The organism is Flavobacterium luteum (genome assembly GCF_008806775.1).
Classification (GTDB): domain Bacteria; phylum Bacteroidota; class Bacteroidia; order Flavobacteriales; family Flavobacteriaceae; genus Flavobacterium; species Flavobacterium luteum.
Map to the genome: position 1 here is coordinate 115343 of NZ_WAEM01000007.1, position 57671 is coordinate 173013.

A 57671-nucleotide genomic window follows, 5' to 3' on the forward strand; every position below is an offset into this window, starting at 1 on the left:
ACATCAATCTTTTTGATGTATATCAGGGTAAAAATTTACCTGAAGGAAAAAAATCCTATGCCGTAAGTTTTACCATTCAAGACAGCACAAAAACACTTACAGACGAGCAAATTGATAAAGTGATGACTAAATTACAAAAGAATTTTATTGCTGAACTTGGAGCAAGTTTACGATAGAATCTATTTAAAATCAAATCATATATCCCTGAATTTTAAGTTTAGGGATTTTTTTTGGCCATTTCTTTTAAAGATATTACAATCCTTTTTATATCTATTTAAAAAATCATTACCTTTATTTAATGATTAGAATTTAGAACTAATGAAAGTAAAGATTGTATCAATAATTACATTCCTCTTTATAGCTACTTCAATATCAGCTCAATCTACTATTGATAAATGGGTTGCTATGAAAGATTTTCATGTTATTTTATCACAAACGTTTCATCCAGCCGAAGAAGGAAATTTGGAACCCATAAAATCGCGTTCCGAAGAATTCATGAACAAGGCTAACGATTTACTTCAATTAGATATTCCAGAAGAATTTAGAACAAAAGAAATTTTAATTTTATCAGAAAATTTGCAAATTAAAAGCAAAACTTTGCATGCATTAGTACTTTCTATTGCTCCAGATGAAGAAATAACAAAATCAATTACAGAAATCCACACTATTTTTCATCAAATAATTGGACTTTGTACAGAAGAAAAAAAGTGAATTTAGAAACAAAACTGCTCAAATTTATTAATGCTTTATAAATTTTTATTTCAAAAATCCAACAGTCTAAAAAACTAAAATTCAGAATTTATATTTTACATTTGCTTTTTCAACAAACAAAACGATTATGGTTTATAAATTTAGAGTAATTCTCGATACCGAAGACGATGTTTTCAGAGATATTGCGATACTTGAAGATGATACTTTAGAAGATTTACACAATGCTATAGTAAATGCTTTTGGCTTTGATGGCTTAGAAATTGCATCTTTTTATACATGTGATGATAAATGGAATCAGGACGAGGAGATTTCACTTTTTGATACTGGAGATGTTCCTGGCGAACAAAAAATAATGAGTGATTATATTTTGTCAGAAATACTAAATAAAGAAAACACCAAAATCATTTATGTTTATGATTTTCTAAACATGTGGACTTTCCTTGTTGAATTAGCTGCAATAGAAGAACAAACACTTGGAAATGTGTATCCTGAAACCCTATTTTCGCATGGAATTATGCCACTAGATGCTCCCGAAAAAGATTTTGAAGCTGATATGAACGATGATATTTATGGCGAATTTGAAGATGATTTTGATGAAGAAGATTTAGACATGCTTGATGGCGGAGAAAACTTTGAAGATTATGGCTTTGAAGAAAATTGGAATTAAATTTAAAATTGTTTAAAAGTTTAAAATTGTTTAAGATAGTTGCTTGATGGCTACAATAAAAAGATTTGAGGATTTAGAAATTTGGCAAGAGGCAAGAAGACTATCTAAAGAAGTTATTTCAATATCCAAAACCACTGAATTAAATAGAGATTTTAAACTTAAAGACCAAATTAAGGGTTCTTCAGGTTCAGTTATGGACAATATTGCCGAAGGATTTGAGCGAAACGGTAATGGTGAATTCAAACAATTTTTAGCTATAGAAAAGGGTTCTGCAGGAGAAACTCGTTCGCAATTATACAGAGTTTTCGATAATGAATACATAAATGAAATGCAATTCAATATCTTGATTGCTGAATACGAAAAATTAAGTGTTAAAATCCACAATTTCATCGTCTATTTAAATAAAAAAGATTTTAAAGGAACCAAGTTTATTTCTTCTTAAACAGTTTTAACCTTTTAAACAACCTTAAAATCTTAAACAATTTTAAACAAAATATACATTATTAAAATATCTAATGATAAACTTATACAATACCCACATCGAAACACTTTCCATACATCGCGTTGGAAATAAAAGCCGCAATGAAGCTATTTTCTTGTCTGAACAACCGTACTCACTAAATGACGAGATTGTTCCCTTAATTAAAGAATATTTCTTTAAACCTTTTCGGGAAAAAGAGGAAAATTATTATCAGTTTGCCCATGAAGTCGATTTAGATTACAATGACATGTATAAATATGCTTCAGAAATTTTTACAAACCCAAGTAATTTCCATGCGGTTTCTAAAAATATAACAACGCATTTATTCGAGCAATCGAATCATCCTCATATTAAAAATGGCGAAGTGTATGTAACCTATTTGACCAATTTAAATATTGATAATAATGTTGTAGATGCGATAGGAATTTTTAAAAGCGAAATACAATCTGATTTTTTACAGTTTGAAGAAAAAGAGACGTCGTTAGAAATGATTTTACAACACGGAATCAACCTGAATAAATTAGATAAAGGCTGTATTATATTTAACCATAAAAAAGAAGAAGGCTACAAGATTCTTACTGTTGATAGCAACCGTTATGATGCCAGATATTGGTTAGAACATTTCCTTTCAGTTGATGCTTTTGAAGACGAAAATTTCATCACTAAGAAATACTTGAAATTCTGTCAAGGCTTTGCCAAAGATGTTGTTTTTCCTGCCGAAGACAAGAAAGAAGAAGTAATGTTCATGAACCGATCGGTGAACTATTTTGCTAAAAACGATCAGTTTGAAGAAACCAATTTCTTAAACGAAGTATTAGACAATCCTGATTTGATTCCGGAGTTTAAAAACTACAAAGTAGACAAAGGCGAAAAATATTCTATCGAAGATATTACTACTTTCCCAATAGCCAATGCAGCGGTTTCTGATGCTAGAAAATCGATTAAAAACGTGATTAATTTGGATACTCATATTCAAATAAAAATGGATTTTATTAATCCCGAAAGTGCCGAAAAATATGTAGAAAAAGGCTGGGACGAAGAAAAACAAATGTATTATTATTTGGTTTACTTTAATAAGGAGCAGAAGAGTTAGAGAGAAAAAAGGCGTTTAAATAAACTTAAACGCCTTTTTTCTCATACTTTACCTATCAAAAGCATTCGTGTTTTTATAATTTCGGGTAACAAACCCAAAAGCAGCTTTCATAACATTTCCCATAGATTTGGCTCTTTTAAAATTCAAATCATTAGTATAGCCGTACAATTCAAGTTTTAATTGTTTCAAATTGGCTTCTGGGGAAATCGAATCATTACCCATGATTTCAATTAATAATTCAATACGATTTTCGGCAGAGTGAATTCTTTTTGCTAATGCGGCTCGTTCTTCATTTTTATATTGCTCAATTGAACTTTCTTCCAATTTTCCTTTTACCAATTGTACCATTGGATAATTTTCTTTAAAAAACTGCGGTCTATAAACTTTAAAATTTCCTTCGTAACATTGCTGATCAAAATCTATTGGTCGTATTTTAAAAACAATTTGATCAAAATCATGAATAGGAACAATAACGTAATTATAGGCACGCATATCACCCAACAACCGAATCATGCAACGCTCGTTAAACTTGACAAACTCTTTGGCAATTTGAGCTTTCTCGGTTTCGGTACATTTCTTTAAATGTTTTTTTATGAAAACATCACCGGGAATTCCAATAATATGTTCTTCGATTAACGTATCGTTAAACACTAAAAAATTGATTTTATCAGGCGAAAGAATGTCTTCTAATTCTAAACCATAAATTCGTGAAGCATCAGCTTTCTTAATATAAAAATGAGTATAATTATCATTGAGAATGTTTCTAACTTTAACTCGAAAAGGTTTAGAATTTCCGAATGTACAGTAATCAATACAATCTACATTCAAAAACTTAATAATGCTTAAATTACCATCAGAATGCAATAGCGAATAAATTTTCTTTAATGTCAAATCAATTTCGGCTCTTTCAAATTCAGTATAATAGACCCGAATCCATAATGAATCTTGATTTTCAGCATCGTAGACATTTACCGAACCAGAAAAACGCAATAAATCATCATAACTTATCGAAACTTTCGATTTTCGATCAAAACGCTCCAAATATTCCATTAATGAACTATTAACAGAATAAGATGGTTTTTTTAGAAGCATTAAAGGCTCGCTCATTGGTTTAACTTTTAAGCAAATTTACGATAAAATTAAAATGGTATTGCAACTACTATTTATTCATAATTTTAAATAAGAATTATATTTTTAAAATTTAAAGCCTACAATTCTAAATTACTCTTTATCAAGTTTTTAAAAATAGCAAAATTTGTAAGTTTACTAATATATTTTTATAATAAACAAGTACTTAATCGATGTAATTTGCTGTTTATCATACTTTTAAATACATTTACAGACTAATAAATTTTTCTAAAGCATGATAAATTCAAAATTCAAAAACGTATTTATTGCAAGAAAATTATGGTGTTCCTTTTTTGGACATCGATTTGTAACAACTAAAAATGTAACGAATCATTTTAAAGAATATAAATGTTGCAAATGCAATTTAGAATTGACTAATGATGAAAAAGGACGGAAAATTTTCCTAACCCCTGAATTAAAAGACATTAATAATACTCTAGAACTTTTTTATCAAAAAAGACATCATTTGGTTTGAAATTTATTTTCTTTTTAAGGTAATAAATCCCTATCTTGTTCGTCCTATAAAAAATTAAAAGACGAAACCTTGGAAACCATTCTTTCTATTACTAATCTCAACAAACGATTTGGCTCGGTTCATGCAGTAAAAAATGTTTCGCTCGAAATACAAAAAGGCAATGTTTACGGAATATTAGGCCCAAACGGAAGTGGTAAATCGACTACATTAGGCATTGTTTTAAATGTTGTTAATAAAACTTCTGGTGACTACAGTTGGTTTGGAGGTACTATGCAAACCCATGAAGCTTTAAGAAAAGTAGGTGCAATTATTGAACGTCCAAATTTTTATCCGTACATGACGGCTAGAGAAAATCTAGAATTAGTTTGTAAAATTAAAAACATAAATACTGCTAAAGTTCACGAAAAACTAGAATTAGTTGGTTTATTAGAAAGAGAAAATAGCAAATTCAGCACTTTCTCACTAGGAATGAAACAGCGATTGGCAATAGCCTCTGCCCTACTAAACGACCCAGAAATTTTAATTCTTGACGAACCAACAAATGGTTTAGACCCACAGGGAATTCATCAAATTCGTGATATTATCAAACAAATCGCTGCACAGGGAACAACAATTTTATTGGCATCGCACTTATTAGATGAAGTTGAAAAAGTGTGTACTCATGTGTTGGTTTTACGCAAAGGCGAAATATTATATTCTGGCAGGGTAAACGAAATGACAAGCAATGAAGGTTTTTTTGAATTAGAAAGTGATGACAAAAGGGTTCTAAAATCTGTTTTGTTGCAACATCCATCAATAGATAAAGTAATTGATGAAAATAGTAAAGTATTAGTTTATCTAAAATCTCCACTGCAAGCTTCCGAATTAAACCGCTATTTGTTTGAGAAAAACATTGTTTTAAACCACTTAGTTAAACGTAAAAATAGTTTAGAAGAACAATTTTTAGAACTGACAAAGAAATGACAATAGCAATTTCAATTCTGAAGGCAAATATAATGTCAAAATTTAATGTCAATAACAAGTCCTAATTTAATACTAATGAAACGATTACTAGCTATAGAATTACAAAAAATATGGAAAAACAGAGCCAGTAAAGTCCTAACTTTATCTTATTTTGTTTTACTTTCTTTTATTGCATTAATAGCCTCTATAAAATTTGATTTAGGAATTTTTAAATTTCATCTTGCCGAAATGGGAATTTTTAACTTTCCTTTTATTTGGCATTTTAACACCTATGTTGCGGCAATTTTAAAACTTTTTCTAGCCATTGTTATTGTTTCGATGATGGCAAATGAATACAGTTATGGTACATTAAAACAAAATTTAATTGACGGAATGAGCAAGAAAGAATTTATACTTTCTAAATTTTTAACCGTTGTACTGTTTGCAGCAGTATCAACCGTTTTTGTATTTGTAATGTCTCTAATTTTAGGATTGTGTTTTTCATCGTACAATGAAATTAGTATTGTTTTTTCAGGACTTGAATATATTTTGGCTTATTTTATTAAACTAGTGGGGTTTTTCTCGTTCTGTTTATTTTTAGGAATTCTAGTAAAACGTTCGGCTTTTGCTTTGGGTTTTTTGATGGTTTGGAATATTTTAGAAGGAATTGCAAAAGGGATTTTATCATTTAAACTATTTCCAGAAGGCAATATAGCATCAAATATTTCACGATTTCTTCCTTTAGAAGCGATGTCTAATTTAATTGTAGAACCTATCACTAGATTATCTGCCATAGAAAGCATAGGAACACAAATGGGTATCGAAAACACAAAAGATTATGGTGTGCATTGGTACAGTATTCTGATTGTGATTACTTGGACCGTTATTTTTATGTTAATGTCTTATAAATTACTTGAAAAAAGAGATTTATAGTATCTTTGCGGATGCTATGATATTTTTTAGGTCTATTTTTTTTATTTTAATTTTTGGTTGCCTTCCAAATACTACTTTTGGTCAGTACATTAGTGTATCTGATAACTTTATAGCACAAGAACTTGTAGAAAACAAGTTAATTAATAGTCCTTGTGCAAACGTATCAAATTTTTCCGTTAGTGGTGGTAATTTTGGTAGTCAGCAAAGTTTTGGTTATTTTACAGCTAACGGCAGTAGTTTTCCATTTGACAATGGAGTAGTTTTAAGTACTGGAAAAGCTGTTTCTTCATCTGGACCAAATAGTTCTATTTTAAGCGATGGAGACACGTCATGGCTTGGCGATGACGATTTAGAAAATGCTCTAGGCGTTAACAACTCTATTAATGCAACAGTTTTAGAATTTGATTTTGTTCCGTTATCTAACAAAATTAGTTTTGATTATATATTTTCTTCCGAGCAATATTTATTGAATCCCAGGTCTAGTCAATGCGATTTTACAGATGGTTTTGCTTTTTTACTAAAAGAGGTGGGTAGCACAAATGCCTATCAAAATTTAGCTTTAATCCCAAATACCACTATTCCTGTTCGCGTAAATACGGTAAGAGGACCTGGCACCATTTGTCCTGAAGCCAATGAAACTTTTTTTGGAGGATTTAATGATACCGAACATCCAACAAATTTTAATGGGCAAACTAAAATAATGCAAGCTCAAGCAAATGTTACATCTGGTAAGCTGTATCATATTAAATTAGTAGTTGCTGATCAAGGGAATAATTTGTACGACTCGGCTATATTTTTAGGTGGTGGTAGTTTTAAATTTGAAAAGGACTTGGGGCCAGATCAATTAATTGCTACAAATAATCCAGTTTGTCAAAACAATACATTTCCTTTAGATGCTACAGAATCTGGGACTAACTCCTACAAATGGTTTAAAAACAATATCGATACTGGTATTACTTCTCCAACCTATACAGTTACTGATGAAGGAATTTATAGAGTTGAAGTATCATTAGGAGCAACCATTTGCAAATCGATTGGTGAAATTACGATAGAATATTCGCCTCTTCCTGTTTTAACAAATACCATAATTGTACAATGTGACGATAACAAAGACGGATTAGGGTTATTCAACTTAAGCAAAGCGGACAAAATCATAACTAATAATGACAGTAGTCTTTCTACTATTGTTTATTATGAACAAATAACTGATGCCCAAAATCAAGATGTATCAAAAGCCATTTCAAATCCAAATGCTTATGAAAGTACTTCTAAAACTATTTATGCAAGTGTAAAAAATACATTCGGTTGTGCTAACGTAGCGACTATCGATTTAAAACTTTCGAACAATACCGTTCCAAAATCTAGAGATTTAGAAAGTTGCGATTTAGATGGTAAAGTTGATGGTTTTTATGGATTTGATTTAAGCATTGCCACTCCTATTATTTTAGCAGGGTTGCCTTCAGGACTAGTTGTTGAGTATTATGAAACTTTAAATGATGCGCTATTGCAAATTAATGTTTTACCAAACACGTTTAGAAATACAGTTCGATACCAAATGAGAATCTATGCTCGAATTCTAAATGGTGCTGATTGTTATGGCATTATTCCTTTGGATTTATTTGTAAATTCTTTCGAAGATTTACCCGATGAAAATATAGTATTATGTGAAAAAACTTCTAAAAAATTAGAAGTAGACAGAAAATATATTTGGTTTGATTGGAATAACGGTAGTAAAGATTTTTTTACAGAAGTTAGTATCCCTGGAACATATATGGTTACCATTACAGATAAAAACACTTGTGTTGCCACTAAAAAATTTACAGTAGAAGGTTCCGGAAAAGCAACTATTACAAATGTAAATACGAATGATTTTCAAGAAAGTAATTCAGCTATAATAGAGTATTTAGGTTCTGGGGATTACGAATTTTCAATAGACGGGATAATTTTTAAAGACAGTCCTATTTTTGAAAATCTTGCGCCAGGGATATTTACGGCTTGGGTTAAAGACAAAAATGGTTGTGGAATAACTTCTAAAAAATTTTATGTTCTGAATTATCCAAGATATTTCACTCCAAACGGAGATGGAATTAATGACAGTTGGTTTATAAAAAATATAAATGTTTTTCCAAATTCAGAGATTAGCATTTATGACAGATACGGCAAATTTCTTTACCAATTTATTGGTACAAATAAAGGTTGGGATGGCAAATTTAATTCGGTAGATTTACCATCAACTGATTATTGGTTTGTTATAAATATTGGTATTATTAAAATAATTAAGGGACATTTTACATTAAAAAGGTAATATAAGTCATTAAAGTATTAATTTTATACCATGAAAAAAAATATCCTACTATTTTTTATTTTACTAACCACCGCTACATTTGCTCAATTTAGCAAAACGCATTATATTCCGCCATTAGGGAGTTCGTCTGAGGGATCTTCAATAGCTGAAGAACAGTACTTATATATTTCTACTCCTAGTACAAATTCCGTTAACTTTAAAGTAACTCAATTAGGAGGTATACTTTTTGAAGGAACAGTTTCAAAAAGCACACCTTATATTTATAAAATTGGCAGTGGTACAAATACTAAATTAATTGTTGATAAAAGTTTAGTTAATAAAATACTATCAAACAAAGGATATACAATTGAAGCTGATGACTTAATTTATGTAACGGCACGTATAATTGCTGGTAATAGCAACCAATCTGGGGCGCTTGTATCTAAAGGATTAGCAGCCTTGGGAAAAGAATTTAGAATTGGTGCCTTATTAAATACTGAGGCAAATCCGTATACAGCAAATCACTATACTTTTGTAGCCGTGCTTGCAACCGAAAACAATACTACCATAAAGTTTTCAGATATTAAGCTAGGGGTTTCATTAATAAATAATGCTGCAGTTGGTAATACTCCGTCGCCAATACTTCTTAATCGAGGGGAAAGCTTTGTAATGGCTGTTGAAGGTCCAGAGGAAAAAAATCGAGATGGCTTGATTGGTGCATTAGTATCTTCCGATAAACCAATAGCCTTAAATTGCGGCTCTTTTGCAGGCTCTAATGCTAAACAAAATTTAGATCTTGGATTTGACCAAATTGTTTCTGCTGAAAGAACTGGAAAAGAATACATTTTTATAAAGAGTACAGGACAGCCAGAAGCTGAAAGAGTATTATTAGTTGCAAATGAGGATAACACTGAAATTTTCTTGAACGGAAATTCAACTGCAAGTTACACCTTAAAAGCAGGTGACTATGTTGCATTAAATGGAAATGACTTTAGTTCACGTGGTAATTTGTATGTACGGTCATCAAAAAATGTATTTGCCTATCAAACCGTTGGTGATAAAAGTGATAATCCAAATACGCTTTATGCCAATCAAGAATTGTTTTTTGTTCCTCCATTAAGTTGTGAAACACCTCATATCATTGACAATATTCCATTTATAGAAAAAATAGGCGCACGAATATATAACGGTCGTGTTACATTAATAACACAAACAGGCTCTAGTTTAAATTTTGAAGTTAATGGAACTCCTTATACCATTTCTTCTCTTACTAATTTACCTGGAATCTCTATTTCTGGTCCCACTGCTGTTACTGGAAATACCAATTACACCACCTATGTTATTACTGGTTTAACCGGAAACATTAGTGCTTTCTCTTCTGGGCAATTGTATTTAGCAGCTTATGGAACAAGTGATGCGGCTACTTTTGGCGGATTTTATTCAGGGTTTACTTTTAAGCCAGAAGTAAGTTTTAGTCTATTGAATGCAACAGATGAAGATTGTATTCCAAACAAATTACTGACAGTAAACACTTTAACAGCTTTTGATGTTTTTCAGTGGTACTATAATGATTTACCAATTTCTGGAGCTATACAAAGTAAATATACCCCAACAAAACCAGGTTATTATTTTGTAAAAGCAACTATTTCAGATTGTGGAACAAGATTAAATTCAGATAAAATACCTGTTAGTTCATGCCCAACAAATTTAGATAATGATTTAGTAAATGACAATTTAGATGTAGATGTTGATAATGATGGAATAACAAATTGTAATGAATCATTAGGTAATAAAAATATTGATCTTACCGATACTAGTGCTTTAAATATAAGCACAACTGGAACCCTACCGTCATCAATTCCATTTTTAGGAACTATTTCAGGTGAATTTATTACAGAAACTTCTACCGAAAAGAACAGTTCCGTTTCCTTTAAAAATACATTTTTGGCTCCAACAAATATATTGTTAGAATATGTGAATTTTGCGAACAAAACTGATTTATTAAATGACAACGGCGAATTTATTATTAACTCCGATTTGGACAAAACCATAACTGTCATAAATCCGTCAGACCAATTACTAATTGACACCAATTATGATGGTATTTATGAAAGTGGTGTAACTCAATTTTCATCCTTCGAAATTCGATTCCGTTTAAACAGTTCGACTCCTTTAGCAGTAGGTTCTGGTGATTTTAAATTTCAATCGTTTCAAACAAAATCGATATCCTTTACTCATAAAAATCTATCTGAACTCTCCGCAAATAGAGCAACTTTTAAATTAACAGAAACATGTGTAGCTAAAGATTCTGATTCAGATGGAGTTCCTGATTTTATGGATTTAGATAGTGATAATGACGGAATTCCTGATGCTGTAGAAATACAAGGTAAAAACTTTATTACACCTTCTAAAATTGACCTAAATCTAGATGGATTAGATGACACTTTTTTAAAAGGTTTAATTCCAACTGACATTGATAAAGATGGTGTTCCTGATTATTTAGATTTGGATAGTGATAACGATGGAATTCATGATTTAACCGAATCTGGAAGTAATATCACAGACACTAATTTAGATGGTGTTATAGACAACAGTTTCAATTCTTTTGGAGCAAACGGTCTATTCAATTCGATTGAAACTTTTACCGATTCTGGAATTCTAAACTACACAATAGCTAACTCCGACAGTGATAAAACTAAAAACTACTTAGATTTAGATAGTGATAATGATGGTTGTCTAGACACTATAGAAGCTGGTAATTTAGATGGTGACGGTGATGGATTATTGGGTGATACTACTCCTACTGTAAACACTAATGGAGTTGTTACCAACGCTCAAGGATATGCTGTACTTCCAAATCTAAACTACATAACATTTGCAACAATTACTATAAATAAACAACCAATTATTGTTCCTACTTGTGAACTACAAAATGCAACCGCAATAATAGAAACTTCTCCAATTGATAGTTATCAGTGGCAAATTTTAGAGTCTGGGAATTGGAATGATATAGTTGATGGTGGCTCGTATACTGGCTGTACAACAAAATCTTTAAAAATTTTGGCCATTACAGCTGCAATGAAGGGTTTTAAGTATAGAGTCAAATTACTGGAAAATGTCAATTCTTGTGTCCTAATTTCTGATGAAGTAGAATTAATTGTATTTGATTTGCCAATAGTAAATTCTCCAATTTCATTGAAACAGTGTGATGACGATGCACTTTCTGATGGATTTTCATATATTAATTTAACTCAAAATGAAAATTTTATTTCTTCCAATTATAAAAATGAAGTATTTACCTATTTTAAATCTCCAATAGCGGCACTAAATGGAGATACAAGTTTGCAAATTACAAATCCATTACAATATTTAAGTGAAACCAAATCTGTTTGGACAAGGGTACAAGATAAAAATCAATGTTTTAGAGTTGCAAGAGTTGACGCTGTAGTTACAGCAACTCAAATTCCTTCAACTTTTTTGAAAGAGTTTTACGAATGTGATGATTTTCTGGATGTAAACGGAAACAATACTGCAAACAATAGCAATACAGACGGAGTAACATCTTTTAATTTTAGTAGCGTTGCCTCTGATATAAATGCAATACTACCTAGTACTTCAAATTATACAATCAAATATTTTAAAAACTTAAGTGACGCTAGTGCTGAGACTGATATTAATGGAAACTCCTTAGAAATATCGCAAAATCCTTTAGATCCAATTAGTATTTATAACTACAGAAATATTGGGTATTCCAACTTACAAGAAATTTGGATTCGAGTAGACAGCACTATTGATAATGATTGTTTTGCTCTTGGGCCTTATATAAAATTACATGTAGAATCGATTCCAGTAATAAATGCTTTAACTCCCGATAATATCATTAGGCGTTGTGCAGATAGACAAGGGAATTTTTCTTTTGATACTTCTGATGTTCAATCTACTATTATAAAAGGGCAAACAAATGTTTTTTTAATCTATACTGATGAAAAAGGCAATCCGCTAAGCAGTCCTTTACCCAATCCTCTTGTTGTAAAAGGAACAAAAACGATTACTGTAAAAGCATTTAGTACTATATCTAAAGATCCTGACGGACCATGTGCTGCCGAAAAAACAATTCAATTTGTTGCAGATGTTTTGCCAGAAGCTTTTCCTATACCTGCCAATCAATTAGAAATATGTGATGACGAGCCAAATCCTAAAAATCAAGATGGAATTCTTCCTTTTGACACTTCAACCTTTGAACCCACAATTCTTAAAAATCAAACACAAATTAAAGTAGAATATACTGATGCTTTAGGAAATTTATTACCAAGTCCATTACCTAACCCGTTTACAACCAGCTCTCAAAACATCAAAGTAAAAGTTATAAGTACGATAAATTCAAGTTGTATTGCGCAACGAGTTTTACGATTTGTTGTAGAACCCCTACCAATAATCGGTTTAAATGAAGATGGTTTGTACACTGCAATGGTTTGTAATAATCTACCTAACTTTAAAGTAGCTATAGAATCTGGTATACTTAATAACGTACCAACAACAAATTTTAAATACAAATGGTATAGAAATGGTATAGAAATTCCGAATGAAACTTCTAGCACATTGCAAACAAATTTTCCAGGAACTTATACTGTTGATGTAAGTAATAGCTTGGGCTGTTTTAGAACAAGAACAATAAATGTAATATCATCAGATATAGCAACTATTAAGAAAATTAACATTACCGATTTATTAGACACCAATACAATTGAAATTATTGCAGAAGGTATCGGTAATTATGAATATAGTATCGACTTAAAAAAAGGTTTTCAAGTTTCTCCAATATTTGTTGATGCTCCATCAGGAATTCTCCAAGTATATGTAAAGGATATTAATGGCTGTGGAATTGTTGGCCCGATAGATATTTCTGTTTTAGGAATTCCAAAATTTTTCACACCTAACAATGATGGATCTAATGACACTTGGAATGTAAAAGGAGTAAGTGACAATTTTAATACAAAAACACGAATTGAAATTTTTGACCGTAGTGGAAAATTATTAAAACAACTAAATGCTATTGATAAAGGTTGGGACGGAATTTATAACGGAGAAATGCTTCCGTCCGACGATTATTGGTATGTAGTTACTTTTGAAAATAATAAAATTGTTAAAGGCCATTTCAGTCTTAAAAGATAAAAAAATTAGAATACAATATATAAATTATGACAAATTTTAAAATACCTTTTTTAGTTCTTATACTCGTTTTTTCTTCTAAAATCATTTCGCAAAATGATTGTTCAAAAGCCATAGTTGTTTGCGGAAATAGCGGATTCGAGGGTTTAACAGCCTCTGGAATTGGAAAACAAGAAATATCAGGAGCCAACAGTTGTGATGGTGATGAAAATAATAGTATCTGGCTAAGGCTTTCTATAAAAACAGCTGGAACATTAGGATTTACACTTATTCCTGAAAGTACTGATATAAATGAAGACTTCGATTTTTTTATTTTTGGTCCAAAGGTAACATGTGGAGCGATTGGTCAGGCCATAAGATGCTCAACTACAAATCCTGAATCTATCAATCAACCCAATAATTACACAGGAATGAATGCTACCTCAAATGATATTTCTGAAGGCCCTGGTCCCGATGGAAATAGCTTTGTAAAATGGCTAACCGTAGCTGCAGGAGATTCTTATTTTTTGGTTATTGATAGGCCTAGTGGCTCAAGCAATTTTAAACTACAATGGAGCGGCACTGCTACTTTTGATACACCCCCAACTTTTGATATGCCAACTGGGGTGTCTCTTGACATTAAACAATGTGATACAGATGGATTTCAAGATTTTATTAGTGATTTTAATTTAAAACAAAATGAAGCTTTAATAATTGGAACACAAAGCAACGTTCTTATTAGTTATCATACCTCTCAGAATGATGCTCTTACAAATGTAAAGGAAATAAAAAACGCAACAAGTTTTAAAAACACCTCTAATCCACAGACTATTTATGTTAGAATTGAAAATACAATAACTGGTTGCTTTAATACTTCTTCATTTATTATTGAAGTGAATGACTCCGTTAATTTACCTAAAAACGAAGCCTCTATTTGTGACGACATCACTGATGGAAATGACACGAACGGTTTATCAACTTTTGATTTGACTAAAGTTACTGCCACCATATTTGACAATCAAGACACGACAGCATTTACTATAAAATACTATTTAAGTAAAAGTGATGCTAATTTAAATTTGAATGAATTACCACAATTTTTTTCAAATACGAAGCCCAATAAACAACCAATATTTATTAAAGTATTTGATGGAACCTGTTCAGGTACTAAAGAAATAAATCTAATAGTAATTCCTGTACCCACTAAAATTAAAGCAAGTGGTTCTCAATGTGACTTTGGTTTAAATCCTGATGGACTATCATTGTTCGACTTGAATGATTACAATAGCGCTTTTGCAGGTTCTGATCCTAATTTATCCGTTACCTATTTTAAAAATAAAACCCAAGAACAAAACAATACCCCTTTAGTTAACATTTTTAACAATACTTCAAATCCTGAAACTATTATAGGCAGAATTACAAATGCAGTAACTGGGTGTTATAGTTTAAGTGACTTAACTTTAAATGTAAATCTAGCTCCAAGTCAAAATATTAAACCATTAGATCAATGCGATATTTTAAATCAAGAAAATGGTTTTGCAACATTTAATCTTGATGATGCCACCTTAGTTGTAACTCCAACTCAAATTAAATCATTCTATTCAACCCAAAGCGATGCATTATTAAAACAAAATAACATTCCTAATCCAACAAATTATACCATCCCATTCGCTTATAACTCATCTGTTTTTATTAGAATTGACGATGCGGGAAATTGCACCAGCGTTAGCGAAGTACAATTAATAGTAAATAAACTACCAAAAATAGAAACCTTAAGCGATGAAAAAAATATAGTTTGTTCTAATATACCTAATAGATTTATAACCATCAATGCTGGAAAATTAGAAACTAGTTCAGCCAATTTCAATTATACGTGGTATCGAGATGGAATAGATATAAAACAATCAACTTATGCTATAAAAGTTAACCGTGAAGGAACTTATACTGTTGATGTTGCTAATCGCTTTGGATGTTTTAAAACTAGAACTATAACAGTAACTTCCTCAGAAATAGCAAGTATTACAGATGTAAAAGTTTCAGACTTTACCGAATCGAATACTGTTGAAGTACTCTTAAAAGAAGATTTAAAAGGAGATTATGTCTTTAGTCTTTATAAAAGTGATGATTTTCAAACATCTAACATATTTACGGACGTGCCCGCAGGAGTTTATGAATTATATGTAAAAGATTTAAATGGCTGTGGGGTTTTTGGCCCAAAAATCATTTCAGTACTCGGTGCACCAAAATTTTTTACTCCAAATAACGATGGCGTCAATGACCTTTGGTATTTAAAAGGAGTTGGTTCTAATTTTAGCAGAAAATCATTTATTCAAATCTTTAATCGAGAGGGAAAACTTTTATATGAAATGAATGCAAGAGATAAAGGTTGGGACGGAACTTACAATAGTAATCCTTCGCCTTCTGATGATTATTGGTATGTCATCACTCTAGAAAATAATAAAACCATAAAAGGACATTTTTCATTAAAGCGATAAAACTTTAAATTATGAAAAAAACGATACTGTTTATTTTTATTTTTATTTCTTTAAGCCTTCATGCTCAAATAGAACGTATTGACCCTCCGAATTGGTGGGTTGGAATGAAAACCAATCAAATTACACTATTAGTATATGGTAAAGCAATTCAAGATTTAGAACCAACAATAAATTACTCTGGAGTAAAAGTTGTAAAAACAGAGAAAGTTGAAAACCCTAATTATTTATTTGTTACTATTGATATCGATTCAAACACAATTCCTGGTAATGCTAAAATTGAGTTTAAGAAAAACGGAAGAATAAAAATCACAAAGAATTTTCCTATATTAAACAGAGAAAAAAATAGTGCCAACCGAATTGGGTTTTCCACAAAAGATGCTATTTTACTAATTGTCCCAGATCGATTTGCAAATGGAAATCCAAAAAATGACAATACACCAAAATGTTTAGAAAAATCAAATCGAAACTATGAAAGTGGCAGACACGGTGGCGACATAAAAGGTATTATAAATCATTTAGATTATATACACTCTTTAGGATACACTCAAATTTGGAATACGCCACTTGTAGAAAACAATATGCCAAATTATTCTTACCACGGGTATGCTGCCACCGATTTTTATAAAATTGATGAAAGGTTTGGAACAAATGAAGAATTTAAAACTTTAGTTTCAGAAGCCAAAAAAAGAAATATAGGTTTAATTTGGGATGTTGTACTCAATCATTGTGGCTCTGAATATTACTTTATAAAAGACGTTCCTACAAAAGATTGGATGAATTTTCAAGACAGCAAGAAAAGAACAAACCATCTAAAATCAACTTTGTTAGATCCTTATGCAACAGTTCAAGATAGAGAAATGTATACAGATGGTTGGTTTGACGTACACATGCCAGACCTTAACCAAAAAAATCCATTAGTAGCCAGTTATTTAACTCAAAACACCCTATGGTGGATTGAATATGCCAATCTTTCGGGATTTAGAGAAGATACTTTTTCATATGCTGACAAAGACTTTTTGGCAAATTGGACTAAAACTATTATGGACGAATATCCGAACTTTAACATAGTGGGAGAAGAAATGACTAACGTCACTGAATTATCGGCCTATTGGCAAAAAGATAAAATTAACGCAGATGGCTATAAATGCTTTTTACCAACTTTAATGGATTTTTCTTTAACAGATAACCTTGTGAAATCATTATCTACAAACAACGATTGGGAATCTACTTGGAAAGAATTCTATAAAGGCATGGGACAAGATTATCACTATCCAAATCCAAACAATTTATTGATTTTTCCTGATAATCATGATATGGATCGGTTTTATTCTAGAGTTAAAAACGATTTTGAGAGCTGGAAATTGGGGATGACTTTATATACTACTATGCGGGGGATTCCTCAGTTCTATTATGGGACAGAATTATTATTTACCAACGAAAAAGCAGGAAATGACGGTCAGAGACGAGCTGATTTATATGGCGGTTGGGAAGGTGATACTAAAAATGCTATTACCGGAAAAGGTCTTGATGCAAAAGAACTAGAAGCTCAAAAATACCTGAGTAAACTATTAAATTGGAGAAAAACTGCAACAGTAATTCACAACGGAAAATTTATTCATTTTGCTCCAGAAAAAAATGATGTTTATGTCTATTTTAGATACAATGAAAATCAAAAAGTGATGGTTATTTTGAATAAAAATAAAGAAAAAGTACTTCTTGATATGAATACATATTATAAAATGATTCCTGAAACATTTACTGCAAAAGACATTATTAATAATCGAGAAATTAGGATAGAAAAAACTTTAGAAGTAGCTCCAAGAAGTGCTTTAATACTAGAGATAAAAAACTAAAAAAGTATCCATTTTAATGAAAACGAAAATAGCAATAGTTACATTACTACTGTTTTCTATAGCAACTTTAGGGCAAGAAGTAAAAGTAACTTCTGGTAAAGTTGTACGATTTGCTAACTTTAAATCAAAATTTGTTGATGCAAGAAATATAGATGTTTGGTTACCAAAAGCATATTCTACCACTGAAAAATATGCGGTGCTCTATATGCACGATGGACAAATGCTATTTGACGCCGAAAGTTCATGGAACAAACAAGCTTGGGAAGTAGATGAAGTTGCAGGAAAATTAATTATCGAAGAAAAAACTAAAAATTTTATAGTTGTAGGAATCTGGAACAATGGTTTAAAAAGGCATCCTGAATATTTTCCTCAAAAGCCTTATATAACTTTTGATGCGACACAAAAGAAATTCATTTCAGAAAGTTTAAAACAAAGAAAGAAAATTGACACTGAAGAATTTAAAGTAATTTCAGATAATTACTTAAAATTTATAGTCAAAGAATTAAAGCCTTTTGTTGATAAAAATTTTAATACCTATTCCAATCAATCGAATACTTTTATTGCAGGATCTAGTATGGGTGGATTAATTTCGCTTTATGCAATTTGCGAATATCCAAAAATATTTGGTGGTGCTGCATGTCTTTCTACTCATTGGACAGGGATTTATCAAAACGAAAATAACCCTATTCCTGATGCTATAATGCATTACCTTAACAAACATTTACCAAAACCTAAAAATCATAAAATATACTTTGATTATGGCAATCAAACTTTAGATAGCTTATACAAACCTTCACAAGAAAAAGTCAATAAAATAATGATTTCTAAAGGATATTCAGATAAGTCATGGAATACAATTTTCTTTCCGGGCAAAGACCATTCGGAGAAATCATGGCATGACCGATTGAATATTCCATTAGAGTTTTTATTATCAAAATAAAATCAATAATTCATCAAAAATAAAAAACCATGAACTTTCGCTCATGGTTTTCATATATGATAAAAATGTTTTATCCTAAAATTTGAGCCGTATGAGCTTTGGTTTTTACATCTGAGATCACCTCTTCTATAATTCCGTTTTCGTCTATTATAAATGTAGTTCTATTTATTCCATCATATTCTTTGCCCATAAACTTTTTAGGACCCCAAACTCCAAAGGCTTCAATTACTGATTTATCTTCATCTGCAAGTAAAGGAAAAGGGAAATCGTATTTGTTTTTGAAATTGGATTGTGCTTTGGCATTATCGGCACTTACTCCAAGTAAAGCATAATTATTTGTAGTAAATCTTTCGAAATTATCCCTTAGATCACAAGCCTCAGCAGTACAGCCAGGCGTATTTGCCTTTGGATAAAAGAAAACCACTAATTTTTTTCCCCTATAATCTTCTAGTTTGTGTGAATTTCCGTCTTGATCAATTCCTGAAAAATTTGGTGCCTTATCTCCTTTTTTAAGTGTTATCATTATTTGTATTTTTGAATTATTAAATTTCTTATAAATGGTATTGATTTTTTGCAATTGACAATTCAATTGACTTATTTTTACATATCAAAATTAAACTAAAATGACCAAACAAGAGCGTGTAACGTTTGTTATAAATACGTTAAAAGAATTATATCCTACTATTCCTATTCCGCTAGACCATAACGATCCGTATACTTTATTGATTGCTGTATTGTTATCTGCACAATGTACAGACGTTCGTGTAAATAAAATCACTCCATTGCTTTTTGCCAAAGCAGATAATCCGTATGATATGGTAAAAATGAGTATTGAAGAAATCAAGGAAATTATTCGTCCCTGCGGATTGTCACCAATGAAATCAAAAGGCATACATGGTCTGTCGGAAATTCTTATTGAAAAATATGATGGAAAAGTACCTCAAAGTTTCGAAGCTTTAGAATCTTTACCAGCTGTTGGTCATAAAACAGCAAGTGTTGTCATGTCACAAGCTTTTGGAGTTCCTGCATTTCCTGTTGACACTCATATTCATCGATTGATGTACCGTTGGAATTTAACTAATGGAAAAAATGTTGTTCAGACCGAAAAAGATGCTAAACGAATTTTCCCTGAATCAATTTGGAATGATTTGCATTTGCAAATTATTTGGTATGGCAGAGAATATTCTCCAGCTAGAGGTTGGGATATAGAAAAAGACATTATTACTAAAACGATAGGAAGAAAAAATGTTTTAGAGGAGTATATAAAAAAAACATCTCGATAACAACCGAGACGTTTTTCTAATTAGCTATCGTTTCGATATTCATTTTACCTACTTTAATAATTCGTAGTGCTTTAGAATAGTTTAATAAAAAAGATACAGTTTCTTTTTTAGGTTTCATTGAAGGGATAACTAATGCTTTTTTAGAGTAAATTTTTGCCATATTGTAGTTTGTTTGTTAGTACTACAACGTGGTATTGCTTTAAATATTGTTAAGTTGTTAAAATAATTTGATGTTTATCTATTACCTTTCTTAAATTCATCAGTGCGTATCGCATTCTGCCTAAGGCAGTGTTAATGCTAACTCCTGTCAATTCAGAGATTTCCTTAAAACTTAGATCTTGATAGATACGCATAACCAATACCTCTTTTTGATCTTCGGGTAACTCTTCAATAATTTTCTTTAAATCCTCTTGCACTTGATCTGAAATGATTTGATTCTCAATAGTCATAGAGTGATCGGTCATTATTGAGAAAATTGAGAACTCCTCGGTTTCTCTATACATTGGCATTTTTTTATTTCTTCTAAAATGATCAATGATTAAATTATGCGCAATTCGCATGACCCAAGGTAAAAATTTACCTTCTTCGTTGTAGGAATTGGATTTTAAAGTTTTTATTACTTTAACAAAAGTATCTTGAAAAATATCGTCCGAAATATCTCTATCTGAAATTTTAGAATAAATAAATCCGTATATTTTTGATTGGTGCGTATTTATAAGTATTGACAAAGCATTTTCATCGCCATCAATATAATTTTTTACCAATAATGCATCTGGGGTTTGTACATTAGCCATAAAATTACCTTTTAGTTTTTATTAAAATTTGGAGAAAATTCTCTAAAAAGTAGTTTTTTGTATAGGCTTGATGTTAAAGTTTAAAATGAATTTAAATCAAATATAATATAATTCTTGGATAAGAAACAAGTTTTAACTAAAATTTTAACAGTTGCCGCACAATAAAAAAATATTATCTAGGAAATAAACCAAATAGAGTGCTGAGCAAAAAAAAACAGATTACTATAAATTTTTATATCTTTTTTAAATAAATTAAATGGTGACTTTAAATATATTTCATTCATTTAGTACACCAAAGTTTGAATAGCATGAGGTTGAATTTCAATTTCAGTAGCAACCATTCCAATACTAAGATAGTATTTTACTTTTTTATTTTCTTGATTTATTACAATCGTAACTATTTTTCCATCCGGATTTAGAAATGAAGTAGTTAACAATATACTTCTACTTGCTAAACTACTAATTCTTTTGGCTCCTTTTTGAATGAATTTAGAAAAATGACCAATAAAATAATAAGAAGGTGTATAAATAAGTTCATCTTTACTTAAATCTGCGTGAATGGGTGAAAAACAAAAATTTTGAACATGATTTGGACCGCCGTTTTGATCTAAAAGAATATTCCAATCGGTCCAACCTACTGTTCCATTATTAAAATCGTTAATCATAGATTTTCCATATCGTTCTCCGTTTGCCCAAAGTTGGTATTTTTTCGAATCAAATTTTTCGTTACACCCTTCGGTAAAAAGTAAATTTTTGTTTGGATACATTTCTTTGACTGCACCAACATTTTCAAACTTTGGCAATCCGCCAGTCCAAGTTTCATACCAATGAAAACCAATTCCCCAAACATATTTATTGGCTTCTGGATCATCAAGAATGGTGGTTACTCTTTGTGTGATTAAATCTCTATTGTGATCCCAAATAATTATTTTTTTATTTCCTAGACCTGCTTTTTTAAGTGTAGGTCCTAAGAAATTTTTTAGAAAATCACGTTCTTCTTCAGCGGTATAAATGCAGGATTCCCATCGCTGTTTCGCCATAGGCTCATTTTGTATTGTTAATCCCCAAACAGTAATTCCTTCTTTTTGGAGTTCATTTATATATTTTACATAATAATTAGCCCAAGATTGATAATACTCTGGCAAAAGTTTTCCGCCTTGAAGTACATTGTTATTGTCTTTCATAAAAGCGGGCGGAGACCATGGACTAATATATAAAGAAGCTCTTTTACCAATTATTTCCATTGCTTTTTTTAGTAACGGAAGTCTGTATTTTTTATCAATAGCAATTGAAAAAGATTGAAGATCTTTATCACCTTCTGTTATGTAAGCATAACTTTTTGAACTAAAATCACAGCTGTTCATATTTGTTCTAATAACCGAATACCCTATACCTTTATCAGAAGAAAAATAAGCATTTAAGAACTCTTCTTGCTTTTCTTTTGAAAGTTTTGCAAATACTTCTGCACTAGCGTCAGTAATAGCTCCCCCAATACCTAAAAATGTTTGAAATTGTTTATTAGGATTTACAAAAATACATATATCCGTTTCCAGTGGCTGATTGAACGCTTTAAATTTCAAATTTGAATTAGTTCTAGATAGTTTTAAACTAGTGCTATCAGCAGATGTAAATATTGTAACCGATTTGTTTTCTGTTGAAAATATACTTGGTAAAGATTCCTTTTTTTGTTGCGAAAAAACAATTGATACAACAAGTACCATCATTGGTATTATTACTACTCTCATAAAATTATACTATTTTCAATAGTTTTATTAGTCCACTTTTTATTTAATTAGAGGTGTGAGGAAACTTTTTTGAATATTTAAATAAGCTGAATAAAACAAACCCATCGCGTGAATCTTAGTTTTAAATTTCACGAAACGGGTAGATAAAACTGAACTAAATATATACTCTGAAGGGTAGTTACTATTTTTTTATAATCTTTAAATTTTGTATACCAAATGAATTTTTTACTTTTAAAAAGTAAATTCCTGACTTAAAAGCACTCATGTCTAAATCATGCGATGATTTCACTGTAGCTTCTGTTTGCTTTTTTCCCAAGACATCGGTCAAAGTGATTTCGTTTTGATCATCTAATAACCTTAAATACAATATGTTTTCTACAGGATTCGGAAAAAACGATTGCTTTAATTTAGAAGCAGTTTCTACTCCTAAAGAACAACTTTTGCCCACTTGATAAGAAAAATATTTAGTAACTGATTGTCCGCCTGCAAAAGCAAATTTAACACCATAACTAATGTTTGAACCAATGGTTTGACCAGAAATAGTTGAGGTAAAAATATTTCCTGTTACATTTGTCATCTGTACTTCTGAAAAAGGAGATTCTTTCCATAAAAATGCAACAACTCCTACTTTATTAGTATCTAAAAGTTCGAAAGTAATCTTAACATCTGTTCCTATGGTTTCGAAAGCATATTTATAACCTGTTGTAAACGAACCTTGACCAGGTAAAGCCTGAGTATCATTTCCTGTGCATTCTAACTTTAAAGAAGTTTTTGCATTTAGTACAATTGGACTATTTTCCGCTGGTTTTCCTGACAAGTCGCTAGCAGTTACTGTGAAAATATAATTGGTATTTTGAGATAAGTTAGGAATAATTACCGATTTTTGAACCCCAGCCGGACTATATATGGTTTGTAAACCATTTCCGTAATCTATAGTGTAAACCATATTTCCTGAATCGTCGTCTGCATTTAAAACTAATTCAACAGAAGAACCTGTAACTTGTCCTACAGTAGCTTTAAAATTAGTTGGTGCTTGAGTATCGATAGCCGTATTTTGATATATTCTTATATAATCGATTTCCATTGAAGCTTGAACAAAATTAGATGGAATAGTTCCCGCAAAACCGCCCATAGCAATGTTTAATAATATATATTGATCTTTATCAAATGGCCAAGTACTTGCATTTTTTACAGTAGGGTTGTAAGTGTAATAAACCACATCATCTAAAAGAAATGAAATTTGATTGGGTGACCAGTTCATGGAATAAATATGATAATTCTGAGCTATATCAGAGGCTTGAATTCCGCCTTTGTTAACGGTATTCCCATTTGAAGATGGAGTATGTATGGCTGAACCGATAAAATTTTTAGGTTTGTCTGGGAAAATTCCATGCTCCATAATATCAAGTTCGCCACAAGCTGGCCAACCTGTTGTTCCAAAATTTGAATCGAAAAATCCTCCGTCTTCATCTACATTTTTTCCTAATAACCATAGGGCAGGCCATGTACCCGAATCGTTTGGTGCTTTGGCTCTAATGTCTACACGACCGTAGGTAAAGGCAAATTTAGAGTTTAATCGTGCCGATGTATATTGCTTTGTTACAAATTGACCATCGGTAAAGCTTTCTTTTTTTGCAATAATGTTTAAATTTCCATTATCTACAAAAGAGTTGTCCAAACGATTGGTGTAATGTTGCACTTCGTTATTAAACCAACTTCCTCCCGCAGGTATTTGTGTTTGATGAAACCAATTGTTAGAATTGACTACACCGCTGTTATCGAATTCATCAGACCAAACTAAGTCTTTATAAACGATATCGACTTGTGCAAAACTGAATTGTCCTATTAATATAAATGCAAATAATAATTGTAATGTAGTGTTTTTTTTCATGATTTTTTTTTGTTCACAATGTTTCTCAAATGAACTTGATTAGTATTAATTTAATTAGTTGTAATTAGTATTTTAATTTTTCATTTTTATCCCAAATTCCCCAATAGGCTCCAACCTCTCCTTCGGCTCCTACTTTCCAAGATTCGTCAAAAGAAGAGAAATAGAAAATATCAATATTTTCTTTTTGAGACCAGAGTTGGGTGTTTATAAAATATTTTATAGCGTTTTCTGTAGATGGATGAGAGCCTTTAAAACTTTCGCCTTTGCTTGGCCATCCCGTTTCAGTGATAATTACTTTTTTTCCATTACCAGCATGCAAGGCTTGATGGTACATTTGATTCATGTGTCCTAATGAATATTCGAGATCGCAACCTTCCCAATACGGATAGCAATTGGTTAAAATAAGATCACAAGCTGCTGTTATTCTTGGTTTTATAGAAAACTCGTAATAGGCATCTACATAACCTACTGGTATAGTTTCAGGAATAGCGGCTTTTACTCTACTAATAAAATCTAAAAGTTCATCTTCTGATAAATCTTTACGATACATCACTTCATTACCTACAGCAGCAATATCAACAAAACCTTTATTAGCTAATTTTATTAATCCTTCAATCTCTCTTTCATTTATTTCTGGATCATCCCCTAGCCATGCTCCTACTAATGTTTTAATCCCATATTCTTTGGCAATAACTGGAATAAATTCGTTCCCTTCGGTACATGAAAACGAACGTACCCATTTGGTATAAGGCGCAATAATTTTCATTCTTCGTCGAACTTGTTCTTCAGTAATGATATCACCAGGCTGCTGACCGTCTTCATAAAGGCTAAAACAAAGCCCATGCATTCCTGTTTTTAACACTTGACCAAAAAGATCAATTAATTGCTCAGGAGATTGATTGGAATAATCAACACCGTTAAAATAATCTACTTGCTTAGTTTCATCAAAATTAATTTGATAAAGCGAATCTTCTTTTCTTCTAAATGACATTTGTTCTTATTTTAGTATCAAACTTTAGTTTTTCATTTTTATCCCAAATTCCCCATGCTGTTCCTACTTCGCCTTCCTGATTTATTTTCCAAGATTCATCAAAAGATGAAAAGTAGAAGAGCTCAATGTTTTTATTTTTAGCCCATTCTTGAACAGCAATAAAATAGTTCATAGCATTTACATTTGAAGGTTTTGCTGCTTCAACAGGTTCCCCAGTGCTCGGCCAGCCTGTTTCTGTAATGATTACTTTTTTTCCTTTAGCTACACCTTGGGTTAATTCAATCATTTGATCTAAATATGAGATAGCATATTGATTGTCTGCCCCCTCCCAGAAAGGATAACAGTTTGCTAAAATAACATCGCAAGCATCTACTAAAGCAGGTCGGTCAAGAAACTGATAGTAGGCATCTACATATCCAACAGGAATAGAAACAGGTAGCGCTTGTCTTACTCTTTTTATATATTGTAATAACTCTTGCTCTGCAATTTCTCCACGATGCAACACTTCATTTCCTATAGCGGCAATATTTACTAAACCTGCATTTGCTAAAGCAATAAGCGAATTAATTTCTCTTTCATTTCGTTCTTTATCATCACTAATCCATGCACCTACAACAGTTTTTAATCCTTTTAGACGAGCAATTTCTGGAATAAGTTCGTTTCCTTCTGAACAAGAAAAAGTTCTAATCCATTGTGTATAGGGACTAATGATATCAAGTCTTTTATTAATCTGACTTTCTGATAAAATATCACCTGCTTTTTGTCCTTCAACGTAAGGACTAAAACACAAACCGTGTAAACCGCTATTTAGAATTTCTGAAAACTGCTCTCTAATTTCAGTTTCACTTTTTGAACTTAAATCTATACCGCTAATGGAATTTATAGCACTTCCGTTTTTCCCTAATGATAGTAATTTTCCTGAAAGGTACGCTGAAGATTGTTTTTTGCCTTGTGCCTTTCTTTTGTCAATAAGATCTCTCACTTCTAATGCTTTTGCTTCATCAATGTCATAATCTTTCATTGCCCAAATAGCAGTTAAAGTGCCAAGTATCGGAATTCCTACAAAGAAAATTCTTAACCAAAACATGGTTTCGTCTGTTTGTGTAGCTGCATTCGATTGAAAACTAACCAAGGAAAGAATTATACCACTTAATAATCCTGCCACAGCAGTTCCAAATTTTACCATCCACCAATAAATAGCACCTAAACTTCCTTCTCTTCTTTTGCCCGTATTTAATTCATCTATATCAATTACATCTGACGTCATTGACATCATTAAGGTAAAAAGACTACCTATACCAAATGAAAAGAATGGGAGCGCAAAAAGAAACAAATAAGGTTTACCTGGTACAAAAAGTAAAAAAAGTAAAATATAGCCTATTATTGAAATACCTTGAGAAAGTAAAAATGCTTTCTTTTTCCCCATAACTTTGGACATTTTTGCAACAATAGGAATCACAACAATAGTGGTTATAATTGCTCCTACACATCCGAATAATGTTGGCCATAATCCAAACCCTTCTTCATTTCCTTTGAACAAGTAATATTTGATAATGAAGTAGGAAAAACCAGCTGTAGTTTGAAAAGCATTAAAAATTAAGAAAGTTGCAATACAAATTTTTCTGAAAGGCTTAATCTCTATTGAAGCTTTTAATCCTTCTTTAATTTCTCCAAAACTACCTAAAATTCCTTTAAAATCTATTGGACTATAATTTTCGTTTAATGTAGATTTACTTGGAATAAAAAATGCGGGAATAGCCGCTAAAATGGTGCAGCCAACAGCTACATACACAGACAAGGTTCTTACAGCTACATCACTAGAAGAAAACAACGATTTATCGGCCATTAACACCCAAAACCAAGGCGCAACAACCCAAGCTAACTGACCAATAAGTTGAGAGGTAGCCATAATGTTGGTCCGCTCGTGAAAATCATCACTCATTTCGTAGCCCATTGCTACGTAAGGAATACTGAATATGGTCAATCCAGAATAAAATATGAGTGAAATAACTAAAAAGTACCAAAAATTGTAAGTAACACCATTTTCAACATACAATTGCCACATTAATGCAAATGAAATTCCTAAAATAATGGCACCTGCTAATACATATTGTCTGCGTCTGCCCCATTTTGATTTTGTATTATCGCTTACATATCCCATAATAAGATCAAATAAAGCATCATAAAACTTTGGAATAAAATAGGTTAACCCAAGCAATAATCCGCTAAAGCCTAGTTTTTCTACTAATACAACTGTAAAAATACCAATCATTGCAGGGAACATTTGGTTGGCTAACATTCCTAATCCAAAGGCGATTTTTTGACCCATTGGAACTTTAAGATTCGGGGTTGTATTTTGATTTGACATAATATATTGGTTATTTGATGGTTATTTTTTTTGTATTAAATTCGTTTACGGATTGATTATTATAGTTTGTAAAGCTTGTGCATTAATTGAAATACTTTTTGTTTTCTTATTTAATTGTAAAGAAATATTTTGTTTTTCTGATGTTGGATTAAAAACGACTACTGCAATTGTACCATCAAGATTTTTTACAGCAGTAGTAATTATCTCTTTGTGATTTATGGTACATCCAATTTTTACGGCACCAGGTCTCATATATTTGCTAAAATGAGCCAGCGTATAGTATAAAGGAGTAAAATAGACTTCATCTTTATTGACATCTACAATTACAGGAGCAACGCACCAGTTTTTGAACCAATTTGGACCTCCACCAGTATCTAAAACCATATTCCAATCCACCCAGCCATCGACCCAGTTATTCAAACAACCTATAATATCATTGGCATAACGATTAACAGGAGCATATTTTGGATGCAAATATTTTTCCTTTTCACTTGCCCAATCCCAACCCCAATCGGTAGCTTCTTTTTTCCAATACCAAGCATCATCTTGCCAATGCGGAATTTCAGAGTCTACGCAAGCTTCGGTTTGAATTAAATATTTATTTGGTGCTTTTTTGTGTGCATATTTTAAATCTTCAGGGAAAACTTCATAAGTGCTTTCATACCAATGTACCGCTAAACCATCATAATATTTAGACGATTTTTCATCTTCATACATTACGTCAACCCATTCTTTTATTCCAGCTCTGTTTTGATCATAGCCTAATATTTTTACATCACCCCAACCCTCTTTTTCTAATTTTGGTCCAAGATGATTCTGAACAAAACCGGTCATTTCTTTTGGTGAAAACAGCGTACTTTCCCAGTTATTGCCATTGCCATGTGGCTCATTTATAACGGTTACACCCCATATATTGATTCCTTCTTTTTTGTATGCATCTAAATATTTTGAAAAATATAACGCAAACGAATCATTAAATTCTGGTAACAATTTTCCTCCTACATATTTTTTGTTGTCTTTCATCCAAGGTGGAGCTGTCCATGGTGAAGCAATAATATTAAACCCTTCTTTAGAAATAGCTTTCGCTTCTAAAATCATTGGGATTAAATCTGATTTATCATCTTCAATAGTAAAATTTTCTAATGATACATCATTTTCAACTTTAGCATAAGTGTAATTGCTTAACGAAAAATCACATGAAGCAATATGTGTTCTTGTCAATGAATAATTGGCACCTTGCTCACTAAAATAAGCATCGAGTATTTTTTTACGATTAACAGCACTCAATCGATTGAGTAAAGAGGCCGAAGCTTCAGTAAAAGACCCTCCAAAACCAGTAATCGTTTGGAATTTATCTTCAGGGTTTAGGTTGATTAACACTGAGCTTTCGTTTTTAGAAAACTCAGTTATTTTTGTTAAAGAATTACCTTGTTCAGAAGTTTCATAGACTTCAACATTTAAATCTTTTGATACTTTACAACTATTCAATGTGAATGCCATAATAAAAAATAGTATTAAAAATTGATATCGATATATTTTATACTTTTTCATTAAAAATTAATTTTTAATCAATGTGGCTGGTGTTTTAACATCTAACCATAAAGCATCTAGATTACCATTATAGGTTTTTGTAATGGGTTTACCATCACGAGTTAATCCTTTGAAAACTCCTTTATCAACTAAGTCCCATAAGGCATATTTAGCTTGCGATTGTAGAGTTATTAATCCGAAATGATTTTCTGAACCCATTTCGTTCCCACTATCTTTCCATTGTTCGTCAAAAGCTTCAAAATAAAACAGAGAAATACCTTCTTTGTTTGTCCATTCTCTCATCAATTTATAAAATAAAGCCGATTTATATTCGTCGGTAGCTCGTGACCCAGAATTACCATACAAATCATTACACATAGTGGCCCAACCCGATTCTCCTATGTGCACAGGCTTATTTACACCTAAAGATTTCATATAAATAGCCACACTTCTATATTGTGAAATAGCGTAATCTCTTGACCGAATCATTGCTGCGTCAATTTTTTCGCGCTCAGTTAAATGATCTTCATTTGACTTTGTTCCCCAAAACACAGGATGATAATGTGTATCGTGCATTGGATAAGTGTGCATCGAAATGTAATCAACAGCTTTAATCAATTGATTTAAATCTTCAACATGATACTCGGCATCACCACCGCCCCAAGAAGCAAAATTATCAGAACTTGTTATCCATAATTCTTTAGGTAATTTTTCTTCTTTCTTAAGATTTTGCAAATGATTGACCCACTTTAAAATGATATTTGGAGTTACATAATAACTTGCCGCCCATTTTACCATAGCTTCGTTTCCTACTGCTATAACCTTAATAATTTCTGGATATTCATTTGTTAATCGAACTGCTTCTTTAATCTCAACAGCATTTCGTTCACTTTCTTCGTTATGGATTGGCTTATATTCTGTCCATGCATTTTTACAATCGATCCAAGCGCCTAACATGACATACATTTCAAAGTTAGCATCTTCCTTTTTTAATGCTCTTATCGCTTCTAATAAATTAGCTACTTCTTCATGATGCACATTATAAGTTCTTAGAACTTTAATATCCATTGCCGATAAAATCCTCAAATCTTCTTTTATTTGAAAAATCGTTGGCACAACATCTCTTGTTTTAGTTCTATATCCGCCGTAACTTATGGCTTGATAGTTTGAATTTCCTAATATATCTTTTGCCGTAATTGTTACAGTTTTCTTTGAATTCATATATTTTTTACTACAAGAAAATAATGTTATTACTGATAAAAGTGATATAACAATTATTTTTTTCATTTACTTAGATATTAATACTTACTGAAACTTGTGCAATTTCACCTGTTCGTTGAAATATTTTTTGGCTAACTTCATGACTTAAGGCTGAAGATGAAACAGTTTCAATAGCACTGTTTTTATATTTTACTTCAATAAGATTATTGTCAGCAATTTTATAGACAATTGGCACTTGGCAAACGGTAAATGCTAAACTTCCTTTTTGCAATGCTAAAGAGTAGGGCTTGTTTTCAAAATCAAAAAAAGTTCCTGTTTCATCCTGTTGTAAAAACTGATTTTTATTTAATAGAGTTGGTTGAAAAGTAAGTTTTCCGTGTTCTACCTTTACTCCTAATTCTCCTTTTCTGGTAAGCACATCTTCTTTAACCTGTCCTGTCATTCCGGGTTGTTGTGCCCCTCTATGCATAGGAGTATGAGAGTACGGATCGGTAGGAAATGCGCCGTAAACTTCAGGAGATTTATGAACACCAATTCCTTTACCTATTTCATCATAATGCAATGATAAAGCTTTAATAACTGAACTATCTTCTTGATCTAAATGGGCTTTTTCAATTACTTCTAGCACCGCTAAATGCAATTTAGAAACCATGTGCCAATAAATAGAACCCAAACCTTCAAAGGCGAAGAATGTTCCAGATCGACCTGTAAAGGCTTTATGATTGAAAACTTCTTCAAAAATTTGGAGAATACTTTCTGTTTCTTTTTCAACTAAAGTTTTATATTCTTCGTTTTGTTTAAGTTTTACCAAGGCTGCTTTTAGGTCGTTGTCATTATGAAAGTTTCCATTAAAATGGTAATTGCCTTTTACATCTTTATTTACAATTGCATTATTTTGAACAGATAATAATTTATGCAACAATTGAGACCCATCAACTCTTTCTTTAGGAATATTATTTTTTTCTAAAAACTTAGGCAAATCTTTATTAGGATACAAAATATAGCTATTTTGATCTGGACGATATAAAGCACTTTTTCTTAAAGCATCTATTATTTCTAATGATTGAGTACCGTTAAGATAGCCAGCACTTAAAACCGCTACTTGTCCTTCTAGCATTTCGCTTAAATTAGATACTACAACCTTGTCATTATTAATTGACATCAAATTATAGGCATGAAACAATTTATCAGGCCTTTGATTGGCATTAATTGCATGTTCAATAAAATCTAAAGCAACTTTTGTAAAGGTCTTTAATCCCGACATAGAATGGGTTCTTTTCTTACCCCAAAATCCGCTATTGTATACCTGAAAACGATATTCTGAAGCGGCTTTTCCTAATCGGTCTAAAATATTTTTTCTTGATTTATCATCAATTTTTCCTGAAAGCAAGTGTTGATTTTCTACTAAACATTCTCTAACTTCATGATAAAATTCAACCATTTCATTAGAAATTTTAATAGTTTCTAATTCAGATGCCTTTAATAATTTTTCAAAAGTTTTTAAAAATCGACGTAAATAACAAAGTGTTACCATCGAAACTCCGTTACCTACCAAAGCATTGTTGGCGTCGTTCCATTCAGGTCGCTGGGTATTCATCCAAATTCCACCTTCAGGGATAAAGTTTGACATTTTTGCCAAAACGGTAGCTAATATTTTTTCAATAAAATTGACATGGTAAATTTCATTGTTATTATCACAAATTAAAGCACCGTCTGCACCTATTTTCTCTCTACGATCAATAATCTTTTTCTCCCAATCATGACTGTATTCGATAGTATCTTTTGGATTTTTTAAGATGTCATCATAAGGTTTAATAATATAAGGTACTGCTGCGTAAACAAAACATTCTTTTTCAAAATAAGAATTTAGTTTGCCTGGATAGTATTTTTCTATAAATTCTAAAAATTTTAACAAATAAATAATTTGATGATCGCCCCAATAGCCAATATAAGACCACGGATTGTCTGGTTCTATAGCTTCCCAATCAAATCCAGATTTCGTTACTCTATAGGGGTTATATCCGTCAAATGTTGTTGCATTTAGAAACTTATGAATCATACCTTCTATAAAATTTGGATAAGCATGAGCTAAAGCTTCCCAATTTTGAAAGATATCTCTCCAATTTCCTTCATAATCCAATATTTTAGAACCGTCTATTTCACTTCTAGTATTAATAGAAAATTTATTCCAAGGTCGGCTAGGATCTCCGTGACGACGGCTAAATTTTAAAGGTAAATATTCGGTACAAAGCCTTTCTAAGTCTTCATCATCTTGATTCTCAATTAAATTAAGTAATTCAACATAAGAAAATGTGTCCTTTAAATTGTTGAGGAAATCTTGGTTCTTTTGAAAAATTTCACTGTTTGCTTTCTCAAAATATTGGATAAAATCTTTTTTACCTATTTGATAATTTTCATCAAAAATTCCACCACGCATTATATTGAAAAGCACATTTGAAAAATGTCTGGTGTCAATAAGTTTGTCTGCGGTAAATTGTAACCCATCGGCAGAAGCGTTAAGAGCAATAAGATTTTGCATTCCTAATGCCACGTCTTCAACAATTTGAGTATCGAGTGTTTTGTCAGTAACAATAGCATTACAAAGCTGCACTACTTGAGATTGATCTTGATTGACATTAGCAATAATTTTCCAGTTTTTAGAATCATTAGGTGACAAATTCAATTCAGTAGCAATAAAATAGGCTCCTTTTTCACCTTTAATATCTGATTCGCCAGTTAATTTTTTTAGTTTTCTAAAAGCAGGAAGTTGTTTCGAAGAAAGTAAATAGGTAGGATTATCTATACCTAATGACCAAACAATATTTGCTTTTAATGCTTCACTAGGTTCAGCTTTATCAACAATAATAGCACTAAGAGCAAAAATACCTAATCCACTTTCAGCATGCAATTCGTTCCGTTTGTAGGCGTCTACTAAATTACTCGTACTAGATTGCAAATCGCTACTCACGCCCTGTGGCATTATATTTTGAATTCCGTCTAAAAGGGTTATAGCATAACTTTTATTTGCATTATTGATAATTTCAGATTTTTTTACAAATCCAAAAATATTACTTGAACTCCATTGGTATCTAAAAGTCAACTGCAAATCATTATTAATCTCTTCGAAAATAATTTTATTTCCGTAAAAGTTTTTATATAAATTTCTGGTTAGATTATAATGATCGTTGAAACGTTCCGAAAAAGGTTCCCACATCACTACTTTATTATCAAATCGAATTTGAAAAATAGTTTTACTTCCTGTTATGTCAGCAAACTCAGTTATTTTATCATCTGTATAATAGGGAAAAAGAGCAAACTCGGCATTTTTTCTACCAGCAGTAAGTCCTCCATTACTAGATATAAATAACCAATGATTAGAATCACTAACTATGCTCATAAAAAAAGGACGCATGGCATCGTGATTTTCAATTTTATAATATTTTTCTCCCTCTAATTCAACTATTTTCATGTTTGTATGCTAAATTTAATTCTTATTTAAAAACTTAGAGACAATTTGTAAGGTGTCTCCATTACTTATAATTTAAATTTTTCAAAGTTTAATTTTCGGTATTATAAACTTTATAGTGTTTACATTTCCTATATAATAGGAAAGAGTTAAAACCAAATGCTACTGGTATATTCTAACATAATCTACCTCCATAGAAGATTGAGTAAAATTCGCACCAATAGTTCCTCCAAAATTTCCACCCATAGCAATATTCATAATTAGGAAGAAGTTTTGATTAAAGGGCAGCGTTGAAGCATTAGGAGCTGTTTTATATAAAATATCATCTACATAAAACCGAATAGCATTAGAATTCCAAATCACCTTGTAAACATGAAACTCAGTAGAAGCATTACTTATGAGTTTACTTCCTGACACAGCATTACCTCCTGAATTACCTGGGTAATGAAGTGAACCAAAAATTTTGTTTTGTTCTTTACCTACATGTTCCATAAAGTCGATTTCACCACAATATGGCCAAGAAACTGAACTAATGTTGTTTCCCAAAGACCAAATTGCGGGCCAAGTTCCTACTCCAGTTGGTAATTTAGCTTTAAATTCTATTTTACCATATTTAAAACTGTATTTTCCTTGTGTATTAATTCTGGCTGATGAATAAGGTTTACCTCCAGAAGATTCTTTTATTGCAGTAATCACTAATTTTCCACCTTCAACTTTTATATTTTTAGCATTGTTGGTATAATTTTGTTCTTCTTCATTTCCCCAACCATTATTACCTGTTCCTAAGTCGTTAGACCATATTGAAGGATTTGGAGCACCATCTGTATTAAATTCATCAGAGAATGTCAAAATGGTAAAATCATCAGCAGTATTTACTACAACTGCAGGGTCTTCACCTTGACAACCTACCATAATTAATAATGCAAAAGTCAATACTAAATTTATTATTGTTTTTTTCATTTGATTTGTTTAGAATTAATTGTACTCACACTATTAAAAAACACATAGACTCATAGTTACAATTTACTTTAGTATAATATGGACTATGTTTCTATGCGTTTATTTTAATTGCGCCAGTATTAAATATTTATAATGAATTGCAATGGAGATTTTAAATATTTTGCAAAATAATACCTCCATTACAATTAAAACTTACTCTTTATAAAAATATACATTATCTAAGTAAAATTCTTTCAGTGATGGACCTAGTTCTGCTTTTATGTTTTCATAGATAATCAATCCTACTCTGTTTTTGGTGGACATTTGAAGAGGAAGTTCTATTGTAAGCCATTCATTAGCTTTTATTTTATCAGATTTAGGAACAAACAATTGTTTTCTTGTATCATCACCTGTAGTTCCATCATTTTTTCCATTAGGACCAAAATCGGAAACCGTTATTAAAAAGTTGAAATTAGACGGAACTTCTCCAGGGATATACATATTAAGATGCAAATGAGTCATCTGTGACAAATCAACAAGTGGATTAGTAAATTGATTACCAACAAAATTAAAATTTGTATAATTTAAAAATTTATCGACTTTTCCATCAACTTTTACTTCAAAATCGTTAGAAAGTGTTGTTTGATAGGGTTGCCAATACCCGTTAAAAAAGTCTACATTTATACTTGGATAAAAATCACTAAATACTGAAACAACATTGGCTTTATCTCTTGTAGGAACAGGAGGAAATACAAATGGTCCTGAAGATATTACTTTAATAGATCCAATAGCAGCTAAATTTCCTAATTTAGCGGTAATAGTTGCAGTTCCTGTGCTTAATTGTTCCACAACACCTTTTGAATTAACAGATACCGCTGCAACATTGTCAGATGAAAAATCGAAATAATTAGGAGACGTGTTCACTACTTGATTCCCTCCGTTAGGCAGACTGTATTTTGTAGTTAAACCCCCAATGGTTATAGGTGCTGGACCAGTTTTTGTTGTGCTTTGCCCACTATTTATTAAAGCTTCCTGTAGAATTACATCAACAAGATTTTCATATTTTACCTCATCAAGCCAAAAAGTAAAACCATTGCCAGCATTAGGTCCTGCAGAAACATATAACAAACCTTTTTCTGATTTTAATTTTGAAGCGTCCGGAATAGGAATATAATATTTTTTCCAAGTAGTGCTAATTTTTTGTGTACAACTAGCTTTATAATCCTGTGAGCCTTTATTATCTAAACCAAAACCTATTTCTATAGTTGACGCCTGTAGACCTTTAGCCCAAAAAGTTAATACATTATAACCCGTTAAATTACGCGCTCCAGTTGAAAAAAATGCACCTCCAGTAAAACCGCCATCTGGATCGCCAACATTTGGAACATCAAAACGCATTGAAGAAGCTGAACCATTATAAGCTACGTCACTATCAACTTGAAAACCCAGAAGATCAGAATCTGCAAAGGCAGCATAATCAAGTCCACTGCTAAAAGTGTCTATAAATACGTCTCCACTCTTATTTGCTGATACAGTTGCATCTATATTTTTCAAATCGGAAACGTCGTTCTGACAACCAGGAACAAACAGTAAGCCTATAAGAGCTAACCCAATTTTTCTAAATTTAATAATTGAATATTTTTTCATCTTTTATCTATTTTATTAATTAGCTATGTTTATTTGAATGTATGTTCTAATTTCCCATTCTTGACCATTTGCATATCCTGGAGCCTTAGGATCTGGAACTACATTTCCAAGTCCATCTAACTTAGTTGCTCCACTAACATATCTATTAGAATATTGATCAAGTGAGCGCCATGTTCCTCTTAAACCAATTCGAGTTCCAGGAAGTAGAAACCAATCTGCTTTTCCAATTCCAAAAGAAACATCACCCATTAGTTGTAAAGGGTACGTTAAGTTAAAATCTCGATGGTAATCAAAAGGTCCAAAATCATTGACTTTTACAGATGAATTGAATTTTACTTTATTATAAAGCGTTCTTAAATCCATACCATAACGATTAATAGTTCTAGCATCGCTACCATTCCCTTGAGCTGGACCTCCATAAATATTAGCTATAAAACCTAAATCAGCACTTAATTTTGATACAATTCTTGCATTAGCTTCCCATAAATCTTTAGCTGGAACTGAGTTTGGAAAAGCAAAAGCAGTTCTGTTAGCTAAAAATCCTATCGCCGCGTCTTGCGTAGTAGGTAAGTGACGGAATACAAATCCTGCACTTACTGCAAATTTGGCATCTTCAGAACGGTCATTGTCCCACTCATACATCCAAGTACCAGGAGTAGGATCATAGGTAAGTAATAACTCACCTGCGACTTGCTCTCTATTTCCTCTTACAACAAAAGGATCTTGAAGTATGTTTCTAAGTCTTCCTCCAACAGCATCTGCAGTAATGGCTTCCTCTAAAGGTTTTTGCCATAAAAAGTTGGGTGCTATTTGTAATTTACCAATAGTATACGTTGCCCCAGTTAAAAAGTTGTATTGATTACCACTTCCACTGTCTTTTAATCTCCAACCTGTAAAAGTTTGAGTTTGATCACCAGCACCACCGCCAGCAACTAATCCTTGAGCAGCTGCTTGTGCATACCAATTGAATTTACCCCCTGTATAAGTAAGTTTTAATTTAGCACCTAAATTATCTTTGGATTCTATTGTTGCTGATTTAGCTACATTAATTCCTCCTTCAGTTCTCAAAACTTGATACTCTCTTCCATTAAGCGGTTGACCAGCCCAAATACCTCCTACATCAAGACCAAATTTTCCAAACTTTCTATTGGCATGTAATGTGAATCTTCTAGTTTTTGGCTGAGGAACGGCAAGAGAACTTTCTGCAAGTCCACGTTGTTCTAAATCTTCATGAAAAATACCCGTTACATCAAATTTTGCAATATTTTTAGAATATTTTAGCAATGCCGCTGGATTCGCTCCCCACCAAAGTTGAGGTCCTGCAGCCAATTTTAATCCTTTAAATATTTTTTTACCCTCAACTTCAAATCCAAATGGAGCTAAACCATTATAGATATCTATGTTAGGACCGTAATTAGCCTCAGGATAGAGACCAAAGAAATCGCCTTCGTAACCCCAATGATAATGACCTGTTCGATAAAAACCATTTAAATTAAATAATTTTTCATCCCATTTATAACTCGCTCTGTACACTTGAACACGATTATTGTCTTGTAAAGTTACATCGCCATTAGGACCACTTACAATTGTCGGACGCGCTCTGTTTTCATAAAATATTTCATCGATAGGGTTAAGTGCAACATTACCTAAAATATTAAACTCTACATTAGCAGTCATATTAGACGCAGGACTAGCTTCTACACCAATAAAATAAGACTCCATATGATCAAAACCAAGTTGATTTGGAAATGTAGTATTATTTACAGGAGCAGTACTAGGAGTTGATATTTTTTCGCCTCCAGTATTAAAAGTAGTAAACTCTGCAGCCAATCTAGAAAATTTAATTTTTCCACCTTTTTGACTGTCTAATGCCGATTTATCACTTCTAGCTTTTAGAGAAGCATCCATGATTTGAATTTTATTGAAGTAATTATCTAAATCCGTTAATGATTTTCCGTTTGTATAAGGATTAAACTGATGCACTTCTTTTAAAATATAGTATGCTGATCTTGGAAATAATTGGTAATTACCGTTTGCATTTGTTGGTCCTTTTGCACAAACACCGAACCATTCCTCATTCATATTATTTTCGCCTTTCACATAATCAAAAGCATAACCACCATTAGACCATGATGCATTCGTATCGTGAATATCTAAATATTTTGTTTGTCCAAATTTCCACCAACCATCACTAAATTGAAATGTAAAACCTCCTAATGAATTTCCTGCTTTTCCTAGACCTGCAGCATTTTCATAAATCTCTTTCCAATTCCCTTTTAAAATTGCTGCTTGACCGTTTTGATCTTCTTGTCCGGAAACTGCATTAAAGGCATCAGAACCAAATTCTGAAAACAATACTGGTTTCCCATATTCTTTTTTAACACGTTCAAAAATATCTCCAAAAGAAATTCCGCGATAAGCATTAATTCCTAAAATATCAACATCTGGGCAATCTTTAGCAATAATATCTAAAAACAACAAGTCTCCATTACAAATGGCTACTGGATGTGAAGTATCAATAGATTTCATAGCCACTATTGCTTCATTAAATAATTTATACATGTATTCAGCACGTTTTGTAGACTTTCTATCTTTTACAGGAATATTCTCCGTTTCAGCACCGTCCCAAAATAAACCATAGTTATTTTCGTTACCTAACAAAAATAAAAGTAAACCCTTGGTATCTTTATATTCTTGTGCCATTTCTTTTACTTCTTTCAAAAGCAATTGACGAGTTTTAGCATCTGCATATTCTGTTGTTGGAATCCAAGCACCGTCTATGGTTAAACCATATCGTCCAAAAGAATGATTTAACATCGTATAAATACCATATTTAGAATACACATATTCAATCCATTTTTTTGGCATACCAGTATAAACTCTTATAGCGTTTACACCCATATTTTTCAATAATGACATTTCATCATCTAAAGCTTGTTGAATAACATTGTCTGATTGTTTCCAGAGACTATATGTATAGTTTGTACCAATAGGAAAATAATCCCAGTTCATACCATTTATCATTAAATCGTTGCCATCGACTTTTAGTTTTATTCCTTCAGAACTTTTATCTAAAGAAACCTTATCAGCTTGTGAATAAATAGAGAGTGCACAAAAAGAAAAGATTAGTAAACAAATATTTTTTTTCATATTGTATAATTTGGTTAAAAAGTTAAAATCTAAAATTATTTTTTATTTTTAAATTAGCCATTTGTAATTTATTGACTTAATTTAATACAGTATTTTAGTTGTAGTTGCATTGTAATAATAATTTAATGTTCATAAATAATTTAAGTTTGGTTAATATTTAGTATCAAGATTATAAAATTAGAAATTAGAACTGATATTTAATTAAAAAACACCTCAACAAAAATCATACAACAACAAAAAAAACTTGAAATAATTTCACATATCATAAAAAAACAAGGTAAATACTGATGAATTACGATTGTAAAAAATGAATTTTTGATGAACTATTTTTTAATAAAGAGCAGCTACATGGTTATTGTTGAGGTAATGTATAGTTTTATTAAAAATACATGTATAGTATTAAATAGATAGAATATACTCAACAAGCCCTTTTTCGTGAGATAAATCCATTTTTTTTCGCAAACGGTATCTTTTTATCTCAACACTTCGTACAGAAATACCCAATAAAGGGGCAATTTCCTTTGAAGAAAGATTCACTCTTAAATATGCACATAGTCTCAAATCATTTGGGGTCAAGTTAGAATGTGCATCTTTTACCTTCTTTAAAAAGTCTTTATCAGCATTATCAAAAGCTTCCTTAAATACTTTCCAAGAATCTTCCTCAGAAATATTTTTTGTAATACTTGTAATTACAGACTTAATACTTCTACTAGAATTATCAGAAGAGGAATTTTTTAAATCCTCTTTTATTAATGATAATAATTCATTTTTATTAATTAAACTCATATTAGTCATTGCCAATTCTTTATTCTTAGTATCAACATCATTGGCCAATTGTTTATTACGCAGTTTCATTAATTGTTGATCATTTTCTAGTTCTTTTATTTCTAATAAAAGATTATTCTCTTCAATTAACTTTTCTTCTTGCTTCTGGTAATAAACTTTGTATGATTTATTAATATAATGCGCTAGAATTAATAAAAGTATTAAATAAATAATGATGGCCAAATTAGTTAAATACCATGGTTTAAGAACTGTGAAAGTATAAGTAGCAATATTTTCAGGTACAGAATTTGCAATCTTTGCCCTTACTTTAAAAGTATAGGTTCCGTGTGGAAGGTTTTTAAAATTGACACTTGATTTAGCATTCCACTCGCTCCAATCATTCTGAAATCCCTCCAATAGATATTGGTATTCCGAATTAATATATTTATTATACTGAGGCACTGTATAACTTATGGTAATATTATTTTCATCATGACTGAAGTTCCCTTCCTCAAGAATAGAACAATTAGTAAATTGTTCGTTTAATTTATTAATTGAAATATTTGAAATGGAAACACTATAATTTTTAAAACTTAAATCGTTAATATTTAAGGTGTAATATCCATCCGATGTACCTACTAAATAAATTGAATTAGAAAGACGAGTGATGTTTTCATAACCCAACATCGAATTTGTTAACTTAGAAGGAATTGGAATTGAATTTTTTTTCAAATCAGTTCCTAACTTATTTAGAGAAAAATAATAAATATAATCTTTGGAGAACAACCAAATTTTAGAAGTATTATCAATTATTAATTTACCTGAAGTATATTCATCATTCTCAAAAACAGAACTTAATGTATTGTCTTTCTGAAATTGTTTTGTTTTATAATTCAACTTAAAAATTCCATCTTTATAGGCATAATAAATAATATTATTAAATTTAACTAAACTAGAATTTTTACCTTTTTTAGGGCTAGAATATGAGATAGTTTTCTTTACTTTTAGTAAATTATTATCTAATTGTAAGCGAAAAACCCCTTTATACTCATGACTTACATATACTTCATTATTTTTTAGAATTTCAAAATATTTTGTTGAATAATCAAAACCTAAGATTTTATTTCGATAAACCCATTGATTATTTCTTTTCTCTAAAACAATTAAACCATTATAACAACCCATTAATAACAGATTATTTTTATTGGGAACTATTTCAGATTTCCAAGTACCTATTTGTGAGAAAATCTTGGTTGCAAATCCATTTTCAATTATAAAAGCTCCAGAATCATGATTGCAAAAAACATTTCCAGCATATTCAGATAAAGACCATACTTGACCTTTAGTTCCAGAAATAAACTTAAAATTTTCATTTGTATTATAAGTTTTATAAAACAAACCTTGATTAGTGCCTATATATAATTTATTTTGGTGCAAAAGCGAAGCATAAACAGTTCCTAATATTCCTGTATTATCAACAAAACTTTTAACTGGTGATTTTAAATTGACACAATTTATTCCGTTATCTAAACCAATCCAAAGATTTCTATCAGTGTCTTCAAACAATGACAAAACGGTATTATTACTCAATCCATTACTTTGAGTAATATGGTATTTTAATTTACCGTAACTGTTTAAGATAATTATTCCATTAGAAACTGTTCCAAGCACAAAACTACCATCTGATAAAATTTGGCTACTATAAATGTTACTGGTCGAAAATTCTGAATCTGCATCAGTACTAAATTTAAATAAATTACCGTTAATGAGTTTAAAAAAACCATTCCATTCCGTTTGGATTATAAGACCTTCATCAATAGAAAAAACATTTATAATTTTGTTATTCAGCACAATTGGGTTATTAGAAACTAATTTGGCTTTGCCATTTTCTATTTCAAAGAGCCCATCATTATGAGTTTGAAAATATATAGAATTAATTGTGCTATAAGACTTATAGACACTATTTTTAGGAGTAATTATATTAAACTTTTCTGTATTGGTATCATAAATATAAATTCTATTTAAAGACTGAAAGACTACCCATTGATCATAATTCAATATATTCCAAAATTGCTCGTCATCAAGAATTTGACTTTTAATTTTTGAACTTAATGAAGTGTATTTTAGTAAACCATTTACTTGTTTGGTCCAAAAACCAAACTCCATATAACAACCTGTATATATTTTTTTATTTATAACTTTTACAGATCGCAAAATAGTTTCGTTAGGAGACGGAAACAAAGTCCAATTAGAACCATTAAACTCAAGCAAGCCATCATTATTAGCAAAATACACAAAATTATTTTTATCTTGAGAAATCATCCAATTTTGATTACCTGCACCATAAGTAATTGGACTGTATTTTAAAATTGGAGGCAACTCTTGTGAAAAACACAAAATTGTAAATAATGAAAAAGTTAAAACTAAAAAGTGTGGTATATTAATTTTCAACATTTTTATAAAAAATAAATTTAAAGCAATGATATAAAAGTACTACAAAAAAAAAGGCAAAAACTAAAAAAGCACGTTCTTTTACAAACGTGCTTTTATGATAAATCAAATAATATTATTTTTTTACAACTCTTGAAGAGGCAACTTTACCGTCTATAGTAGTTTTTACTACATAAACTCCAGATTGCAAATTAGAAATATCTAAAGTAGCTGTTTGTAGTTTAGGACTTTTAACTAACATTTGTTGCCCTAAAACATTATAAAGAGATACATTCTCAATAATTCCTTTTGCTTCAATGGTTAATTTGTTAGAAGTTGGATTTGGAAACATTTTAACACCTAAAGCTGCAAAAGTTTTTGTTCCTAACTTAGAATTGTATAAATAAAAATTATCAATGTAAATAGGACCCTTCATATTAGATATGATTACCGCTTGTTTAATATCGGATTTACCAAATCCATCTTTAAGAGGCACATCAATTGTAACCCATTTTCCAGATTGAATAACTGGGGTAGTACCTGCACTTTCATAATGATAAACATAAGTAGGAGTCACTTCTCCTGAAGTTCCTGCAAAATCTACTAATTTTACATCAAAAACTTTCCCATCTAAATTATCCTCTTTTACCCAAAAATCAATATGCAAACGGTCCATTGAAGTTGCGTTTATAGGACTACTTTGAAAATCGATACCAATAAAATTGGCTAATTTAAGTTTTTTTGTATCATCACCAGCAATTTGAACATCAGTTGCAGTTCCTGAACTCCAAGAGGTAGGCCATTCATTAATAGCTATATTAGTATACTGATTACTGAAAATTGAAGCTACACCACTTGCATTTTGTAATGTTGGAGTTGGTGCTGCTTCAGTAGGAACTGGATCTACAACAGGCACAACCACCGCTTTCTCAGCAGTAATATTATCTAAATATAATGTGAATGCAACAGGAGGATTTTTGAAACCTGTATTGTCGTCCTTCCAATTAGGGAAGAACACAAATTTAGGGTATTCTCCATCAGCAGTACCTGTAGCATCTCTACCTTCTGTAAAAGTAAAAGTAAGCGTTTGCCAAGCATTAGGTGTAGTATAAACTTGGGATGCTCCAGAGTTTGGACCTGTTCCATTCTCAACTTTACACATCAAAGAGAAGGCAACTGAAGAGAATACATCAACTTTAACCGTTTTATCAGTGGTTAATTTAATTTTACTTTTTAAAAGATTCACAACTTCACCTTCATAAACTTCTACCCCTGCACCAGGACCACTTACATTAAGTTTTAAAACATTCAAATAAGTACCCCCAGCCGCTGGGTCTGGAGTTATAGAACTCGTTACTCCTGCAAACCCACCTTGTAGTGTGTAATTGGTTGGGTCTTCAAAATTCTCAATGACCACCTGTTGAGCAAATCCTAATGAAGTTATCATTAGCGCAATTAAAATTGTAATTTTTTTCATAATATTTTTATTTAATGTGAATATCAAAGTTAAGATTGAATTACAATAATTGTGAAAAAACCTACTATACAAAAACTATACAACGCAAATTAAAGTTTTCAAGCTTCAAAAACCTCTTGTTTTATTGACCCAAAAGCGCTTTACTCAATCGTAATAGTAGGTAAAAAAATATTTAAAAAATAAAAATGTTGTGGTAATGTATAGGTAAAATATTAAAAATAGATAGTTAATGCCTTCCAAAAAAACCTTTTATTCAATAATGTAATTACTATTTAAATCTGATATTAATAAAAATAATGCTAATTAATTGTATCAACTGTAAAAACGAAAAATGGAATACAGATGGCAAAATATTTAAGAATTAATAGATAAAAAATATATTATTGATTCTCATTTGATAATTAATTATCTTTGTATATACTCAGTTTATAAAAATGATTACAAAAGACATTTCCACTTTAGAACCTAAAAAAAATATTATCATTAAAGGTGCTCAAGTGCACAACTTAAAAAACCTTGATGTTGCCATTCCTAGAAACAAATTAGTGGTAATTACTGGGCTTTCGGGCTCTGGAAAATCGAGCTTAGCGTTTGATACTTTATATGCTGAAGGACAACGTCGTTATGTAGAAAGTCTTTCCTCTTATGCTAGGCAATTTCTAGGAAGATTAGACAAACCTAAAGTTGAATATATTAAAGGCATAGCTCCTGCAATTGCCATAGAACAAAAAGTAAATACTACAAACGCTCGTTCTACTGTAGGAACATCAACAGAAATTTACGACTATTTAAAATTACTTTTTGCTAGAATTGGCAAGACTTATTCTCCAATATCTGGTCTCGAAGTAAAAAAAAACACGGTTACTGATGTTGTAAATGTTGTAAAGTCATTAGAAATTGATAGTAAATGGCTGCTCCTATCTCCAATCCATTTAGAAGAAGGCAGAAAACTAGAAGACAAACTAAAAGTTTTGTTACAACAAGGATTTGCTAGAATTTTAGTGAATGGTGAAATGGTTCGTTTAGACCAAATTGATCAGCATACTTTAGATAATAAAGATGTCTTGCTTATTATTGATAGAATCGTAATAAAAGACGAAGAAGAATTCTACAACCGTTTATCAGATGCAGTTCAAACTGCTTATTTTGAAGGAAAAGGCATCTGTTATCTTCAACAATTGGATACAGAAAAAAAATTTACTTTCAATACTAATTTCGAATTGGATGGAATCACTTTTTTAGAACCCAATGTACATCTTTTTAGTTTTAATAATCCCTATGGTGCATGTCCTGTTTGTGAAGGATATGGAAACATAATAGGAATCGATGAAGAATTAGTCATCCCTAACACTGCATTATCTATATATGAAAATGCTATTTATGCTTGGCGAGGTGATAGTGTAGGATGGTACAGAGATGAATTGATTAACAATGCTTATAAGTTTGATTTCCCTATTCATAAACCCTATTTTCAATTTACAGAAGAGCAAAAAGACATTCTTTGGAAAGGAAATAGCTATTTTACAGGATTGAATGATTTTTTTAAAGAATTAGAAGAAAAAAACTATAAAATCCAAAATAGAGTCATGCTTTCTAGATACAGAGGAAAAACGAAATGCAATTCCTGCAAAGGAAAACGCCTTCGTATTGAAGCCTCTTATGTAAAAATTGGAGGGAAAACAGTTTCTGATTTGGTTGATCTACCAATAAAAAAACTAGTCTCCTTTTTTAAGGAACTGCAATTAAACGAATTTGATCAAAAAGTGGCCAAGCGTCTTTTAATTGAAGTCAATAATAGATTGAATTTCTTAGTCGAAGTTGGTTTAGATTACCTCACATTAAACAGAAATTCTTCTACACTTTCAGGCGGAGAATCGCAGCGCATTAATTTAGCTACTTCTTTAGGCAGTAGTTTGGTAGGATCGATGTATATTTTAGATGAACCTAGTATTGGTTTGCACCCAAAAGATACCGAACGTCTCATAAAAGTATTAGTTTCTTTAAGAGATTTAGGTAATACGGTAATAGTAGTAGAACATGATGAAGACATCATGAAAGCGGCCGATATGATTATAGATATTGGTCCAGAGGCTGGAACTCTGGGAGGGAATTTAGTAGCTCAAGGGACTTTTGCCGAAATCTTAAAATCCAATTCATTGACTGCCCAGTATTTAAACGGTGATTTAAAAATTGATGTGCCAAGAATTAGAAGAAAATGGGGGGCTTATATCGAAATCCTAGGGGCTAGAGAGAATAATTTGCAAAATGTAGATGTTAAATTCCCTTTAGAAGTCTTAACCGTTATTACTGGTGTTTCGGGAAGCGGAAAAAGTACTTTAGTAAAGAAAATTCTATTTCCTGCTATGCAAAAAAAATTAGATGGAGTTGCTGAAAAAGCAGGTCAATTTACCGAAATGAGAGGGCATTACCATAAAATTCAGCACATTGAATACGTAGACCAAAATCCTATTGGAAGAAGCTCTCGTTCTAATCCCGTAACCTATATTAAAGCATATGACGATATTAGAGAGTTGTTTTCAAAAGAAAAATTATCGAAAATTAGAGGCTATCAACCCAAACATTTTTCTTTTAATGTAGATGGAGGTCGCTGTGAAACCTGCAACGGAGAAGGTTCCATAAATGTAGAAATGGTTTTTATGGCCGATGTTTCATTGCCTTGCGATACCTGTAACGGCAAACGCTTCAAAAAAGAAGTGCTCGAAATTTATTTTGAAGGCAAAAATATTGATGATATTTTAACAATGACTATTGATGATGCCGTAGCTTTCTTTACAAATACGAAACAAATTAAAATTTCACAAAAGCTACAACCACTACAAGACGTTGGTTTGGGTTATGTACAGTTAGGGCAATCGTCTTCTACATTATCTGGTGGTGAAGCTCAACGAATAAAATTGGCTTCATTTCTTTTAAAAGGGAGTATAAAAGAGAAAGCCTTATTTGTTTTTGACGAACCAACAACAGGATTGCATTTTCACGATATAAAAAAATTACTCACTTCATTTGATGCATTAATTGACAAAGGCCACTCTATTGTTGTAATTGAACACAATTTAGATTTGATCAAATGTGCCGATTGGATTATTGATATGGGTCCCGAAGGTGGAGAAAATGGTGGGAATATTTTAGCTGTAGGAACTCCTGAAGATATTGTTGCAAATAAAAATTCAATTACTGGAAAGTATTTAAAAGAAAAACTAAAATTCTAAAACGTTAATTTTCGTCAACTTCTATTTGATCGTATACAATATTAAACACAAATACTTTTAAATAACGGGTGTCATTGCTTTCATAAGAATAAGTAATGATGTTTTTACGAGGATCTAAAACAACTTTTCCTCTTGCATCTTTAGAACGAATTACCCAAGTAGAAATGTCGTTTTCATCAACACTAACTGAAATGATAGAGCCATGAAAAACGCGCACTATAGAGTCATCATTTAAACTAATTGAAATATAACCGTTTCCTTTTGAATTTAACTCACGAATTACAATAACAGAGTTTTCAAATTCAGAATCTTTTGGGTCATAGACTTGCTTTTCTTCATTCCAAGCATAAAAAACCCTACTACTGGAGTTGTATTTTGACTGTGTATTTATCTTTACTGGAACTTGTTGTTGTGCAAAAGTGTTTACAAAAAAGAAAAGCAATACTATTTGACCAATTAAATTCTTCATAATTTCTCAAGTTATTTTTCAAAAATACAAAATTGACTTTAAAAACAAATAGCCAAAATTAAAAATTATCAAAGAATTGATTTTCAAATAATTAAAATTATTTTTAATTAAATTATTAAAATAATGCATATAATTCAAGATTTTGGCACACTACTTGAAAATAGTATTGTAACAAGCCGAAACGAATTCGGCTTTTAATCTCAAACACTATTGATTATGAAATGAGCATGACCTAAAATTGGCCGCAAACACCAATGAAGATATGCGAATTACATATGACCATAGAAAAACAATAAATATCTACAGATGAAAAAAATTACCCTTTTAGTAGCTGCCATTTTACTTTTTGGAAATGTAGCGAAAGCATCTGCAATAATCAATTATTCTGGTGAAAAAACAAATAGCATTTTTAATCTGAATGACCCTATAGAGTTTACAGAAAGAGGCATTACTTTTTATGTGTTTCCTAACGGAGAATTCGATTTTAACACTACACAAAGTCAAGGGAATTCAAATTATTACAGACGAGGAATAAATATAGCTATGGGCGCTCCTGGAGTTCGAAATATTTATTCATCGCCCAATAACGCTGTTCGAATTGAGCATGATGCCATGGGAAGAATTCGCAGAATAGGTAATGTATTTGTGAATTATGACTATCTAAACAGAATTAAAAGAATAGGAACTATATATATGTCGTATAATCGCTTTGCGTTAGATCAAATTGGCGGTTTACGTATCTTTTACAACAAAAGAGGTCAAATTATAAATACTTTTGGAAGTGTAAAAGGCTATACTTCTAATTATTATTACAATAGTCAATATGAAAGTAATAATAATTGTGATACTTCTTCTGAAAATCAAGATAACACTAATGATCAAATGTATTATAGAAAAAGAAATCCAAATAGTGACGTAAAAAGAGAATAGCTTTTATATCATTTTTTTAAATCCCGTCTATATAATTATTGACGGGATTTTTTATTCTTTACTTCTAAGGCGTGCTAAATAGGTGTCTAAAAAATCATTGATTTCAACTGAAATAATCAATTTATAATTAATAAAAACATAAGAAAGAGTAATTAAAACTGACTTTAAAATGATATTAACTAAAGGATGAAAAGAGAAATCCCAAAAATAAAATATTAAAAAAATAAAAATAATTATTCCAAACGATTTTAAGGTATTTAGGGTAAAAGGATACAAATTCATTTTCTTAACTACAAACAATAATTTAATAGTGTTGTAAACCATTACCGAAATTAATGTTGCCCACGCAGCACCTACTATACCATAAGGTGGAATTAAAATCATATTCAATCCAACCATCATAAAAACCAACAGCAATCCAAATAAAAGTACTGTTCTGTAATATTTTGTATTTAATATAATTGCATTGTTATTTCCTAAAATCACATCGTAAAACTTAGTCAAACCAATGATAAAAACCACTCCAATTCCGCCTTCATAGTCTCCCGGAATTAATTGATACAACTCTTTAATATTTAAAAAAATTCCCAGCATAACCAAACCTCCAAAAACCTGTAAATTCAATGCGCTTTTCTTATACAACTCATTCAATTCATCATGCTTGTTTTCGTTCATGAGTCGAGCGGTAATGGGATAAATAATTTGAAGCATGGCTCTACTAGGTACTGCAATAACTGTAGCTATAAAAATGGCCACGGAATACAATGCATTTTCACTAATATTTCTATAAGACGGAATCATTACTTTGTCAAAATCCATCAACAAAACAGCCACACTTCCCGATAAAATGATAAAAAAAGAATACCCGAAAATTTCTTTACTATTATGTGGCATTTTAAAAGTCAAAACTGGCATTTTTACATACCATGCATAACTTTTCATGGCCAAGAATTGCAGCAAATAAGCACCAAAAAGGGCATAAATAAACCCATCTTTGGTAAGCCAATTCCAGTAAACCGAAAACAACAAGATTAATATTGTAACACGAACAAAAACTTCGCTGATAAAATTTCCAACAACCGATTGCATATGTACTTTTACCCAAGCATAATAGACTTCAAAATAGCCCATACATATACCTATAACTGGAATAAGCCAAAGAAAGGGCTTAATTTCAGGGTTTTCTCTTACTATAAAAAAAGCAATCTGATTGTAAAAAAAATAGGTGATTGTTGAAATAGGAATAATCAGAAAGAGTGGCATTAATAGCATAAAACTCAAAAAGTGTTCGCGATCTACTTCCGAAGTGTATTTAGAATAAAATCGAATCATCGTATTCTGAACACCAAAAGCCATTAAGGGCATCATAATATTTGAGGCCGATAATAAGAACGCAACCATTCCATAGTGGGTTTTCCCTAAAAAATTAGTATACAAAAAAAGAGCATTTATGGCTCCAATCCCAAATCCAAAATAGGTAATAAAGGTATTCTTAATAGACTGGTTTAAAACTATTCCCATTTATGATGTTTCATTGCTTAAAAAGAGGCAATTTGGTTCAATTATTATAGTAACTTAGAGAGCTGTTCGGTTAAATTTTTTCTAGAATATTTTTGTAAACCAACAGCATGCGATTTTAATTTCCCTTCTAGAAATTGATTGTAATAAGTCAAAATTACACTTTTTAGTTTGTCTTTCTCCCCATAATCAAAAAAAACTCCCGTATTAGTATTTGTAATGATTTCGGCAAAATCTGAACCTCGTGGGCCAATGGCAAGTATTGGCCTTTCTGAAACCATATATTCGAATAATTTTCCAGGAATAATACTCATGGTATCTTTAGAATTAATTTCAATCAATAATAAGACCTGAGATTTTCTTTGATGTGCAATAGCTTCTCGATGAGAAAGGTACCCAATATAATTTACAAGTTTTTTTAAATTATAACTATTCAACGTGTCTAAAATCTCTTGACTAACCGTTCCTATAAGTTTAAGCTCAAAATGACTGGCAAAATCTGGAACATCATTTACCAACTCAGACAAAACTTGCCAGAGAATTATAGGGTTTCTTTCTGATAAAAGAGAGCCAATATGAGCTAAAGTAAACTTTTTGTCTAGAGGTTGGGGTTCTATTTTCTCAATATCATATCCGTTGGTAATTACTTCTATTGGCTTATTTGTTATCGCTTGAAACTCTGTTTTTGTAGTATTGCTGGTTACAATGATAGTGTCCGCTGTGTTTAAAACAGTTTTCTCTAGCATTTTATGCTTCATTTTTGAATACTCTGATAATCGTAATGCCTTATGATAGCCTATAGTGGTCCAAGGATCTCTAAAATCGGCAATCCAATTAATATTTAGATTTTTTTTAAGTTGCATACCTATAAGATGCAAACTATGCGGAGGTCCTGAAGTAATTATAGTTTCAATGTTATTTTCCTGAATATATTTTTCCAAATACCGAACCGATGGTTTTACCCATAAAACTCTAGCGTCTGGAATAAAAAGATTCCCCCTAATCCAAATGAATAGCTGCTCTAAACGAGTTTGCTTTCTGGCGTTTGGAATAATTCCTGAACTTATTTTCTTGGTTTTATTTTTTGAAAATACAGAAGCTAAGCCATAAGGCTCTATAATTTTTTTCTTAATGATAATTGCTTTATCATAAACCTCATGTAGCAAACCTTCATCAATTATAGGATAGGTCGGATTTTCAGGAATATAAACAATGGGCTGAATACCAAAATCAGGCAAATACTTAACAAATTTCAACCATCGCTGCACGCCTGGACCTCCAGCGGGCGGAAAATAATAAGTTATAATTAAGATTTTTTTTAATTCCAAGGTTAAAAGTTTAGAAATTTAAAGTCAATAGTTCGATTTTAAAATTCATTTGAATTGTTATTTAGCTTTTCTAACTCGTCAATATCTAATAAATCCTTAGGGCGATTAGAGGCTTTTTTAGCTTTTATTAAATTGTCATAATCTAAAAAGTAAACTGGCACCTCCTTTAACATGACAATTGTTGCATCTTGAAGTAAATTATCAAAAGGAACATGCTCTAATCCTTTAACTGATGTCATAACATCTAATCGTAAAGCATAAGAAATGGTAAAATCTGTAAAACCTGCAACAAATTGCATAGTCTCAATTGAAGGAAAATCTCCAATTCCGATTGCTGCAAAAGCATGACGAAGGTTTTTTCTGTTTTCAATTGTATCTTCAATTAAAATATCAATATCTCCAGTGTTTCTGGTATAACCATAAATATTAACAGCTAATCCACCAATGGTTAAATAACGAACATTATTTTCGTTGAATTCTTTCCAAATATTTAAAATCTCTTGAAGCATTATTTCTTTTGAATAATTCTTGGAGCTGTTTTTAATTCATAAGAAAGAACCACTAAAGCCATAAAACGTTCTAACCTTTCAACATATACTTTTTGTACATCGGACGAATTAGAATTTAGTCCTTTTTGCTGAATAGTTTTTTTATTTAAACCCTTAATTTTCATAATCAAATATACTACTTAAAGTTCTATTTCTTTGCAAATGAATACCAACTTTTCTTTCTTTCATAATAAAGTCCGCCAACAATTAAAAACAACATTACAATAGAACTCACTAGAGTAATGGTACTTCCTGTTTGTACAACTTGTGGTTCAAACTTAAACTCAATCGTATGTTTTCCAGCTGGAATAGTCAAAGCGCGCAATGCATAATTTGCTCTAAAATGAGGAATACTTTTACCGTCTATAAAAGCATTCCAGCCGTCTTTATAATACATTTCTGAAAAAACAGCCAAACCAGTATTGGCATTATTAGATACGTATTTTAGATGATTGGGTTTGTAGGATTGCAAGTGTAGGGTTGCCAAACTATCTTTAGTAAACGAAGTTTTAGAAATAAACGATTTGAATTCTGCTTCATTAACAACAGCTTCATTTTTAGTATCTAAACCATTCAACGCCTTCATCTCTTGATCAGGAGTATTTACTAACTTAATACGCTTTACAAACCAAGCGTTTCCGTTAGCATCAGGGTTTATGATTGGATAATCTTTACCAACAGAATCGGTTTGGATAATGTACTTTACATTCAACATGTCAAGAACTGCCATATTGTTTTTGGCAATTTGATAATCAAACAATTGTTGCATTCTTCTTGGTTTTGCGGCATGATACCCACCGATAGATTGATGAAAATAGGAAGTTCGAGAACTGGATAAATTGCCGCTTACTTCAAAAACACGGTAGTTGGTGGTGTCCTGTAATATTTGAGCATCTGATTCAGTTTCTTGAAAAGGAATTTCAACTTCACTAGCGCTGACAAAATCTTTGGCGCTCACATAATTTTTATCAATAAAAAACAAATCAGAAACCATTAGTAAACCCACTAAAATGATTGCTGTATTTTGAGCTAATTTATTTTTTAGAAACAACCATAATATTCCAGAAGACACTAGGATAAAAAAACTAGATCGCAATAAATCAGCTGAGTACATGCTTTTCCTATCTAATTTTAAAGCATCAACAAAATCAGGACCGTAATTCTCCATAAAATAACTGTCACTGCCACCTGAAAAACTGAACGAACTTTTAATTAAAAACAAGAAAACAAAAATTCCGAACCCTACAGCTGTAGTTTGTATTAAGGCTTTTTCTTTTGATTTTAATATTGTAGATTCATCTGATTTAAAGAAAGTCTGCAATCCCATAATGGCTAAAACAGGAAGACATAATTCTAATAGTACTTGTATAGACGAAACTGCTCTGAACTTATTATACATGGGTACATAATCGATGCAAAAATCGGTTAAAACAGAAAAGTTTTTGCCCCAAGACAGCATCAAGGAAACCAATGCCCCGGCTAAAAAAGCATATTTAATTTTTCGCTTATCATAAAATAAAGCAAGTATCGCTAAAAAAAATACCACCGAACCAATATAGGCAGGTGCAGCAACTATTGGTTGGTCTCCCCAATACAATGGCATTCCTGAAACGAAATCTTTAGCTTGTGCTTCGGGAACACTTTGTCCAATCATAAACTCATACATCTTGCTATCGGTGCCAACATTTTCATTATTAGACCCTCCAAAAAGTCTTGGGGCAATCAAATTAAAACTTTCTGCAACACCATAACTATATTCTGTTATGTAGTCATTCGTCATCGCATTGTTAGTCTTATTCTTTGAACCATCGGCATTATAAAGCAACTCACTTTTATCTCTGGTACTAAACTTTGCATACTCAGCAGTGGCCAATAAATTTGTCGCATTTGCTCCTATGGCAAAAATTCCTGCTACACAAAAAACGCCAAAAGCGTTAAGCAGTGTTTTAAAATCTCTTTGTTTACTATATTCATATATAAAGAAAATAGAGAGAACCAGAATCAAAATCAATAAATAATAGGTCATTTGAAAGTGATTCGCATTAATTTCTAAAGCCGCAGCAATCATGGTTAAAAGTCCACCGAGTATAAATCGTCTTTTAAACACAAGCACAATACCCGCAAGGACCATAGGCATATAACCAATAGCATGGGCTTTTGCATTATGACCAACTCCAAGAATTACAATTAAATAGGTTGAAAAACCAAAAGCCAAAGCCCCAATAAAAGCTTTTAAAGGATCTATTTTTAAAACCAGTAATAAAATATAAAAGCCTATAAAATAAAGAAACAAATAATCGGCTGGTCGTGGTAAAAACCGAATCAAATCATCTAAACTCCCAACATAATCATGCGGATATTTCGCTCCTAATTGATAGGTAGGCATCCCACCAAAGGCAGCATTGGTCCAATACGGCTCTGCATTTTCGGCAGCTCGAAAATCACTCTGCTCCTTAGCCATACCTGTGTATTGTACAATATCCGATTGAAATATTTTTTTTCCTTGCAAAACTGGATAAAAATAAAGTGTAGCAATGAATACAAAGCCAAAAATAGCTAATAAATGAGGATAAAGCTTGGTAAGGATTTTCATAGTATGAAGTAGTAAATAACTATAATTATTTCTGGAATTTTAGCCAAAAATAGTTAAAAAGTCTAAACTGAACACAGATTAGCTACTACTATTTAATCAATTTCTTCATAATCTACATACTCACCCACTTTTTTGGTTTCGCGTGGCTTTGCACTTTTTGAAGTATCATGAATAATTTCATCAGTATTCGATGTATTTTGATGGTTTGAAGAACCAGATTGATAGTGTTGCTGAAAGTTTTGTCCCGCTTTTTCAACAACTTTCTTAACTACAATAGGCAAAAAAAGGCGAGCTAAAAATTTGATTACATAATAAAATACCATGATGTAAAAAATGGTTTTTATTATTCCATTAAAAGAGGCTGTTTGCATAAACAAATATTTTTTACAAATTTAATAAATCAAAAGTTCAAAAATAAAAAACCAATCTTAAATAAATAATAAAATATAGTACATTTGAAAACGTTATTATTCTACAACAAAAAAAGAAAACATGTTTAAAATCAAGTCTTTACTTTTAGTATCACTTTTACTTTACACAACAGCTCATTATGGCCAGTTTACTGATGTAATCAATTCTAACCGTCCTGGCGAATCCATGGCTGCTTTTTCAGTTGGAAAAACAGTATTTCAGGCCGAATTAGGGCTCTATGGGTTCAAAGAAAAACACGAATTACTTAACTATGAAGCCAATGGTTTTGGCAGCAATTTAGATTTTCGCTACGGCGCTTTTTTAGAGCAATTAGAGTTTATTGTCAATTTTCAATATCAATATGAAAACTTTACAGCTCCAATGGTCAATATCAATCAAAATGGCTTAAAAAAAACAATCATTGGTGCTAAATTCTTGGTATACGACCCCTATAAAAAATACATCGAAAAACCCAATTTGTACAGTTGGAAAGCCAATCATAAATTCAGTTACAGACAATTTATACCTGCCGTTGGTATATATGCTGGCTTAAACATCAACCTTTCTGACAATGTTTTTATACGTCCACAAATTCCGAATGACCCAAATATAAGTCCTAAATTTATGGTTTTGACTCAAAATCAATTTGGCAAATTTGTATTGTGCACGAATATCATTTTAGATAAATTCTCTTCTGAAAAACAATCTATAGATTATGTGGTTACGTTAACAAGAGGTTTTAACTCCAGATGGTCAGGGTTTCTAGAAAATCAAGGATTCAATAGTGATTATTATTCTGATGCTATTTTTAGAACAGGAGCTGCTTTTTTAGTAAAGCAAAACATTCAAATAGATGCATCTATAGGGGTTAATTATAAAGACACTCCTTCTGTATTAGCTGGTGGTGTTGGTCTTTCTTGGCGTTTTGACAAAAACTACAGTGAAGTTTTATATCGAATTCCGAAAGAAAAAGACAAAAAGAAAAGCAAAGCAGACAAGAAAAAGGACAAGAAAAAAGAAAAAGACAAGAAACGATTAGACGAAATTGAATCTACAACTTTACAACCATAATGATTACAGTATTAGAAGCTAAAACAAAAAAGGAATTAACTCATTTTATTAAATTTCCTTTTTCGTTATACAAGAACAATAAATTCTGGGTACCACCAATCATTGCTGATGAGTTGGAAACTTTTGATAAAGCTAAAAACCCCGCTTTTAAAAATGCAGAAGCCTACTTTTATATCGCTTACAAAGACAATAAAATAGTAGGTAGAATTGCGGCAATCATCAACTGGAGTGAAGTAAATGACCAACATAAAAACAAAGTGCGTTTTGGTTGGTTTGACGTTATTGACGACTTAGAAGTGACCAAAGCATTACTGGAAAAAGTCTATGAACTCGGTCGTAAAAATAATTTAGAATATGTAGAAGGCCCAATGGGGTTTTCAAATCTAGATAAAGTGGGTGTCTTAACGGAAGGTTTCGATGAATTAGGCACCATGATTACTTGGTACAATTATCCTTATTATGCTACTCATTTTGAGCAATTGGGCTTTGTAACTGAAAAGGAATATCTGGAAAACAAATTTCCTTTCAAAAATGTAAAACTAGAATTTTTTGATAAAGCTCAAGAATTAATTAAAAGACGCTACCAACTAAAAGCCCTGAACTTCAAAAAAATAGCAGCCGTATTGCCACATGTCGATAAAATGTTCGATTTGTTTAACGCCTCCTATGCCAGTTTAGCATCGTTTGTTGCAATAACTGATATTCAAAAAGAATATTTCAAGAAAA

At 31.3% G+C, this 57671-nt stretch carries 41 protein-coding genes (2 of these 41 running past the window's edge); 18 read left to right on the forward strand and 23 right to left on the reverse strand.

The features are described from left to right. From pheT to F6464_RS12335, 5 genes are all read left to right on the forward strand, one after another. A protein-coding gene (gene pheT, locus F6464_RS12315; protein WP_151108244.1) for a phenylalanine--tRNA ligase subunit beta crosses the window boundary here: on the forward strand, positions 1-176 show its end. 2245 nt of this gene lie to the left of the window's left edge; 176 of the gene's 2421 nt are visible here — the last part of the coding sequence; its start codon lies beyond the left edge, outside the window; the stop codon is at positions 174-176. A gap of 142 nt (positions 177-318) precedes the next feature. After that, positions 319-711, forward strand: a complete 393-nt coding sequence (locus F6464_RS12320) for a hypothetical protein (RefSeq protein WP_151108245.1) — start codon at positions 319-321, stop codon at positions 709-711. Positions 712-838: 127 nt separating this feature from the next. Next, on the forward strand, positions 839-1378 hold the full coding sequence (locus tag F6464_RS12325) for an IS1096 element passenger TnpR family protein (RefSeq protein ID WP_151108246.1): 540 nt from the start codon (positions 839-841) through the stop codon (positions 1376-1378). 46 nt (positions 1379-1424) lie between these two features. Further along, on the forward strand, positions 1425-1820 hold the full coding sequence (locus tag F6464_RS12330) for a four helix bundle protein (RefSeq protein ID WP_151108247.1): 396 nt from the start codon (positions 1425-1427) through the stop codon (positions 1818-1820). A gap of 73 nt (positions 1821-1893) precedes the next feature. Next, positions 1894-2952, forward strand: a complete 1059-nt coding sequence (locus F6464_RS12335) for a nucleoid-associated protein (RefSeq protein WP_151108248.1) — start codon at positions 1894-1896, stop codon at positions 2950-2952. 48 nt (positions 2953-3000) lie between these two features. On the opposite strand, the gene F6464_RS12340 is transcribed toward F6464_RS12335, so the two are convergent. Beyond that, positions 3001-4059: a hypothetical protein gene (locus tag F6464_RS12340; protein ID WP_151108249.1), complete on the reverse strand. Its 1059-nt coding sequence runs from the start codon at positions 4057-4059 to the stop codon at positions 3001-3003. A 256-nt stretch (positions 4060-4315) separates the two neighbouring features. Between F6464_RS12340 and F6464_RS12345 the strand changes: the two genes are divergently transcribed. From F6464_RS12345 to F6464_RS12380, 8 genes are all read left to right on the forward strand, one after another. Continuing rightward, positions 4316-4555 (forward strand): hypothetical protein, encoded by a 240-nt coding sequence (locus F6464_RS12345; protein WP_151108250.1) that lies wholly within the window; start codon positions 4316-4318, stop codon positions 4553-4555. A 69-nt stretch (positions 4556-4624) separates the two neighbouring features. Beyond that, entirely contained in the window at positions 4625-5518 is an 894-nt protein-coding gene (locus F6464_RS12350; protein WP_151108251.1) for an ABC transporter ATP-binding protein, read from the forward strand. 75 nt (positions 5519-5593) lie between these two features. Continuing rightward, positions 5594-6430, forward strand: coding sequence for an ABC transporter permease (locus F6464_RS12355; RefSeq protein ID WP_151108252.1), 837 nt, complete (start codon positions 5594-5596; stop codon positions 6428-6430). Beyond that, positions 6411-8735, forward strand: coding sequence for a T9SS type B sorting domain-containing protein (locus F6464_RS12360; protein ID WP_191963384.1), 2325 nt, complete (start codon positions 6411-6413; stop codon positions 8733-8735). The genes F6464_RS12355 and F6464_RS12360 overlap by 20 nt, the downstream gene beginning before the upstream one ends. Before the next feature lie 30 nt (positions 8736-8765). After that, a complete protein-coding gene (locus F6464_RS12365; protein ID WP_151108253.1) occupies positions 8766-13886 on the forward strand; it encodes a T9SS type B sorting domain-containing protein in 5121 nt (1706 codons plus the stop codon). A gap of 26 nt (positions 13887-13912) precedes the next feature. Further along, complete coding sequence (locus tag F6464_RS12370) at positions 13913-16357, forward strand: T9SS type B sorting domain-containing protein (RefSeq protein ID WP_151108254.1); 2445 nt, start codon at positions 13913-13915, stop codon at positions 16355-16357. An 11-nt stretch (positions 16358-16368) separates the two neighbouring features. Beyond that, on the forward strand, positions 16369-18210 hold the full coding sequence (locus tag F6464_RS12375) for a glycoside hydrolase family 13 protein (RefSeq protein ID WP_151108255.1): 1842 nt from the start codon (positions 16369-16371) through the stop codon (positions 18208-18210). A 16-nt stretch (positions 18211-18226) separates the two neighbouring features. Continuing rightward, entirely contained in the window at positions 18227-19150 is a 924-nt protein-coding gene (locus F6464_RS12380; protein WP_151108256.1) for an alpha/beta hydrolase, read from the forward strand. A 70-nt stretch (positions 19151-19220) separates the two neighbouring features. On the opposite strand, the gene bcp is transcribed toward F6464_RS12380, so the two are convergent. Next, positions 19221-19673 (reverse strand): thioredoxin-dependent thiol peroxidase, encoded by a 453-nt coding sequence (gene bcp, locus F6464_RS12385; protein WP_151108257.1) that lies wholly within the window; start codon positions 19671-19673, stop codon positions 19221-19223. A 100-nt stretch (positions 19674-19773) separates the two neighbouring features. Between bcp and F6464_RS12390 the strand changes: the two genes are divergently transcribed. Beyond that, entirely contained in the window at positions 19774-20433 is a 660-nt protein-coding gene (locus tag F6464_RS12390; RefSeq protein ID WP_151108258.1) for an endonuclease III domain-containing protein, read from the forward strand. Between the two features lie 16 nt (positions 20434-20449). Here the strand turns inward: F6464_RS12390 and F6464_RS14530 are convergent, their stop codons facing one another. From F6464_RS14530 to F6464_RS12455, 14 genes are all read right to left on the reverse strand, one after another. Then, the gene (locus F6464_RS14530) at positions 20450-20593 is read right to left on the reverse strand and encodes a hypothetical protein (protein ID WP_191963385.1); all 144 of its coding nucleotides are present in this window, start codon (positions 20591-20593) and stop codon (positions 20450-20452) included. Positions 20594-20642: 49 nt separating this feature from the next. Next, positions 20643-21227 carry an RNA polymerase sigma factor gene (locus F6464_RS12395; protein WP_151108259.1) on the reverse strand — a complete coding sequence of 195 codons (585 nt, stop codon included), beginning with the start codon at positions 21225-21227 and terminating at the stop codon, positions 20643-20645. A 284-nt stretch (positions 21228-21511) separates the two neighbouring features. Then, entirely contained in the window at positions 21512-22972 is a 1461-nt protein-coding gene (locus tag F6464_RS12400; protein ID WP_151108260.1) for a glycoside hydrolase family 30 protein, read from the reverse strand. Between the two features lie 181 nt (positions 22973-23153). Then, on the reverse strand, positions 23154-24863 hold the full coding sequence (locus tag F6464_RS12405; RefSeq protein WP_151108261.1) for a family 16 glycosylhydrolase: 1710 nt from the start codon (positions 24861-24863) through the stop codon (positions 23154-23156). Positions 24864-24927: 64 nt separating this feature from the next. Next, entirely contained in the window at positions 24928-25854 is a 927-nt protein-coding gene (locus F6464_RS12410; RefSeq protein ID WP_151108262.1) for a glycoside hydrolase family 17 protein, read from the reverse strand. Further along, on the reverse strand, positions 25844-28222 hold the full coding sequence (locus tag F6464_RS12415) for an MFS transporter (protein WP_225318077.1): 2379 nt from the start codon (positions 28220-28222) through the stop codon (positions 25844-25846). The genes F6464_RS12410 and F6464_RS12415 overlap by 11 nt, the downstream gene beginning before the upstream one ends. A 45-nt stretch (positions 28223-28267) precedes the next feature. After that, complete coding sequence (locus F6464_RS12420; RefSeq protein ID WP_394349410.1) at positions 28268-29773, reverse strand: glycoside hydrolase family 30 protein; 1506 nt, start codon at positions 29771-29773, stop codon at positions 28268-28270. Positions 29774-29779: 6 nt separating this feature from the next. Further along, entirely contained in the window at positions 29780-30973 is a 1194-nt protein-coding gene (locus tag F6464_RS12425) for a glycosyl hydrolase family 17 protein (RefSeq protein ID WP_225318078.1), read from the reverse strand. Between the two features lie 70 nt (positions 30974-31043). Next, a complete protein-coding gene (locus F6464_RS12430) occupies positions 31044-34442 on the reverse strand; it encodes a hypothetical protein (RefSeq protein ID WP_151108264.1) in 3399 nt (1132 codons plus the stop codon). A 159-nt stretch (positions 34443-34601) separates the two neighbouring features. Then, complete coding sequence (locus F6464_RS12435) at positions 34602-35399, reverse strand: glycoside hydrolase family 16 protein (protein ID WP_151108265.1); 798 nt, start codon at positions 35397-35399, stop codon at positions 34602-34604. Between the two features lie 192 nt (positions 35400-35591). After that, positions 35592-37025: a CIA30 family protein gene (locus F6464_RS12440; RefSeq protein WP_151108266.1), complete on the reverse strand. Its 1434-nt coding sequence runs from the start codon at positions 37023-37025 to the stop codon at positions 35592-35594. A 15-nt stretch (positions 37026-37040) separates the two neighbouring features. Next, a complete protein-coding gene (locus tag F6464_RS12445) occupies positions 37041-40175 on the reverse strand; it encodes a glycoside hydrolase 5 family protein (protein ID WP_151108267.1) in 3135 nt (1044 codons plus the stop codon). A gap of 399 nt (positions 40176-40574) precedes the next feature. Continuing rightward, a complete protein-coding gene (locus tag F6464_RS12450) occupies positions 40575-43394 on the reverse strand; it encodes a triple tyrosine motif-containing protein (protein WP_225318079.1) in 2820 nt (939 codons plus the stop codon). 112 nt (positions 43395-43506) lie between these two features. After that, positions 43507-44847 carry a T9SS type A sorting domain-containing protein gene (locus tag F6464_RS12455; RefSeq protein WP_151108268.1) on the reverse strand — a complete coding sequence of 447 codons (1341 nt, stop codon included), beginning with the start codon at positions 44845-44847 and terminating at the stop codon, positions 43507-43509. Between the two features lie 434 nt (positions 44848-45281). On the opposite strand from F6464_RS12455, the gene uvrA reads away from it, so the two are divergent. Continuing rightward, a complete protein-coding gene (uvrA, locus tag F6464_RS12460; RefSeq protein WP_151108269.1) occupies positions 45282-48077 on the forward strand; it encodes an excinuclease ABC subunit UvrA in 2796 nt (931 codons plus the stop codon). Positions 48078-48081: 4 nt separating this feature from the next. Here the strand turns inward: uvrA and F6464_RS12465 are convergent, their stop codons facing one another. After that, positions 48082-48546, reverse strand: coding sequence for a hypothetical protein (locus F6464_RS12465; protein ID WP_151108270.1), 465 nt, complete (start codon positions 48544-48546; stop codon positions 48082-48084). Between the two features lie 306 nt (positions 48547-48852). Between F6464_RS12465 and F6464_RS12470 the strand changes: the two genes are divergently transcribed. Beyond that, positions 48853-49476, forward strand: coding sequence for a hypothetical protein (locus tag F6464_RS12470; protein WP_151108271.1), 624 nt, complete (start codon positions 48853-48855; stop codon positions 49474-49476). 51 nt (positions 49477-49527) lie between these two features. On the opposite strand, the gene F6464_RS12475 is transcribed toward F6464_RS12470, so the two are convergent. The 6 genes from F6464_RS12475 to F6464_RS12495 form a co-directional block, all read right to left on the reverse strand. Beyond that, entirely contained in the window at positions 49528-50997 is a 1470-nt protein-coding gene (locus F6464_RS12475; protein WP_151108272.1) for a lipopolysaccharide biosynthesis protein, read from the reverse strand. A 44-nt stretch (positions 50998-51041) separates the two neighbouring features. Then, positions 51042-52322, reverse strand: a complete 1281-nt coding sequence (locus F6464_RS12480) for a glycosyltransferase family 4 protein (protein WP_151108273.1) — start codon at positions 52320-52322, stop codon at positions 51042-51044. 38 nt (positions 52323-52360) lie between these two features. Beyond that, positions 52361-52831: a hypothetical protein gene (locus F6464_RS12485; RefSeq protein ID WP_151108274.1), complete on the reverse strand. Its 471-nt coding sequence runs from the start codon at positions 52829-52831 to the stop codon at positions 52361-52363. Beyond that, positions 52831-52995 (reverse strand): hypothetical protein, encoded by a 165-nt coding sequence (locus F6464_RS14535; protein ID WP_191963386.1) that lies wholly within the window; start codon positions 52993-52995, stop codon positions 52831-52833. The genes F6464_RS12485 and F6464_RS14535 overlap by 1 nt, the downstream gene beginning before the upstream one ends. A 23-nt stretch (positions 52996-53018) precedes the next feature. Continuing rightward, positions 53019-55463, reverse strand: coding sequence for a YfhO family protein (locus F6464_RS12490; protein ID WP_151108275.1), 2445 nt, complete (start codon positions 55461-55463; stop codon positions 53019-53021). 92 nt (positions 55464-55555) lie between these two features. Then, the gene (locus F6464_RS12495) at positions 55556-55834 is read right to left on the reverse strand and encodes a DUF4834 family protein (protein WP_151108276.1); all 279 of its coding nucleotides are present in this window, start codon (positions 55832-55834) and stop codon (positions 55556-55558) included. Between the two features lie 121 nt (positions 55835-55955). Here F6464_RS12495 and F6464_RS12500 point away from each other — a divergent pair, with 121 nt between their 5' ends. Next, on the forward strand, positions 55956-56945 hold the full coding sequence (locus F6464_RS12500) for a transporter (protein WP_151108277.1): 990 nt from the start codon (positions 55956-55958) through the stop codon (positions 56943-56945). Continuing rightward, a protein-coding gene (locus F6464_RS12505; protein WP_151108278.1) for a GTP cyclohydrolase crosses the window boundary here: on the forward strand, positions 56945-57671 show its 5' portion. The gene runs 392 nt beyond the window's last position; the window shows 727 of its 1119 coding nt (coding positions 1-727); the start codon lies at positions 56945-56947; its stop codon lies beyond the right edge, outside the window. Before F6464_RS12500 ends, F6464_RS12505 begins: the two co-directional genes overlap by 1 nt.

Bases quoted from the DNA above. Each gene is read 5' to 3' on its own strand.
- uvrA (WP_151108269.1), top strand. From the start codon at position 45,282: ATGATTACAAAAGACATTTCCACTTTAGAACCTAAAAAAAATATTATC.
- F6464_RS12375 (WP_151108255.1), top strand. From the start codon at position 16,369: ATGAAAAAAACGATACTGTTTATTTTTATTTTTATTTCTTTAAGCCTT.
- F6464_RS12485 (WP_151108274.1), bottom strand. From the start codon at position 52,831: ATGCTTCAAGAGATTTTAAATATTTGGAAAGAATTCAACGAAAATAAT.
- F6464_RS12330 (WP_151108247.1), top strand. From the start codon at position 1,425: ATGGCTACAATAAAAAGATTTGAGGATTTAGAAATTTGGCAAGAGGCA.
- F6464_RS12495 (WP_151108276.1), bottom strand. From the start codon at position 55,834: ATGCAAACAGCCTCTTTTAATGGAATAATAAAAACCATTTTTTACATC.
- F6464_RS12345 (WP_151108250.1), top strand. From the start codon at position 4,316: ATGATAAATTCAAAATTCAAAAACGTATTTATTGCAAGAAAATTATGG.
- F6464_RS12405 (WP_151108261.1), bottom strand. From the start codon at position 24,863: ATGAAAAAAAACACTACATTACAATTATTATTTGCATTTATATTAATA.
- F6464_RS12395 (WP_151108259.1), bottom strand. From the start codon at position 21,227: ATGGCTAATGTACAAACCCCAGATGCATTATTGGTAAAAAATTATATT.
- F6464_RS12440 (WP_151108266.1), bottom strand. From the start codon at position 37,025: ATGAAAAAATATTCAATTATTAAATTTAGAAAAATTGGGTTAGCTCTT.
- F6464_RS12435 (WP_151108265.1), bottom strand. From the start codon at position 35,399: ATGAAAAAAACAATAATAAATTTAGTATTGACTTTTGCATTATTAATT.
- F6464_RS12470 (WP_151108271.1), top strand. From the start codon at position 48,853: ATGAAAAAAATTACCCTTTTAGTAGCTGCCATTTTACTTTTTGGAAAT.
- F6464_RS12410 (WP_151108262.1), bottom strand. From the start codon at position 25,854: ATGTCATTTAGAAGAAAAGAAGATTCGCTTTATCAAATTAATTTTGAT.
- F6464_RS12355 (WP_151108252.1), top strand. From the start codon at position 5,594: ATGAAACGATTACTAGCTATAGAATTACAAAAAATATGGAAAAACAGA.
- F6464_RS12335 (WP_151108248.1), top strand. From the start codon at position 1,894: ATGATAAACTTATACAATACCCACATCGAAACACTTTCCATACATCGC.
- F6464_RS12450 (WP_225318079.1), bottom strand. From the start codon at position 43,394: ATGTTGAAAATTAATATACCACACTTTTTAGTTTTAACTTTTTCATTA.
- F6464_RS12420 (WP_394349410.1), bottom strand. From the start codon at position 29,773: ATGAAAAAGTATAAAATATATCGATATCAATTTTTAATACTATTTTTT.
- F6464_RS12415 (WP_225318077.1), bottom strand. From the start codon at position 28,222: ATGTCAAATCAAAATACAACCCCGAATCTTAAAGTTCCAATGGGTCAA.
- F6464_RS12490 (WP_151108275.1), bottom strand. From the start codon at position 55,463: ATGAAAATCCTTACCAAGCTTTATCCTCATTTATTAGCTATTTTTGGC.
- F6464_RS12325 (WP_151108246.1), top strand. From the start codon at position 839: ATGGTTTATAAATTTAGAGTAATTCTCGATACCGAAGACGATGTTTTC.
- F6464_RS14530 (WP_191963385.1), bottom strand. From the start codon at position 20,593: ATGGCAAAAATTTACTCTAAAAAAGCATTAGTTATCCCTTCAATGAAA.
- F6464_RS12370 (WP_151108254.1), top strand. From the start codon at position 13,913: ATGACAAATTTTAAAATACCTTTTTTAGTTCTTATACTCGTTTTTTCT.
- F6464_RS14535 (WP_191963386.1), bottom strand. From the start codon at position 52,995: ATGAAAATTAAGGGTTTAAATAAAAAAACTATTCAGCAAAAAGGACTA.
- F6464_RS12430 (WP_151108264.1), bottom strand. From the start codon at position 34,442: ATGAAAATAGTTGAATTAGAGGGAGAAAAATATTATAAAATTGAAAAT.
- F6464_RS12380 (WP_151108256.1), top strand. From the start codon at position 18,227: ATGAAAACGAAAATAGCAATAGTTACATTACTACTGTTTTCTATAGCA.
- F6464_RS12400 (WP_151108260.1), bottom strand. From the start codon at position 22,972: ATGAGAGTAGTAATAATACCAATGATGGTACTTGTTGTATCAATTGTT.
- F6464_RS12455 (WP_151108268.1), bottom strand. From the start codon at position 44,847: ATGAAAAAAATTACAATTTTAATTGCGCTAATGATAACTTCATTAGGA.
- F6464_RS12320 (WP_151108245.1), top strand. From the start codon at position 319: ATGAAAGTAAAGATTGTATCAATAATTACATTCCTCTTTATAGCTACT.
- F6464_RS12425 (WP_225318078.1), bottom strand. From the start codon at position 30,973: ATGAATTCAAAGAAAACTGTAACAATTACGGCAAAAGATATATTAGGA.
- F6464_RS12340 (WP_151108249.1), bottom strand. From the start codon at position 4,059: ATGAGCGAGCCTTTAATGCTTCTAAAAAAACCATCTTATTCTGTTAAT.
- F6464_RS12465 (WP_151108270.1), bottom strand. From the start codon at position 48,546: ATGAAGAATTTAATTGGTCAAATAGTATTGCTTTTCTTTTTTGTAAAC.
- bcp (WP_151108257.1), bottom strand. From the start codon at position 19,673: ATGATAACACTTAAAAAAGGAGATAAGGCACCAAATTTTTCAGGAATT.
- F6464_RS12365 (WP_151108253.1), top strand. From the start codon at position 8,766: ATGAAAAAAAATATCCTACTATTTTTTATTTTACTAACCACCGCTACA.
- F6464_RS12445 (WP_151108267.1), bottom strand. From the start codon at position 40,175: ATGAAAAAAAATATTTGTTTACTAATCTTTTCTTTTTGTGCACTCTCT.
- F6464_RS12475 (WP_151108272.1), bottom strand. From the start codon at position 50,997: ATGGGAATAGTTTTAAACCAGTCTATTAAGAATACCTTTATTACCTAT.
- F6464_RS12390 (WP_151108258.1), top strand. From the start codon at position 19,774: ATGACCAAACAAGAGCGTGTAACGTTTGTTATAAATACGTTAAAAGAA.
- F6464_RS12500 (WP_151108277.1), top strand. From the start codon at position 55,956: ATGTTTAAAATCAAGTCTTTACTTTTAGTATCACTTTTACTTTACACA.